The 55,605-nt window shown below is 60.0% G+C and carries 55 protein-coding genes and 1 rRNA gene (1 of these 56 only partly in view); 21 read left to right on the top strand and 35 right to left on the bottom strand.

Going from position 1 to position 55,605, the window contains the following annotated elements; all coding sequences use genetic code 11:
• On the bottom strand, nucleotides 1–695 hold the 5' portion of the coding sequence (locus tag C4N23_RS08120) for a methionine ABC transporter ATP-binding protein (protein ID WP_112145332.1). 319 nt of this gene lie to the left of the window's left edge; 695 of the gene's 1,014 nt are visible here — the first part of the coding sequence; it begins with the start codon at nucleotides 693–695; its stop codon lies off the left edge, out of view.
• Nucleotides 696–710: 15 nt separating this feature from the next.
• A complete protein-coding gene (locus tag C4N23_RS08115; RefSeq protein WP_055189627.1) occupies nucleotides 711–1,640 on the bottom strand; it encodes a MetQ/NlpA family ABC transporter substrate-binding protein in 930 nt (309 codons plus the stop codon).
• 626 nt (nucleotides 1,641–2,266) lie between these two features.
• On the opposite strand from C4N23_RS08115, the gene C4N23_RS08110 reads away from it, so the two are divergent.
• From C4N23_RS08110 to C4N23_RS08065, 10 genes are all read left to right on the top strand, one after another.
• Nucleotides 2,267–3,058, top strand: coding sequence for a threonine/serine exporter family protein (locus C4N23_RS08110; protein ID WP_112145330.1), 792 nt, complete (start codon nucleotides 2,267–2,269; stop codon nucleotides 3,056–3,058).
• Entirely contained in the window at nucleotides 3,055–3,519 is a 465-nt protein-coding gene (locus C4N23_RS08105) for a threonine/serine exporter family protein (protein ID WP_097840023.1), read from the top strand. The genes C4N23_RS08110 and C4N23_RS08105 overlap by 4 nt, the downstream gene beginning before the upstream one ends.
• A gap of 425 nt (nucleotides 3,520–3,944) precedes the next feature.
• On the top strand, nucleotides 3,945–4,385 hold the full coding sequence (locus C4N23_RS08100; RefSeq protein ID WP_055189621.1) for an Lrp/AsnC family transcriptional regulator: 441 nt from the start codon (nucleotides 3,945–3,947) through the stop codon (nucleotides 4,383–4,385).
• A gap of 165 nt (nucleotides 4,386–4,550) precedes the next feature.
• On the top strand, nucleotides 4,551–5,120 hold the full coding sequence (locus C4N23_RS08095) for a DUF4358 domain-containing protein (protein ID WP_097840022.1): 570 nt from the start codon (nucleotides 4,551–4,553) through the stop codon (nucleotides 5,118–5,120).
• Nucleotides 5,121–5,342: 222 nt separating this feature from the next.
• Nucleotides 5,343–6,284, top strand: coding sequence for an ABC transporter permease (locus C4N23_RS08090; protein WP_055189617.1), 942 nt, complete (start codon nucleotides 5,343–5,345; stop codon nucleotides 6,282–6,284).
• An 11-nt stretch (nucleotides 6,285–6,295) separates the two neighbouring features.
• Nucleotides 6,296–7,315: an ABC transporter permease gene (locus C4N23_RS08085; protein ID WP_425349588.1), complete on the top strand. Its 1,020-nt coding sequence runs from the start codon at nucleotides 6,296–6,298 to the stop codon at nucleotides 7,313–7,315.
• A gap of 13 nt (nucleotides 7,316–7,328) precedes the next feature.
• The gene (locus C4N23_RS08080; RefSeq protein WP_112145328.1) at nucleotides 7,329–8,381 is read left to right on the top strand and encodes an ABC transporter ATP-binding protein; all 1,053 of its coding nucleotides are present in this window, start codon (nucleotides 7,329–7,331) and stop codon (nucleotides 8,379–8,381) included.
• 1 nt (nucleotide 8,382) lies between these two features.
• Nucleotides 8,383–9,321 (top strand): ATP-binding cassette domain-containing protein, encoded by a 939-nt coding sequence (locus C4N23_RS08075; RefSeq protein ID WP_112145326.1) that lies wholly within the window; start codon nucleotides 8,383–8,385, stop codon nucleotides 9,319–9,321.
• Nucleotides 9,322–9,444: 123 nt separating this feature from the next.
• Entirely contained in the window at nucleotides 9,445–11,181 is a 1,737-nt protein-coding gene (locus tag C4N23_RS08070) for a class I adenylate-forming enzyme family protein (RefSeq protein ID WP_112145324.1), read from the top strand.
• A 46-nt stretch (nucleotides 11,182–11,227) separates the two neighbouring features.
• A complete protein-coding gene (locus C4N23_RS08065; RefSeq protein WP_112145322.1) occupies nucleotides 11,228–12,313 on the top strand; it encodes an SGNH/GDSL hydrolase family protein in 1,086 nt (361 codons plus the stop codon).
• Between the two features lie 65 nt (nucleotides 12,314–12,378).
• Here C4N23_RS08065 and C4N23_RS08060 read toward each other — a convergent pair whose 3' ends face one another.
• The 10 genes from C4N23_RS08060 to C4N23_RS08015 form a co-directional block, all read right to left on the bottom strand.
• The gene (locus tag C4N23_RS08060; RefSeq protein ID WP_055189606.1) at nucleotides 12,379–12,759 is read right to left on the bottom strand and encodes a type II toxin-antitoxin system death-on-curing family toxin; all 381 of its coding nucleotides are present in this window, start codon (nucleotides 12,757–12,759) and stop codon (nucleotides 12,379–12,381) included.
• Complete coding sequence (locus tag C4N23_RS08055; protein WP_055189603.1) at nucleotides 12,756–12,998, bottom strand: hypothetical protein; 243 nt, start codon at nucleotides 12,996–12,998, stop codon at nucleotides 12,756–12,758. Before C4N23_RS08055 ends, C4N23_RS08060 begins: the two co-directional genes overlap by 4 nt.
• A 115-nt stretch (nucleotides 12,999–13,113) precedes the next feature.
• Entirely contained in the window at nucleotides 13,114–14,784 is a 1,671-nt protein-coding gene (locus tag C4N23_RS08050) for an amino acid ABC transporter ATP-binding/permease protein (protein WP_112145320.1), read from the bottom strand.
• Nucleotides 14,781–16,511 carry an ABC transporter ATP-binding protein/permease gene (locus tag C4N23_RS08045; RefSeq protein WP_112145318.1) on the bottom strand — a complete coding sequence of 577 codons (1,731 nt, stop codon included), beginning with the start codon at nucleotides 16,509–16,511 and terminating at the stop codon, nucleotides 14,781–14,783. Before C4N23_RS08045 ends, C4N23_RS08050 begins: the two co-directional genes overlap by 4 nt.
• Complete coding sequence (locus C4N23_RS08040) at nucleotides 16,508–16,915, bottom strand: metal-dependent transcriptional regulator (RefSeq protein ID WP_112145316.1); 408 nt, start codon at nucleotides 16,913–16,915, stop codon at nucleotides 16,508–16,510. Before C4N23_RS08040 ends, C4N23_RS08045 begins: the two co-directional genes overlap by 4 nt.
• A gap of 144 nt (nucleotides 16,916–17,059) precedes the next feature.
• Nucleotides 17,060–17,221, bottom strand: coding sequence for a FeoB-associated Cys-rich membrane protein (locus C4N23_RS08035; protein WP_112145314.1), 162 nt, complete (start codon nucleotides 17,219–17,221; stop codon nucleotides 17,060–17,062).
• Nucleotides 17,222–17,252: 31 nt separating this feature from the next.
• A complete protein-coding gene (gene feoB, locus C4N23_RS08030; RefSeq protein WP_112145312.1) occupies nucleotides 17,253–19,451 on the bottom strand; it encodes a ferrous iron transport protein B in 2,199 nt (732 codons plus the stop codon).
• Nucleotides 19,452–19,476: 25 nt separating this feature from the next.
• On the bottom strand, nucleotides 19,477–19,698 hold the full coding sequence (locus C4N23_RS08025; RefSeq protein WP_005931321.1) for a FeoA family protein: 222 nt from the start codon (nucleotides 19,696–19,698) through the stop codon (nucleotides 19,477–19,479).
• Nucleotides 19,699–19,775: 77 nt separating this feature from the next.
• Complete coding sequence (locus C4N23_RS08020; RefSeq protein WP_055189591.1) at nucleotides 19,776–19,991, bottom strand: FeoA family protein; 216 nt, start codon at nucleotides 19,989–19,991, stop codon at nucleotides 19,776–19,778.
• A gap of 332 nt (nucleotides 19,992–20,323) precedes the next feature.
• Nucleotides 20,324–20,899: a DUF3793 family protein gene (locus C4N23_RS08015; RefSeq protein WP_112145310.1), complete on the bottom strand. Its 576-nt coding sequence runs from the start codon at nucleotides 20,897–20,899 to the stop codon at nucleotides 20,324–20,326.
• Nucleotides 20,900–21,190: 291 nt separating this feature from the next.
• Here C4N23_RS08015 and C4N23_RS08010 point away from each other — a divergent pair, with 291 nt between their 5' ends.
• The 3 genes from C4N23_RS08010 to C4N23_RS08000 all read left to right on the top strand — a co-directional run bounded on the left by C4N23_RS08010 (nucleotide 21,191) and on the right by C4N23_RS08000 (nucleotide 25,901).
• Nucleotides 21,191–21,781, top strand: coding sequence for a uridine kinase family protein (locus C4N23_RS08010; RefSeq protein WP_112145308.1), 591 nt, complete (start codon nucleotides 21,191–21,193; stop codon nucleotides 21,779–21,781).
• 98 nt (nucleotides 21,782–21,879) lie between these two features.
• On the top strand, nucleotides 21,880–22,584 hold the full coding sequence (locus C4N23_RS08005) for an ABC transporter ATP-binding protein (RefSeq protein WP_055189586.1): 705 nt from the start codon (nucleotides 21,880–21,882) through the stop codon (nucleotides 22,582–22,584).
• Nucleotides 22,585–22,589: 5 nt separating this feature from the next.
• Nucleotides 22,590–25,901: an FtsX-like permease family protein gene (locus tag C4N23_RS08000; protein WP_112145415.1), complete on the top strand. Its 3,312-nt coding sequence runs from the start codon at nucleotides 22,590–22,592 to the stop codon at nucleotides 25,899–25,901.
• Nucleotides 25,902–26,068: 167 nt separating this feature from the next.
• On the opposite strand, the gene C4N23_RS07995 is transcribed toward C4N23_RS08000, so the two are convergent.
• The 5 genes from C4N23_RS07995 to C4N23_RS07980 form a co-directional block, all read right to left on the bottom strand.
• On the bottom strand, nucleotides 26,069–26,815 hold the full coding sequence (locus C4N23_RS07995) for a transglycosylase domain-containing protein (RefSeq protein ID WP_112145306.1): 747 nt from the start codon (nucleotides 26,813–26,815) through the stop codon (nucleotides 26,069–26,071).
• 195 nt (nucleotides 26,816–27,010) lie between these two features.
• A complete protein-coding gene (locus C4N23_RS07990; RefSeq protein ID WP_112145304.1) occupies nucleotides 27,011–27,649 on the bottom strand; it encodes a YczE/YyaS/YitT family protein in 639 nt (212 codons plus the stop codon).
• Nucleotides 27,650–27,749: 100 nt separating this feature from the next.
• Nucleotides 27,750–28,685 (bottom strand): GTP-binding protein, encoded by a 936-nt coding sequence (locus C4N23_RS07985; protein WP_112145302.1) that lies wholly within the window; start codon nucleotides 28,683–28,685, stop codon nucleotides 27,750–27,752.
• Nucleotides 28,686–28,787: 102 nt separating this feature from the next.
• Nucleotides 28,788–28,949 carry a hypothetical protein gene (locus C4N23_RS14035; protein WP_181567097.1) on the bottom strand — a complete coding sequence of 54 codons (162 nt, stop codon included), beginning with the start codon at nucleotides 28,947–28,949 and terminating at the stop codon, nucleotides 28,788–28,790.
• A gap of 35 nt (nucleotides 28,950–28,984) precedes the next feature.
• On the bottom strand, nucleotides 28,985–30,616 hold the full coding sequence (locus C4N23_RS07980) for a hypothetical protein (RefSeq protein WP_112145300.1): 1,632 nt from the start codon (nucleotides 30,614–30,616) through the stop codon (nucleotides 28,985–28,987).
• A 152-nt stretch (nucleotides 30,617–30,768) separates the two neighbouring features.
• On the opposite strand from C4N23_RS07980, the gene C4N23_RS07975 reads away from it, so the two are divergent.
• Nucleotides 30,769–31,104 (top strand): helix-turn-helix domain-containing protein, encoded by a 336-nt coding sequence (locus C4N23_RS07975; RefSeq protein ID WP_112145298.1) that lies wholly within the window; start codon nucleotides 30,769–30,771, stop codon nucleotides 31,102–31,104.
• A gap of 248 nt (nucleotides 31,105–31,352) precedes the next feature.
• Here the strand turns inward: C4N23_RS07975 and C4N23_RS07965 are convergent, their stop codons facing one another.
• Both C4N23_RS07965 and C4N23_RS07960 read right to left on the bottom strand, forming a co-directional pair.
• Nucleotides 31,353–32,234 (bottom strand): YitT family protein, encoded by an 882-nt coding sequence (locus tag C4N23_RS07965; protein WP_181567096.1) that lies wholly within the window; start codon nucleotides 32,232–32,234, stop codon nucleotides 31,353–31,355.
• Between the two features lie 19 nt (nucleotides 32,235–32,253).
• Complete coding sequence (locus C4N23_RS07960) at nucleotides 32,254–33,471, bottom strand: FtsW/RodA/SpoVE family cell cycle protein (RefSeq protein WP_242983755.1); 1,218 nt, start codon at nucleotides 33,469–33,471, stop codon at nucleotides 32,254–32,256.
• A 242-nt stretch (nucleotides 33,472–33,713) separates the two neighbouring features.
• Between C4N23_RS07960 and C4N23_RS07955 the strand changes: the two genes are divergently transcribed.
• From C4N23_RS07955 to upp, 5 genes are all read left to right on the top strand, one after another.
• Nucleotides 33,714–34,913, top strand: a complete 1,200-nt coding sequence (locus C4N23_RS07955; RefSeq protein ID WP_112145296.1) for a C25 family cysteine peptidase — start codon at nucleotides 33,714–33,716, stop codon at nucleotides 34,911–34,913.
• Between the two features lie 158 nt (nucleotides 34,914–35,071).
• Nucleotides 35,072–35,497, top strand: a complete 426-nt coding sequence (gene tsaE / locus C4N23_RS07950) for a tRNA (adenosine(37)-N6)-threonylcarbamoyltransferase complex ATPase subunit type 1 TsaE (protein ID WP_055189576.1) — start codon at nucleotides 35,072–35,074, stop codon at nucleotides 35,495–35,497.
• Complete coding sequence (tsaB, locus tag C4N23_RS07945) at nucleotides 35,494–36,225, top strand: tRNA (adenosine(37)-N6)-threonylcarbamoyltransferase complex dimerization subunit type 1 TsaB (RefSeq protein WP_112145294.1); 732 nt, start codon at nucleotides 35,494–35,496, stop codon at nucleotides 36,223–36,225. Before tsaE ends, tsaB begins: the two co-directional genes overlap by 4 nt.
• A 6-nt stretch (nucleotides 36,226–36,231) precedes the next feature.
• A complete protein-coding gene (gene rpiB / locus C4N23_RS07940; protein WP_097840010.1) occupies nucleotides 36,232–36,678 on the top strand; it encodes a ribose 5-phosphate isomerase B in 447 nt (148 codons plus the stop codon).
• Between the two features lie 172 nt (nucleotides 36,679–36,850).
• Complete coding sequence (gene upp, locus C4N23_RS07935; RefSeq protein ID WP_055189571.1) at nucleotides 36,851–37,477, top strand: uracil phosphoribosyltransferase; 627 nt, start codon at nucleotides 36,851–36,853, stop codon at nucleotides 37,475–37,477.
• 67 nt (nucleotides 37,478–37,544) lie between these two features.
• Here upp and C4N23_RS07930 read toward each other — a convergent pair whose 3' ends face one another.
• The 10 genes from C4N23_RS07930 to C4N23_RS07885 all read right to left on the bottom strand — a co-directional run bounded on the left by C4N23_RS07930 (nucleotide 37,545) and on the right by C4N23_RS07885 (nucleotide 47,587).
• Nucleotides 37,545–38,516: a TPM domain-containing protein gene (locus C4N23_RS07930; RefSeq protein ID WP_112145292.1), complete on the bottom strand. Its 972-nt coding sequence runs from the start codon at nucleotides 38,514–38,516 to the stop codon at nucleotides 37,545–37,547.
• A complete protein-coding gene (locus tag C4N23_RS07925; RefSeq protein WP_112145290.1) occupies nucleotides 38,513–39,235 on the bottom strand; it encodes a LemA in 723 nt (240 codons plus the stop codon). The genes C4N23_RS07930 and C4N23_RS07925 overlap by 4 nt, the downstream gene beginning before the upstream one ends.
• A gap of 1 nt (nucleotide 39,236) precedes the next feature.
• A complete protein-coding gene (locus C4N23_RS07920) occupies nucleotides 39,237–40,391 on the bottom strand; it encodes a toxic anion resistance protein (RefSeq protein WP_055189565.1) in 1,155 nt (384 codons plus the stop codon).
• A gap of 66 nt (nucleotides 40,392–40,457) precedes the next feature.
• Nucleotides 40,458–41,081, bottom strand: a complete 624-nt coding sequence (locus C4N23_RS07915; protein WP_055189563.1) for a 5-bromo-4-chloroindolyl phosphate hydrolysis family protein — start codon at nucleotides 41,079–41,081, stop codon at nucleotides 40,458–40,460.
• Between the two features lie 220 nt (nucleotides 41,082–41,301).
• Nucleotides 41,302–42,192 carry an HAD family hydrolase gene (locus C4N23_RS07910; RefSeq protein ID WP_112145288.1) on the bottom strand — a complete coding sequence of 297 codons (891 nt, stop codon included), beginning with the start codon at nucleotides 42,190–42,192 and terminating at the stop codon, nucleotides 41,302–41,304.
• Nucleotides 42,193–42,288: 96 nt separating this feature from the next.
• A complete protein-coding gene (locus C4N23_RS07905) occupies nucleotides 42,289–43,176 on the bottom strand; it encodes a putative manganese transporter (protein WP_112145286.1) in 888 nt (295 codons plus the stop codon).
• Between the two features lie 179 nt (nucleotides 43,177–43,355).
• On the bottom strand, nucleotides 43,356–44,126 hold the full coding sequence (locus tag C4N23_RS07900) for a tRNA threonylcarbamoyladenosine dehydratase (RefSeq protein WP_112145284.1): 771 nt from the start codon (nucleotides 44,124–44,126) through the stop codon (nucleotides 43,356–43,358).
• Nucleotides 44,127–44,137: 11 nt separating this feature from the next.
• Nucleotides 44,138–45,244: a tRNA 2-thiouridine(34) synthase MnmA gene (gene mnmA / locus C4N23_RS07895; RefSeq protein ID WP_112145282.1), complete on the bottom strand. Its 1,107-nt coding sequence runs from the start codon at nucleotides 45,242–45,244 to the stop codon at nucleotides 44,138–44,140.
• A 67-nt stretch (nucleotides 45,245–45,311) separates the two neighbouring features.
• Complete coding sequence (locus C4N23_RS07890; RefSeq protein ID WP_242983754.1) at nucleotides 45,312–46,643, bottom strand: CCA tRNA nucleotidyltransferase; 1,332 nt, start codon at nucleotides 46,641–46,643, stop codon at nucleotides 45,312–45,314.
• Nucleotides 46,640–47,587, bottom strand: coding sequence for a ribonuclease Z (locus C4N23_RS07885; protein WP_112145279.1), 948 nt, complete (start codon nucleotides 47,585–47,587; stop codon nucleotides 46,640–46,642). Before C4N23_RS07885 ends, C4N23_RS07890 begins: the two co-directional genes overlap by 4 nt.
• A 114-nt stretch (nucleotides 47,588–47,701) precedes the next feature.
• On the opposite strand from C4N23_RS07885, the gene C4N23_RS14030 reads away from it, so the two are divergent.
• Nucleotides 47,702–47,863, top strand: a complete 162-nt coding sequence (locus C4N23_RS14030; RefSeq protein ID WP_155515291.1) for a hypothetical protein — start codon at nucleotides 47,702–47,704, stop codon at nucleotides 47,861–47,863.
• 192 nt (nucleotides 47,864–48,055) lie between these two features.
• Here C4N23_RS14030 and C4N23_RS07875 read toward each other — a convergent pair whose 3' ends face one another.
• The 5 genes from C4N23_RS07875 to C4N23_RS14025 form a co-directional block, all read right to left on the bottom strand.
• The gene (locus C4N23_RS07875) at nucleotides 48,056–49,030 is read right to left on the bottom strand and encodes an Ig-like domain-containing protein (protein WP_112145275.1); all 975 of its coding nucleotides are present in this window, start codon (nucleotides 49,028–49,030) and stop codon (nucleotides 48,056–48,058) included.
• Nucleotides 49,031–49,521: 491 nt separating this feature from the next.
• On the bottom strand, nucleotides 49,522–50,061 hold the full coding sequence (gene rbr / locus C4N23_RS07870) for a rubrerythrin (protein WP_097840001.1): 540 nt from the start codon (nucleotides 50,059–50,061) through the stop codon (nucleotides 49,522–49,524).
• Nucleotides 50,062–50,196: 135 nt separating this feature from the next.
• Nucleotides 50,197–52,929: an HAD family hydrolase gene (locus tag C4N23_RS07865; protein WP_112145273.1), complete on the bottom strand. Its 2,733-nt coding sequence runs from the start codon at nucleotides 52,927–52,929 to the stop codon at nucleotides 50,197–50,199.
• A 43-nt stretch (nucleotides 52,930–52,972) separates the two neighbouring features.
• Nucleotides 52,973–53,779, bottom strand: coding sequence for a 23S rRNA (guanosine(2251)-2'-O)-methyltransferase RlmB (gene rlmB, locus C4N23_RS07860; protein WP_242983753.1), 807 nt, complete (start codon nucleotides 53,777–53,779; stop codon nucleotides 52,973–52,975).
• Between the two features lie 85 nt (nucleotides 53,780–53,864).
• Nucleotides 53,865–54,242, bottom strand: coding sequence for a hypothetical protein (locus C4N23_RS14025; RefSeq protein ID WP_181567095.1), 378 nt, complete (start codon nucleotides 54,240–54,242; stop codon nucleotides 53,865–53,867).
• 153 nt (nucleotides 54,243–54,395) lie between these two features.
• Between C4N23_RS14025 and fba the strand changes: the two genes are divergently transcribed.
• On the top strand, nucleotides 54,396–55,259 hold the full coding sequence (fba, locus tag C4N23_RS07855; RefSeq protein WP_055189543.1) for a class II fructose-1,6-bisphosphate aldolase: 864 nt from the start codon (nucleotides 54,396–54,398) through the stop codon (nucleotides 55,257–55,259).
• Nucleotides 55,260–55,472: 213 nt separating this feature from the next.
• On the opposite strand, the gene rrf is transcribed toward fba, so the two are convergent.
• A 5S ribosomal RNA gene (gene rrf / locus C4N23_RS07850) occupies nucleotides 55,473–55,589 on the bottom strand.
• Nucleotides 55,590–55,605: the final 16 nt, after the last annotated feature.

Here is a 55,605-nt window from a genome sequence, read left to right as displayed (position 1 = left end):
GGGTTCGAGAAGATCTCCTTCACCTCGCCCACTTCCACCACAACGCCGCCGTCCAGAATCGCAACGTGATCGCAGATCTCTTCCACAACGCTCATCTGATGGGTGATGACCACCACCGTGATGCCCAGCTTCCGGTTGATGTCCTTGATCAGGGTCAGGATGGAGTGGGTGGTGTTGGGGTCCAGTGCGCTGGTGGCCTCGTCACAGAGCAGGACTTTGGGGTCGGTCGCCAATGCGCGGGCAATGGCGATGCGCTGCTTCTGGCCGCCGGAAAGCTGGGCCGGGTAGGCGTTGGCCTTATCGGGCAGCCCCACCATCTCCAGCAGCTCGCGGGCACGCTTTTCAGCCTTGTCCTTTTTCACCCCAGCCAGCTCCATGGGGAAACAGATGTTCCTCAGGCAGCTGCGCTGCATCAGCAGGTTGAACTGCTGGAAGATCATCGTGATCTCCCGGCGGCGGGCACGCAGCTCGGCAGGAGAAAGCTTCTCCATCTCCACGCCGTCGATGACGACGCTGCCCTCGGTGGGGCGTTCCAACAGATTGATGCAGCGCACCAGCGTGGATTTGCCCGCACCGGACATGCCGATGATGCCATAGATGGAACCATCCGGAATGGTCAGATTGATGTCACTCAGCGCGTTGACCGCGCCATCCTTCATCTGGAAGGTCTTGGAAAGATGTTTGATCTCGATCACAGAAATTGCTCCTTTTTAGCCCTCAATGGGGGACAGGTCGCTCTGCTTGCCGCCGTAGATGCCCATGGGCTCCACGTGGATGCCGGCCACCGTCACCAGATGGGTGCCCTTCTCGGCGTTGAAGTCGTCCAGATAGGGCTGATGCTGGAAGTAGTTGGTATCGACCTGACCATCCTCGACCACGGTGTTGGGGATCACATAGTCGTCGTACTCCTGAATGTCCAGCGTGATGCCCTTGGCTGCGAGGATCTCCTTGCAGACCTCAAGGATCTCGCAGTGGGGTGCGGGGGTAGCAGCGCAGCTGACGGTCTCGCCGTTCAAAGCGTCGTAGTCAATGCTGGAATCGTAGCCGTCGGTGGGGTTCTCCACAACAGAGACCACAGCGCCGCCGTAGTTTTCGGTCATGAAGTCCTTGACCTGCTGGCTCTCCAGAGCAGCGACCAGTGCCTTGATCTTCGGCTCCTCCTCGTTGCCCTCCTTGCAGACCAGAACGTTGACGTAAGCGGAAGAGCCGTCCTCCATAGCCAGTGCATCGGTCATGGGGTCCAGACCGGCAGAGATGGCGTAGTTGGAGTTGATGACGGCGTAGTCCTCATCCTGCAGGACGTTGGGCACCTGCGCAGCCTCGACCTCGTCGATGCTGACGTTGAACGGGTTCTCCTCGATGTCGTTCTTGGTGGCGGTGATGCCGGCGTCAGCCTTCAGCTTGAAGAAACCGTTCTTCTCCAGCAGGGTCAGGGCGCGGGCCTCGTTGGTGGTGTCGTTGGGGACGGCGATGCTGATCTTGTCCAGCTTCTTCACCACTTCAGAGGAAGCGGCAGAGGAAGCGGCAGAAGCAGCGCTGCTTGCAGTGGAGGAAGAAGAACCACCGCAAGCGGTCAGGGCTGCGGCAGCCGCAGCCACGCCAGTTACCTTCAGAAAATCACGACGCGAAATCTTAGACATAATGTTTTCCCTCTCTTGATCTGTTTTCAAACAATTGTTTTTGCACCGCGCAGCACATTTTTCTGCGCCTCATGCAGCCGGAAGCAAAGAAAAACGCTTCCGTCCTCGGCGGGCAACAGCCCACAAGGACGAAAGCGTGACAAAACTTCCGTGGTACCACCTTGGTTTACCGTGCCCTCACGGGCTCGGCCTCGAAGCTGCGGCAGCGGCTTTCTCCCTCCACTGCTTACAGCCGGACGCTGTAACGGGCGCTCCCGTCGCGGGCTTAGCACTCTTGCGCTTCGCCCCCGCGGCTCCGAGACCATTTTCAGTTCCCTGTTTCCTGCCCTTTTCCACCGGCCGGGCTCTCTGGAAGGATCAATGCGAAAACCTACTCTTCTCTTCACAGCCATTTTTGTGATATTGGTTGTATTCTACCCCTCCCGACGGGATTTGTCAACCCTTTCAACGAAGTTTTTTGGTAGGAAATTGATTTTGCGTTCCTTCCTGCAGCCTCTCCGTCCTCGCTGACGGGATGCCGCCGCCTCCTGTAGGGGAGGCTGAAATTTTTCGGTTGGACAAATCGCCTGCAATATGCTATTTTATAAGAGATATTTTGCCTTATCAGCACAGCAAGGAGCGAACGAATGAACGGCAGGGAATTGTATCCCGACGAGCAGCAGCGCCAGCGCATCATGGATTTTATCATGGCGGCAGGGCAGACGCTGCTGGAAAACGGTGCGGAGGTCTTCCGCGTCCAGCAGACCATGGAGATCATGGCCCGCAGCTTCCATCTGCGGGAGTTTCACGTATATGTATTGACCAATGGCATCTTCGCCAGCGCGGGCACGGCGGAGATCAGTGAGGTGCGCAATGTGCCCACCCGCACGACCCATCTGGGCCGGGTGGCTGCGGTGAACCAGCTCTCCCGCCAGATCGCGGCGGGCGGCGTCACCATCGACGAGGCGGAGAGCCGCCTTGTTCAGGCCAAGGGCATCCCCTTCCCGAAGGATCGGGTCCAACTGGCCGCCGGGCCTTCGGGCGCGTTCTGCTTCGCGCTCATCTTCGGCGGCACGCTGCGGTCCGCGCTGGCGGCGGCAGTGGCCGGTCTTGCAGCCAGCGCCTACCTGCTGTTCTGCGGGCGGCACGGCGTGGGCGGCGGGTTCAAGACCATCTCCACCGCCTCCCTCATTACCCTCATCTGCATCCTCAGCTGCCACCTGCTCCGCACCGAGGCCAGCCACGCCATCATCGGCACCCTGATGATCCTGACCCCCGGCATCGCCTTTACCATGGGCATCCGGGACTTCGTGCAGGGCGATTATCTCTCCGGCACCATTCGGATGATCGACGCCCTCCTCATCGCGGCCAGTATCGCCATCGGCACCGGCCTTGTGCTGGGGGCCTATTCCATGCTGACGGGGGTGGTGCTTGCATGACACAGCTTCTTTTGACCAGTGAGCAGATCGGCCAGTTGGTCGCGCAGTTTTTCATCGCCGGGGCGGGCACCCTGAGCTTTGCCATCCTCTTCGCGTGCCCCAAACGCACCCTGCCCTACTGCGGGCTCGTAGGCGCGGTGGGCTGGTTCGTCTACGAGACCGCCATCCTGTTCGGGCTGGAAGCCTTTGCCGCTTCCCTGCTGGCCGTCATCCCGCTGACCCTGCTGGCCCGCATCTTCGCCGTGGCCCTCAAAACGCCGGTCACCATCTTCCTGCTGACCGGTATCTTCCCCCTCGTGCCCGGTGCCGGCATCTACTACGCCGCCTACTATTTCATTCAGGGCAGTAACGAACTGGCCCTTGCCAACGGCATCTCCACGTTTAAGATCGCCGTCGCACTGGCCGTCGGCATCGCACTGGTGCTTGGGCTGCCGATGCCCCATTTCACTCCCCGCAAATAAGGTTTCCTTTCGTAAAACCACTTTTCGTAGCTATCCCCACGAAAAGTGGCTATTTTCTTTTCAGGCATGCTTTCCCACAATAAAAAATCCCCACAAACACAAAAACCCGCCTGGCAGCGGGTTTTTGTGTATAGAGGGGTGGGAAAGTATATAAAGTTGGGAATCTCATATTCAGATGCGGGGCACAGCAAGTGGGCTGTTCGCGCCCTGCAAGATGTATTATACCCATTTTTCTTTTCTTGTCAAACAAATTTTTTGCAGTTTGCTTTAAATTCACACTTTACATTTTGTCCAAAACTTTATATAATTAACACAGCCAGATTTTTTCCAAGCTTTTTCGATGTTTGTACGTTTTTTACAACAATAAAACTTTACTTTCAAAAAATTTTATGGATTCCAACATATTTTAAAAGGAGACCTTCCTCATGGACGATTTAGACCGCAAGATTCTCTCCCTCCTTGCCAAAAATGCCCGGATGCCGGTCAAGGAGATCGCCGAGCAGGTGGCGCTGACCAGCCCCGCCGTTTCCAGCCGCATCCACAAGCTTGAGACCGACGGCATCATCAGCGGCTACACCGTGGTGCTCAACCGCCCGGCCGACCGCGTGTACGTGGACGCCCTCATCAGCCTTTCCGTCACCCCCAGCCACCGCGACGAGCTGGTGGAGCTGATGCAGAACAGCAAGGAAGTGCTGCAGTGCTACCATGTCACCGGCGCCTACACCTTCCTTATTAAGGTGAGCTGCGGCAGTATGCCCCAGCTGGAGCACCTGATCCTCCAGTTCCAGAAGCTCGGCACCACCTCCACCCAGATCATCCTTTCCACCCCCGTCAACCACGGCGACCTTGAAGCCATGATGCTCTGAGCCGTTTCCGGAAATTTTTCTCTGCCGCCGGGCAGAACGCAATCTTTCGCCCCGGTGGTTCGTATTCCTGATACAAGCCGCCGCTGCATAGGCAGCCGGGTGCTGTGCCATACTAAGGGCACGGGCGGCTTGCCCCGCACTTTTTCACGACGAAAGGAATACGATATGAAGCTTCCGTTCAAACGCCTCCTCGCCGCCCTGCTGGCCGCACTGACCCTGCTCGCGCTGGCGGGCTGCGGCAGCTCCGGTAAGACCGACGCCGCCCCCAAGGACTACACCCAGATCCTCCACGACGCCCGCCCGGATGAGGACAACGAGTATTATATGATCTTCTCCCCCGGCAAGGAGGGCAAGTTCACCGCCCAGTACGGCTACAGCGAAAGCTACGAAGACGCCGACCAACTGGATGAAGAGATCCGGAACATGCTGCTTCCCCTGCTGAATCTGGAGGAGGGGGATTACACCGACTTTTCCGCCTCCGTTTCCGGCATGATGGTGCAAAGCTACGCCCTCGCCATCGTCAAGCCCGCCGAGGGCAGGCAGGAAGCCGTGAAACAGGCCCTTCTGGATTTCGTGACCAGCGAGCAGAGCTCCATGGAGCACTATCTGGAAGACCAGTACGCCATCGCCAAAGCCGCCAAGGTCGAAGTGGTCCCCTCCGGCGAAGTGGTTCTCGTCTGCTGCGAGAACAGCGATGCCGTCCTTTCCGCCATCAAAACAGCGCTGGCCGCTTAAAATCAGACCTTGCACTTCTTTCACCGCACCCTGTTTTCGGGGCGCGGTGTTTTATTTTCTTTCCCGAAACGGCCCGAAAAGGCCTCCGCTGCAAAAAGTTTTTTCAAAATCCCTCCAAATCACTTTCCAAAAGTGTTTTTTTGATGTATTCTATTCCTATCCGCTGTGCGTTTTTGGGACGCAGACGGAAACGCTAAAAACGAAAGAGGGGTGCGCACAGATATGTTCAAATATCTGGCCAAACGCATCGGGCGCTCGATTTTGACGCTGTTCATCATTGTGACGCTCGTGTTCTGCTTGCTGCGGCTGATGCCCGTGGAAGGCTACTTTGCAAACTACGAAAAAATGACCGAGGCACAGATCCAAGCCGGATTGCAGTCCATGGGTCTGCTGGACCCGTTGCCGGTGCAGATCGGGCGGTTCTGGTGGAATGCCCTCCACGGCGACCTCGGCGTGAGCCATATTTATAAGGTGAACGCCTCCGTCACCAGCATTCTGACCAAAAAGCTGCCCATCTCGGTGCAGATGGGTGTGTTCTCCATGCTGCTGAGCCTTGTGGTGGGCATCCCCATGGGGCTGTTCATGGGCCGCTTCAAGAACCGCTGGCCGGATAAGATCGGTACGGCCATCATCGTGCTCATCCAAGCCGTGCCCGCCGCCGTGTACTACCTGTACATCCAGATGTACGGCACCACCGCGCTGGGTGTGGGCCTGTTGTTCGACGCCTCCGACTGGAAGTACTGGGTGCTGCCCATCTGCTCCATGAGCCTTGGCAACGTGGCCTTCTACGCCATGTGGCTGCGCCGCTATATGGTGGACGAGAGCAACAAGGACTACGTCCGCCTCGCCCTTGCCAAGGGCGTCAGCGAGAACAACATCGCGCTGCATCACGTCTTCCGCAACGCCATGGTCCCGCTGGTGCAGTACATTCCCTCCGCGTTCCTGAACACCGTCGTCGGCTCCATCTACATCGAGAGCCTGTACAGCATCCCCGGCATGGGCGGCTTGCTGGTCACCTGTGTCCAGCGGCACGACAACACCATGGTGCAGGGCATCGTTCTGCTGTACGCCTGTGTGGGCATCATCGGCCTGATCCTCGGCGACCTGCTCATGGTGCTCATCGATCCCCGCATCAGCTTTGGCAAGAAAGAAGGTGGCCGATAATGCTGTTTCATATGAAAGACCAGAAGGCAGCTGTGCTGGAAAACGACCTGAACAAGCTGCAGAAGGACGGCCCCGCCGCGTGGGCCGAACTGCCGGAGGACGAACTGTTCACCCCCGCCGGGTTCCGCGCCGAACAGGCCGAGGCCACCGCCTACTCCAACTACAGCTACTGGGGCAGCACCTTCCGCGCCTTCTTCAAGAATAAAGTGGCCGTGGCCCTTCTCATCGCACTGGTGGCCGTGGTGGCCTTCGCCTTTCTGCAGCCCCACCTGCCCGGTCAGGTGGACCCGAACCTGTGCGAAGTGGACCCCGTGACCGGCATCCAATACCGCAACATCGCCCCCGGCGAGCAGGGCTTCATCTGGGGTTCCAACGCCATCGGGCAGGACCTTTGGGCCCGCATCTGGGCCGGTGCCCGCACCAGTTTGACCATCGCCTTCTTCGTGGCCCTCATTGAGGCCGTGGTGGGCATCACCGTGGGCGTGCTGTGGGGCTATGTCCGCCAGCTCGACTTCTTCTTCACCGAGCTGTACAACATCTGCGACAACATCCCTTCCACCATCATCCTGATCCTGATCTCCTACGTGGCTTCCCCCAGCATCCAGACCCTGATCTTGGGCATGTCGCTGACGGGCTGGATCGCCATGGCCCGCTTCATCCGCAACCAGATCCTGATCATCCGCGACCGCGATTACAACATTGCTTCCCGCTGCATCGGCACCCCCACCTCCCGCATCGTGGTGCGCAACCTGCTGCCGTATCTCGTCTCGGTCATCATGCTGCGGATGGCGCTGACCATCCCCGCCGCCATCGGCAGTGAGGTGTTCATCACCTACATCGGCCTTGGCCTTTCCGTCGAGATCCCCTCGCTGGGCAACCTCATCAACGACGGCCGCAAGGTGATGATGCAGGCCGGGCTGCGGTATCAGCTGCTCTACCCCACCATCATCCTCAGCTTTGTCACCATCGCGTTCTATCTGATCGGCAACGCCTTCTCCGACGCCGCCGACCCGAAGAACCATCTGCAGTAAGGAGGGACAGAAGATGGAAAAAAATCAACTGATCCTTTCGGTCAAGGGTTTGAACATCCAATTCAATCTGCGTGGAAAAGTGCTCCACGCCATCCGGGGCATCGACCTCGACATCTACCACGGCGAAGTCCTCGCCATCGTTGGCGAGTCCGGTTCGGGCAAGAGCGTCTTCACCAAGAGCTTCATGGGCCTGTTGGACGCCAACGGCTCCATTACCTCCGGCACCATCGACTACTTCGGTGCCGACGACGGCAAGCCCATCCGCCTGTCCGACCTGAAAAAGGAAAAGGACTGGCTCCGCGTCCGCGGCCATGAGATCGCCATGATCATGCAGGACCCCATGACCAGCCTGAACCCGCTGAAGACCATCGGCGATCAGATCATGGAGGCCGTGGAGCTGCATCAGGGGCTGTACGGCAAGGCTGCCAAGGAAAAGACGCTGGAATACCTGCGGGACGTGGGCATTGCGGACCCCGAAGTGCGCTTCAGCCAGTACCCCCATGAATTTTCCGGCGGTATGCGCCAGCGCGTCGTCATCGCCATTGCCGTGGCCTGCAACCCGCAGATCTTGATCTGCGACGAACCCACCACCGCGCTGGACGTGACCATTCAGGCGCAGATTTTGCGGCTGCTCAAGGAGATGCAGGTCAAGTACAAGCTGACCATCGTTCTCATCACCCACGACCTCGGCGTCGTGGCCGACATCGCTGACCGGGTGGCCGTCATGTATGCGGGCGACATCGTGGAGATCGGCACCTCGGACGACATCTACTATGACCCCCGCCATCCCTACACATGGGCGCTGCTGTCCAGTATGCCCCAGATGGGCATCAAGGGCGAGGACCTGTTCAACATCCAAGGCACCCCGCCGAACCTGTTCACGGAAATTCATGGCGACGCCTTTGCGCCCCGCAACCCGCAGGCGCTCAAGATCGACTTCGTCAAGCGCCCGCCCTACTTCACCGTCAGCCCCACCCACAAGGCGAAAACGTGGCTGCTGGACCCGCGGGCACCCAAGGTCGAGCCGCCGCTGGCGGTCAAACTGCTGAAAGAGGAGGGGATGTAAGATGACAGAGGAACGTGAACGCGAGATCCTTCTTGAGGTCAAGGACCTCGAAGTGACCTACGGCTCCGGCCGCAAGGCCTACCGGGCCGTGAACTGCGCCAACTTCAATATTTATAAGGGCGAGACCTTCGGCCTCGTGGGCGAGTCCGGCTCCGGCAAGACCACCATCGGCCGCGCCATCATGCGCATCCTGCCTACCTCTGGCGGCGAGATCTTGTACAAGGGCCAGAAGATCAACGGCAAAATTTCGCATACACTGGATCAGCAGGTCATCAAGGAGATCCAGATGATCTTCCAAGACCCCCAGTCCTCCCTGAACGAGCGCGCCAAGGTCAGCTACATCGTGGGCGAGGGCCTGATGAACGTCCGGCCCGACCTGACCGCCGCCCAGCGGGAGGAAAAAGTCCGTCAGGCGCTGCTGGATGTGGGTCTGCTGCCCGAATTTGCCTCCCGCTTCCCCCACGAGTTCTCCGGCGGCCAGCGCCAGCGCATCGGCATTGCCCGCGCCCTGATCGTGGAGCCGGAATTCATCATCGCGGATGAGCCCATCTCCGCGCTGGATATGTCCATCCGCGCGCAGGTGCTGAACCTGCTGCGCCATCTCCAGAAGGAGCGCGGCATCACCTACCTCTTCATCGCCCATGACCTGTCCGTAATGCGGTACATCTCGGACCGCATCGCCGTCATCCACAAGGGCGACATCGTGGAGCTGGCCGACGCCGAGGAGCTGGTGACCCATGCCATCCACCCCTACACCCGCAGTCTGCTCTCCGCCATCCCTATGCCGAATCCCCGCTTGGAGCGGAAGAAAAAGCTGCTGGTCTACGACCCCGCCATGCACGATTACTCCAAGGAAGCGCCCCAGTGGCGTCAGCTTCGCCCCAACCACTTCGTGCTGTGCAGCGCCGCCGAGGCCGAGCAATGGTCAAAGGAAGTCTGAACCGATCGGATTCCCTCAATTTTTTTATACAATCTTCACCCTTTGTTTCTTGACTTTTGCAGGGGGCTCAACTACAATAGCACTGGCAAGTATTGTACATTTTTTGACAAAGGATAGGGTTCTATGACAACAACCAACACTCCCCTCTATGCGTCACAGGCACGCCCGTGGCTCAAATACTATGATCCCAAGTTCATCGACCAGACCCTGCCGGAATGTTCTGCCTTCGACTATGTGCGTCGGCAGAACCAGAATCGCCTGAGCGAGTCTGCGATGGAATACTATGGCCGGAAATTTACCTACGCCGACCTCATCGTGAACGTCAAGAAGACCGCCGCCGCTTTCCGCGCGGTGGGCGTCAAAAAGGGCGACATCATCACCGTCGTCAGCGTGATGACCCCGGAGGTCATTTACGCTTTCTATGCAGCGGACCGCATCGGAGCCACCCTGAATCTGGTGGACCCCCGCTACAGCGCCGAAGGCATCCACGAATACATCGAGGAGGTGGACTCCCACCTGCTGCTCTGCCTGAATGTGACGTATGAGCGCTGCTATCAAGCCGCCAAGCGCACCCATGTGGAGCGGGTGATCGTGATCTCCCCGGCGGACTCCCTGCCGCTGCATCTGGCCATCGGCTACAAGGCCACCAATCCCGACCGCAACCGCTACAAATCCAACGTGCTGATGTGGAAGCAGTTCATCGCGAACGGCAAGAACGCCAGCACCTCTTCCGAGGAGTATGACCCGGAGCACGCCTGTGTTGTCGTTCACACCGGCGGCACCACCGGCTCGCCCAAGGGCGTTATGCTCACCGACCGCAACTTCAACGCCATTGCGATGCAGTTCTCGGCCTACGAGGGGCTGTTCAAGAAGGGGCAGACCCTGATGAACATCATGCCCCCCTTCATCGCCTACGGCTATGCGTGCGGCGTCCATCTGCCGCTGGTTCTGGGCCTGACCGTCGTTATCATCCCGAACCTTGACCCCGCCAAGCTCGGCAGCCTGATCTGGAAGTACAAGCCGGAGCATATGTTCGGTGTGCCCGCTCACTATCAGCAGATGGCCGCAGACTCCAAGCTGAAGGATAAGGACCTTTCCTTCATCCGCAACTACGCGGCGGGCGGCGACGCCATTTCCATCGGCGCAGAGAAAACGGTCAACGAATTCCTCGCGGCCCACAACGTCGAGTACCCCATGGCCAAGGGCTACGGCATGACGGAGGTCTCCTCCGCTGCCACCTGCGCCGCCGGCAAGAACAACAAGCTGGGCAGCGTCGGCATCCCGCTGGTCAACACGCTGGTTTCCGTCTTTGAGCCTGACACCGAGAAGGAGCTGCCCATCGGCGAGCGCGGCGAGCTGTGCATCTCCGGCCCCACCATGATGAAGTGCTACTACAACAAGCCTGCTGAGACCGCCGCCATCCTCCGCACCCACGAGGACGGCCGGGTCTGGGTGCACACCGGCGATATCGGCTACATGGACGAAGACGGCTTCGTCTACCTCGACAGCCGCATCAAGCGCCTTATCATCCGCCACGACGGCTTCAAGGTCTTCCCCTCCATGATCGAAAACGTCATCAGCCAGCACCCCGCCGTGCATCAGTGTTCGGTGGTGGGCTGCACCGACAAGGATCATGTGCAGGGCCGTCTGCCCTTTGTTTACATCGTGCTGGACCCGGAGGCCGCTGTCTCCGTCAAAAAGCGTCAGATCATCAAGGAGCTGCGCCAGCTCTGCGCCGAGGAGCTGCCCGAATATGTGCAGCCCGTGGGCTACAAGTTCATCGACTCCATGCCCATGACCCCCATCGGCAAGTTCGACTACCGCAAGCTCGAAGAGGAGATCACCTCCCACGATTACTAAGCCCCAGAAAAGACCCCAAACGAGAAGAAAGGAACCGACCCCTATCATGAAGAAACGAATCATCAGCCTCGCCCTCTCGGCTGCGATGCTCTTCGCCGGTCTCAGCATTTCTGCCTTTGCAGAAGAGCCCCTGACCGAGGCGGAGCCCGCCGCCGCAGAGACCGTGGAGGAAGAGAATTCCTTGTTCCGCAAGTCCGACAAGACCGCCGAGACCACGGAGACGGCCGAAACTACGGATACCACCGAGGAAGAGACCGCAGCCCAGTCCGAGGAGCCCGAAGAAGACAAGCAGATCCGGTACGTTGCCCTCGGCGACAGCATCTGCTCCGGCGTGGGCCTGACCAACGTTCCCTACGCCCACAACCTGATGGGTGTGGATGTCTCCTTCAACTTCAAGGGCTACCCGGAGAACTGCTACGTCGGTCAGGTAGCCAAGACCCTCGGCCTTGACCGTGACCACGCCATCAACCTCGGTCTGCCCGGCCTGATGAGCGCCGACCTCGTGGAGCTGGTCCAGACCGGCAAGATGAGCGAGATGAACAAGCTCTCCGGCTGCCAGTACAACTACCCGGAGATCATCGAGTACATCAAACAGGCCGATGTCATCTCCATCCAGATGGGCTCCAACGACGCCTTCGTGCCCACCGTCGTGGCCTTCGGCAATGCGACCAACTGGAAGAGTGAGGATCTGGCTTCCATCGTGCTGAGCGGCAACCTGCGCAGCAAGGACCCGGAGACCAAGGCCGCTTTTGACGCCAGCATGAAGAAGCTCAAGCTGACCAAGAGCGAGGTCGATGCCGTTTGGAACCTTGCCACCTCCGGCATGAGCAAGATCTGCAATAACGCTTACCCCGTCAGCAGCGCAAACATCCGCACCGTCGTCGAGACCGTCCGCGCCCTGAACCCGGACGCCCAGATCCTGCTGATCGGTGCCACCAACCCCGTTCCCCTGCTGCCCAGCTGGAGCAATTACTTCAGCAAGCTCAACAAGTTCCAGAAGCAGTTGGCCGAAGTCTACGACATCGACTACATCGCCATTCCCTATGCTCAGACCGAGCTGGACGGCCACCCCACCGTTGCCGGCCATAAGTACATCGCTAAGAAGATCGTCCGCGCCATCCAGAACGGGTGAGCTTTTCAACACGTAAAAAGGAACGCTGTGCCTCGCAAAATGAGAAGCACAGCGTTCCTTTTTTGTCAGCTTTCGATGTGGCATTGCAGCCAACTCAGCAGCCCGTTATAGTCCAGCGTCCCGGATGCTACGGCCAGAATCGTTTCGATCAAGTCCTTATCTTCATAATTCAAACTGATCTGGTTGATGTCTAGAAAAACCAGCATTGCGTGGGTCCCGATCCGTTTGTTGCCGTCCACGAATGGATGGTTGCAGATCAAGCCAAATCCCAAACGCGCAGCCTTCTCCAGCAGCGATGGATACAGTTCCTGATCCGCAAACGTCTGAAACGGTGCATGAATCGCCGAGTCCAATAGTCCCGCGTCCCGGATGCCATCTGAGCCGCCCGACTGCCCGATCAATGCAGTGTGGAGCAGCAGGATCTGCCGTTTCGTCAGGATCTTCATTTCGCCAGCTCCTCATAAACATGCTGATTGCGCGTCATCAGCTTCTGCGAAGACAGCAGTACATCCTCATCGGCTGCTGCCTGCATGGCATCGGCCTGATTGAACTCATAAATGATATAGCGCGGCGCATTGTTCTTCATAATGACTGCCGAACCGTATTGATCCACCAGCCGTGCGACCTTTGAAAAATTCTGGTTTGCAACCGAAATGGGGACCATGGTATCCGTATTCACGTTCATCAAATCACTCCCTTCTACTTGCAGTATACTAAAATTTTAGGACAAAATCAACCTAATCTTTATGTAACAAGCAACCCCCGCAGTCACTGCGGGGGTTGCATCATCTTACAGTCGATCAGCTCAACCGGCCGCTTTCCACGGAGAAGCTGACATCGGCCACAGCCATGGTGGACTTCCGGTGGGAGACTAGGAGGACGGTCTTTTCGCTGCACTCGTCCCGGACGGCCTTGAGGATGACGCCCTCATTCAAGCTGTCGAGGTTGGAGGTAGGCTCGTCCAGCAGCAGGAAGGGCGCATCGTGGAGGAAAGCCCGCGCCACGCCGATGCGCTGGCGCTCGCCGCCGGAGAGGGCCCCGCCCAGCTCGCCCACCGGGGTGTCGTAGCCCTTGGGCAGCTTCTGGATGAAGCCGTCCAGCGCCGCCTTTTTACAGGCCGCTTCCACCTCGGCGCGGGTGGCGTCGTGTTTAGCGATCTTGATGTTGTTCTCAATGGTATCGTCGAAGAGTTCGGTCTCCTGCGTCACAAGGCTCTCCTGCGCCCGCAGAGCGGCTGTATTGACGCGGCGGATATCTTCCTCGCCGAAGCGGATGGAGCCGCCGGTAACGTCCCAGAAGCGGAGCAGGAGCCGCAGGAAGGTGGACTTGCCGCTGCCGGAGCGGCCCGTGATGCCCACGATCTTCTTTTCGGGGATGGTCAGGCTCAGATCGTGCAGGACCTCCTCGGCGGCGTAGGCGAAGCTGACCTGCTTTGCCTCGGCCCCGGCGAAGGCGGTGTCGCTGCCGTCGGTGACGTCGGCGGTGACGGGCTCTTCATCCAGCAGGTCGAGGACACGGTCGGCGCTGGCGAAGACCTGCGTCAGGCTGGCACCGAGGTTGGCCAGCGCCACCACCGGGCCGAAGGAGCTCAGCGCGGCCAGTGTGCAGATCAGCACGCCGCCCTCAGTCATGGCACCGGACCGGTACAGGCTCACGCTGACGCCCAGCACGGCCAGCACCGTGAGCAGGATGAGGGTGTTGGTTGCCCCCACCATCACGCCCTCGCGGTACTTCATGGCTTTCTGCTTTTCCCCCAGCGCCTCACTGTGGGCCGTGATGCCCTCGGCACGGACGTTGGTGTTCTGATATTGCAGCGTGTCCCGCAGACCGCGCAGACTTTCCAGCACGTAGCTGTTGGTGTCGGCGAGGGTCTGGCGGTACTCCCGCGCGGCCTTGTCGCCGCGCTTGGCCGACCAGATGGGCAGGGCCACACCCACCAGCAGATACCCCGCCAGCAGCACCAGCGCGGGCAGGATGTGGCAGCTGGCCGTAAAGCAGGTCATGCCGATGACGCAGATCACCGCAATGCAGACCGGCGAAATGGTGTGGGCGTAGAAGACTTCCAGCTGCTCGATATCCGCCGTGATGAGGCTGATGAGGTCGCCGCGGTCCCGGCCTTCGAGCTTGGCGAGGGTCAGGCGGCGGAGGGCCCCAAAGACCTTATCCCGGATGAGGGCCAGCAGCTTGAAGGCGATGAAATGGTTGGACGCCTGTTCGGCGTACCGCAGCACACCGCGCAGCAGCGCAAAGACGAGGATGCAGACAAAGACGGTGCCGACGGAGGCCACCGGGCTTTCCAGCCCCGCCGCCGTCAGTAGACCGAAGCCGCCGAAGATGGTGATGAAGGTGGCGCAGAAGTGCCCCGCCACGCCCATGGCGATGGCGGCCAGCATGATGGGCAGCATCGGCTTCACCAGCACGATCAGCCGCCGGACGATCTCGAACGGACTGCGTTTTTTCGAACTGCTCATGCGCTCACCTCCCCAAGGTTCTCCAGTTGCTTCTGGGCGTTGTACAAACGGCTGTAAACGCCGTTTTCGGACAGCAGGGCGTCGTGTCTGCCCTGCTCGGCGATGGTGCCGCTGTCCATAACATAGATGCAGTCGCTGCCGACCACATTGGCCAGACGGTGCGAAATGAGGATGACCGTCTTCTTCCCCGCCAAGCGGCGGATGGCCGCCATGATGTCGTTCTCACTCTCGGCGTCCACATTGGAGGTAGCCTCGTCGAAGAGGTAGATGGGCGAATCGTGGAGCAGCGCACGGGCCATGGCGAGGCGCTGGCGCTGGCCGCCGGACAGGTTCGAGCCTCCCTCATGCAGCGGCGTTTCCAGTCCCTGCTGGCTGCGGCAGAAGTCGGCGAGGTTCACCTCTTCCAGCGCCGCCCATAGGGCCTTGTCGTCGGCAGCGGGGGCCGCCATCCGCAGGTTGGCGCCCACGGTGCCCTTGAAGATGGCCGCGTTGTGGGGCACCACGGTCAGGGTGCGGAGGCAGCTCTCCTCATTCAGCTCCTGCACGGGCACGCCGCCCAGCGTCACGCTGCCGGTATAGCCAGTGCGGGCACCGGAGAGGATGGCTGCAATGGTGCTCTTGCCGCAGCCGGACTCCCCCACTAGCGAGACGAAGCTGCCCTGCGGGACGGTCAGGGAGATGTCGCGGAGGATGGTGCGGTCCCTCTCGTAGCCGAAGGTCACGTGCTCCAGCCGGAGGGTGGTGTCCGCCCCGGCTTCCTTGGTGCCGTCGGCAGGCTCGTCCGCAGCGAGGAGCTTGAAGATCTTCTCTGCCGAAGCCGCGCCGTTCATGGCGATGTGGAAGTAGCTGCCCAGCAGACGCAGCGGCAGGAAGAAGTCTGCCGCCAGCAGGAGGATGGTCAGCGCCGCAGTCAAAGTGATCTGCCCCTTGGCAAAGGCCGCCACCGCGCTGATGATGCCCAGACCCGCACCGCCGTAGGCCATCAGGTCCATCAGGGTGACGGAGTTCAGCTGCATGGTCAGCACCTTCATGGTGATCTTCCGGAAGCGCTCGGCCTGTCGGTTCATCTCCTCGTGCTTCCAACCGTCGGCCTGATAAATTTTCAGGGTGGTCAGGCCTTGGATGTTCTCCAGAAAGCTGTCACCAAGGGTAGTGTACTCGCCCCAATACTTCTCCAGCAGCTTCTTGGCGAACTTCTGCACCGCCACGATGGACATAGGGATGAGGGGCACGCAGCACAGCAGGATGATGGCCGATCGCCCGTGGACCCCCACCAGCAGAACGAAGAGGGTCACCGGGGCCAGCAGACTGTAGAACAGTTGGGGCAGATATTTTGCGAAGTAGGTATCGATCTGCTCCACGCCCTCGCTGGCCAGCATGACCACCTCGCTGGTGGCGACGGTCTCGCTGTAGCCCGCGCCGAGGCGGGTGAGCTTTTCGTAAATTTTGCTGCGGAGGGTACACTTGACATCTTTCGAAGCACGGTCGCTCCTGTTGGAGGCCAGCATGGTGAAGCCGAAGCGCAGCGGCACCGTGCACAGGCAGACCACAAGGCTCCGCGTCAGCAATGCACCCGTCAGGCTGCCCGCAAAAACAGCCCCCAGCAGCACCGCAATGGTGCGGACGAAGACCACGTTGCAGAGCATCCCAAGCCACTGAAACGCCACATTCGCCCCCACGAAGCGCAGCGCGCCCCGGTCAAAGGACAGTAGTTTTTTGTTGATCACAATTCGATCTCCATTTCTGTTTTTGTCTCGTCGTCGGAGCCGAACAGGCGGTCATACTCACCGGCAAAGGCCCGCTCCGGCAGCGCCGAGGTCAGCGCCAGTGCAGCGGCGCAGCGCTCGTCGTCGGTCAGCTCGATCTTCACCGGCGGGAAGTTTGCCAGCACCGTTTCCAACTGCTTCTTGACTTCCTTGGCCACAAAGATGCCGCGGTCGGTCAGGTAGATCTTGCCGTAATGCTCCTTGACGATCATCCCCCGCTCCATCAGCAGGTTCATGATCCGCACCACCGAGGGCTTGGTCACCCCCAGCTTTTCAGCAATGCTGCGGGAGCAGATGTCCAGATGCGTCTGGGAGACATCATAGATCGCCAGCAGATACCGCAGATGCGCAGCGGTCAGTTCCATTCTTACCACTCTCCTTGCAATCAAACCTCTCGCTGCGTCAGCGATGACGGAGAGGTTTTGCAATGTTATCCAAAGCTAACTTTCATTTTTCTAAAAAAGGGCGCGGGCCGATTTTTTGTTCGACCCGCGCCCTGCGGTTTTTCCTTAGTGACAGCCGCCGTTGCAATGCCCGCAATCACCGGAGCACCCACCACAGCCGCCGCCGTGCTTGTGGGAGTGCCATGTGGCCCAGCCTACCCCGCCGAACACGATCGCAGCCACGATAATGGTCGGCAGGTTGAAGTTTGCTGCCAAAAATTCCATCATAAAAATGCACTCCTCTCAAACTTGGAGAAACTTATTTGTTTGCCGTGATCTTCTTGGTATCGATCTTGACCTCGTTGATGCCGGTGTACTTGTTGGGACGGACCAGCAGATAGATGAAGGCAACGAGGATGACCACTGCGACGATGGTGAAGAAGTTGAAGCCGACCTCGCCGGAGATGATGCCGCCCAGCTGGTACACCACCAGAGCGGAGCAGTAAGCCAGAGCGCACATATAGCCGATGGCGATGGCGGTCCACTTGCCGTTGTTCATCTCACGCTTGATGGCGCCCATCGCAGCGAAGCAAGGTGCGCACAGCAGGTTGAAGATCATGAAGGCGTATGCAGACAGAGCGGTGTAATCCTGTGCAACAGCGGCCCAGATCTCATCGCCGTTCTCAGACAGTTCGCCGCCGAAGTGATACAGGACACCGAAGGTACCAACCACGTTCTCCTTTGCGATCAGGCCGGAGACGGAAGCGACGGTTGCACGCCAGTTGCCGAAGCCCAGAGGTGCAAAGATCCATGCGACCTTGGTAGCGATAGCAGCCAGCACGGAGTTGTCCTGATCCTCAACCATACCGAAGGCACCGTTCTCGAAGCCGAAGCCCTGCAGGAACCACAGCACAACGGTAGCGGCCAGAATGACGGAGCCTGCGCGCTTGATGAAGGACCAGCCGCGCTCCCAAGTAGCACGGAAGACGTTGCCCCAAGCGGGCACGTGGTATGCGGGCAGCTCCATCACGAAGGGAGCGGGATCACCTGCGAAGAGCTTGGTCTTCTTCAGGATCACGCCGGAGCAGATGATGGCAGCCATGCCAATGAAGTAAGCAGAGACAGCCACCAGAGAAGAACCGCCGAACATCGCACCTGCGATCAGGCCGATGATGGGCATCTTTGCGCCGCAGGGGATGAAGCAGGTGGTCATGATGGTCATACGGCGGTCGCGCTCGTTCTCGATGGTACGAGAAGCCATAACGCCCGGAACGCCGCAGCCGGTGCCCACCAGAACGGGGATGAAGCTCTTACCGGACAGGCCGAACTTACGGAAGATACGGTCCATGATGAAGGCCACACGGGACATGTAGCCGACGTCCTCCAGAATGGACAGCAGGAAGAACAGGACGAGCATCTGGGGAACGAAGCCCAGAACCGCGCCGACACCGGCGACGATACCGTCCATGATCAGGCCGTTCAGCCAGCCCGCCACGCCGATGCTCTCTAGGAAGCCGCCCAGCGCATTGGGAACGATCTCACCGAACAGGACATCGTTGGTCCAGTCGGTGGCAAAGGTACCGATGGCCCAGCCGCCGTCTGCGATGGAGGTGCCCATGGACAGGGAGTACATCAGGAACATGACCAGTGCGAAGATGGGCAGAGCCAGCACACGGTTGGTCACGATCTGGTCGATCTTATCGGAAACGGTCAGGTGCTCCACGCGGGCCTTCTTCTTGACGGCCTTGGAGACGACATTGTTGATGTAAGCGTAGCGCTGGTTGGTGATGATGCTCTCGGCGTCATCGTCCATCTCAGTCTCGCAGTCCTTGATGTGCTGGTCGATGTGATCCAGCAGGGCCTTATCGAGCTTCAGCTCATCCTGAACCTTATCGTCACGCTCGAACAGCTTGACGGCATACCAGCGCAGGAAGCGGTCATCGACCTTGCCCTGAATGGACTCCTCGATATGAGCGATGGCATGCTCGACGCTGCCGGTGAAGACGTGGGGCAGCTCAACAGCCTTGTCGGCCTTGGCAGCAGCCTCAGCCATCTGAGCAGCCTTTTCGCTGCCCTCGTTCTTCAGTGCGCTGATCTCAACTGCCTGACAGCCCAGCTCTGCGCTCAGCTTCTTCAGGTCGATCTTATCGCCGTTCTTGCGAACGAGGTCGATCATGTTGACGGCCATGACAACGGGGATGCCCAGCTCGATCAGCTGGGTGGTCAGGTACAGGTTACGCTCAATGTTGGTGCCATCGATGATGTTCAGGATGGCGTCGGGCTTCTCGTTGACCAGATAGCTGCGGGCCACGACCTCTTCCAAGGTGTAGGGGGACAGGGAGTAGATGCCGGGCAGGTCCTGAATGATGACGTCTTTCTCGCCCTTCAGCTTGCCTTCCTTCTTCTCGACGGTAACGCCGGGCCAGTTGCCGACGTACTGGTTAGAGCCGGTCAGTGCATTGAACAGGGTGGTTTTACCGCAGTTCGGGTTGCCGGCCAGTGCGATCTTAATGCTCATTGTGTTCCTTTCCTCTCTATTCGGATCAAACCACTTCGATCATTTCAGCGTCGGCCTTACGCACACTCAGCTCGTAGTTGCGCACGGTCAGTTCCATGGGGTCGCCCAGCGGGGCCACCTTGCGGACATAGATCTCAACACCCTTGGTGATGCCCATGTCCATGATACGGCGCTTGACAGGGCCCTCGCCATGCAGACGAGCGACGGTGCACGTTTCGCCGACCTTGACATCTTTCAAAGTCTTCATATAGTTCCTCCTCTACTTGTCTTTATTTCAGAGACCATTCCAGTTTCGGAGCAGGTCCCAAACAGCGTTTCCGCTGTTTAGCCGATCATAATGCGGTTCGCCATGGTCTTGTCCAGTGCGATGCGGCTCTCCTTGACCTGTAAGATCAGGTTGCCCGCGATCTCGTTGACCACAGTGACCTCGCTTTCCACCACGAAGCCGAGCTCTGCCAGATGCTGACGGATCTCGTCCTTACCGGTGATCTTTTTGATGGTAACGGTCTCGCCCGCTTTTGCCATCGTCAAAGGCATCATACTTCATTCACCCTTTCTTCTCCCACGCATTTGGAAGCAGGTTTTCCAAATCGAGTTAGTCAGTCGTGACTATCAACACGGATAGTTTATACTTACTAACCTTTTTTGTCAACAATTTTTTCACAATTCAAGGTTAGTTCGTAGAAACGAACAGATTTTTTGCCTCTATTTTGTTCAGAATTCATTACTTTTAACAATGACACAGCCGCCCGATGCAGGGGTCAACTGCGCCGGGCGGCCGCGTGTCAAAAGGAGGATCTCTTCCCGTCAGGGCGTGGTGTCTCTGACGGGCGCCAAGGATAAAAAGAGAGTATTGGTAGGAAATGTCAAATTCAGGCCGCCACGGCAAGGCGGAAGATCGGCGTGCCGCTGTGGAACAGGCGCAGATACACTTTGGTGCACTTGTTCAATTGGGCAAACAGGCGCTCAGCGGCATCGCGGTCGCCGTAGGCCTTCCAGCAGCCGCAGCAGGTGAAGTTGCGGCCCTGATTTTCGATGAAGCCCACCACATCGGTGAGCGGATAGCCCAGAAATACGCCGATCTCATGCGGAAACTCTGCTTCGCAGCACAACCGCCGCGCCATCTGCCGCAGCAGCGGTTCGCAGTCGCCATCTTCCGAGAGGGTATAGCCCTCCTGTGCCAGAAACGCACGGACATTTTCGTCCGCCAGCACTTCGCGCAGACGGCTCTCGCGGTACACATAGACCAGATACCAGTGGCTGCGGACGCAGCCCTTCAGCACCCGGACCCGGAGGCCCTTTTCACCCAGCCGCGCGTTCCAGCCGCGCACCCGCTCCGCGAGGTCTTTGCAGTCGCTCGTCTCGTAGCGAAACAGACCGGCAGCTTTCAGCCCGGCCAGCACGGGCGAGCATTGTTCGATCATTACCGTCTCAAAATTACGCTCCATGGCCGGTTTCCTCCGTTGCTTTGCTTTCCGATAGGGTGCCCGCATCGGGTCTTTCTATGCAGACGATGCAGAGTTTAACAGTTAGAATATTCTAACCATGAATTCAAAAAGAACGCGGCTCGTTATTCTGCCGCTTCGTTCTGTCTTTTTAGTTAGTCATTTCTAACGTGGCATTATCTTACCACAGCTTCGGGGGTGGTGTCAAGGGGAAATTTTAATTTCGTTGAAAAGCGTCAAATTTCATGTTATAGTGTAGTTATCCACCCGAAAGAACCATCACAAGGAGAAGCCATGTCTTCCATTGATTTTTCCACGCTCACCCAAAAAATCGCCGCGCTGCTGGCGGCGCACCCGGAACAGCCCGTTCTCATCGCTTTGGACGGCCGCTGCGGCAGCGGTAAGACCACACTGGCCGGGCAGCTGGCGGAGCAGTTCCCGGCAAGCATCGTCTTCCACACCGACGACTACTATCTGCCGCCCGCCCAGCGCATCCCGGATTGGGAAAAGACTCCCTGCGCCAACATGGACCTTGCCCGGCTGCGGGAAGAGCTGCTCCGCCCCGCCCGCGCCGGGGAACCGGTCTTCTACCGCGCCTACTCCTGCCGGGAGGGCGCTTACCGCCCCGGACAGTGCATTCCGGCCCAGCCGCTTTCTATCGTAGAGGGCAGCTACAGCCACCATCCTCTCCTCGCCGGCTGCTATGACCTCAAGGTATTCGTCACCTGCTCGCCCGCCGAGCAGACCCGCCGCCTCCAAGCGCGGGAGGGCGAGCGCTACCCCAGCTTCGCCGCACGGTGGATCCCGCTGGAAGAGGGGTATTTCAAGAAATATGGCATTGAAGAAAAGGCGGATCTTGTGCTCGATACGACCGGGCATTGTTAAGTTTTTGCAAATTTGTTCCCGGCTCCCCTGCAACCCGTGTCAATTTATGGTATAGTTAAATTGGAATAAAATTGACATCCAAGGCAAGGAGAGCAGCTATGGAGCACTTCGTTGAGTTTGAAAATGTTTCCAAATACTATCAGACTGGCTCGGTTCGCATCGCGGCAGCCGACCACCTGAATTTTTACGTAGACAAGGGCGAGTTCTGCATCATCGTCGGCCCGTCCGGCGCGGGCAAGACCACCCTGCTGAACATTTTAGGCGGTATGGACACCTGCGACGAGGGCCATGTCTGGCTGGACGGGCAGGACGTGAGCCACTTTACCGAGCGAGAGCTGACCACTTACCGCCGGTACGATGTAGGCTTCGTGTTCCAGTTCTATAACCTCGTGCAGAACCTGACCGCGCTGGAAAACGTGGAGCTGGCCAGCGAGATCTGCCGCGACCCGCTGGACCCCGCCGCCACGCTGGAAAGCGTGGGCCTCGGCGAACGGCTGAACAACTTCCCGGCCCAGCTCTCCGGCGGCGAGCAGCAGCGTGTCTCCATTGCACGCGCCCTCGCAAAAAATCCGAAGCTTCTGCTCTGCGACGAGCCCACCGGCGCGCTGGACTATAAGACCGGAAAGCAGGTGCTGGCCCTGCTCCAGCGCACCTGCCGCGAGACGGGCCGCACCGTCATCGTCATCACCCACAACACGGCCCTGACCGCCATGGCCGACCGGATCATTCAGGTCAAGAGCGGACAGATCTTGTCCAACAAGGTCAACGAACACCCCGTGCCCGTGGAACAAATCGAGTGGTGAGCGCCATGCAGAAAAGTTATCGCAAAAACATCCTGCGGGATTTCAAAGGCAATCTGAGCCGCTTTCTCTCCCTGTTCGGCATCGTGGCGCTGGGCGTCATAATCCTGACGGGTCTGCTCAGTTTTGCACCCAGTATGCGGATCGCAGGGCAGAAATATTACGTGGAGCAGAATGTTTTCGACCTCCGCATTCTTTCCACCCTCGGCCTGTCGGAGGACGACATCGCCGCCATTTCGGCCACTGACGGCGTCACCGCCGTGGAGGCGGTAAAGTATCTGGACGTGGAGGGGCACTGGTCCGGCACCGACGAGCCCGCCGTGCTGCGGGTACAGCAGCTCCCCGCTGACCCCGATGCCGACACCGCCGAAAACATGAATCGCTTGGTCTTACAGGCCGGCCAGATGCCCGAAGCTGCCGACGAGTGCGTCGTGCACGTAATGGGCCACGGCGAAGAAGTGCCCCTCGGCACCACGCTGACCCTGCCGGACGATACCGACGGCCTGACCCGCACGACTTACACCGTAGTCGGGCAGGTGCAGGACCCGCAGTATTTCTCCGCCAACCAAGAGACCTCCACCGCCGGGGACGGCGTGCTGGATGCCCTCGTCTTTGTGCCGGACAGAAGTCTGGATCTGGATTATTACACTGCCTGTTATGTCAAGGCCAAAAATGCCGACCAGTATGACAACTATTCCGACGAGTATCAGGCTGCCGTGGACGCCGTGGCCGACCGGCTGACCTCCATCAGCGACGCCCAATGCGTCGCCCGCCGGGAAGCCCTGATCCATGACGCCAACGCCAAGCTGGCCGACGCCAAGCAGACTTACAGCGAGCAAAAAGCCGAGGCCGAACGCCAGTTCGCCGAGGCGGAGCAAAAATTGGCCGACGCCGAAGCGCAGCTCGTCTCCGCCAAGGCCCAGCTGGAACAGGGCGAAGCGGAGTACACCTCCGGTAAGGAACAGCTTGCCCAGCAGCAAGCCGCCCTGCCCGACACGATGCAGAGCGGCGCGGACGAGGTGCTGAGCGGCGAAGAGCAGGTCTTGGAATTCGAGGACCAGCTCCAGCAGATCGAGCTGCTGGTCAACCTGAAACAGGTAGCCGACCCGCTGCTGGGCTATGCGGAGACGGCCCTGAACAACGCCCAAAAGGCGCTGGACGAGGCCGAACCCGCCGACGAGGAGTACACCGAACTGCGGGACGCCCTCGCCAAGGCACAGGCTGCCTACGACAACATTTCAGGTCAGCTCAACGGCTATCAGCAGCAGCTCGACGCCGGAAAGCAGCAGATGTATGCGCAGGGACTCATCTCCTCGCCGAGCCTGTCCAACACCGAACTGGTCACCGAGGCGAAAGCCGCCCTGCGGAAGATGAAGCTTCAGCTCCTGCAGGGGCAGCTCCAGCTTTCCACCGGAACGGCCGCAGCGACCTCCGCCTTTGCGGCGGCGCAGCAGCAGCTTGCCGATGCCCGCACCCAGCTGGATGACGGCTGGGCCGAATACGATTCCGGTAAAGAGCAGTTGGAGGCTTCCCGCACCGAATACGAGACCCAGAAGGCCGAAGCCCAGCAAAAGCTCGCCGACGGCCAGAAGCAGATTGACGATGCCGAGGAGCAGATCAGCGACATCCAGAGCGGCACATGGTATGTGCTCGACCGGGGCAGCACCATGAGCTTCGCCAGCTTCGAGCAGTACGCCGACCGGATGGACGCCATCGCGCGGGTCTTCCCGGTGTTCTTCTTTCTTGTGGCGGCGCTGGTGGCTTCCACCACCATGACCCGCATGGTGGACGAGAACCGGCTGCAGATGGGCACCCTCAAGGCGCTGGGCTACTCCAACACCATGATCGCGGGCAAATATCTGCTCTACGGCCTTGCGGCCAGCGTTTCGGGCAGCATCTTCGGCATGGTGGTGGGCTTCATCGTCTTCCCCACGATCATCTGGCAAGCTTACCAGACCATGATGTTCCAGATGCCCACCTTTTCGCTCCAATTCTACCCCGGCATGGCGGCGGGCAGCGTGCTGCTCAGTGCTGCGGTCATCGGCATCGCCACATGGGAGTCGTGCCACGCCAGCCTGAAAGAAAAGACCGCCGCCCTCCTGCTGCCCCGCGCCCCCGTGGCGGGCAAGCGGATCTTCCTTGAGTACATCACTCCGCTGTGGAAGCACATGAGCTTCTCCCAGAAGACGACCGCCCGCAACCTGTTCCGGTACAAAAAACGCTTCTTCATGACGGTGCTGGGCGTAGCGGGCTGCACAGCCCTGCTCCTCATCGGCTTCGGCATTCAGGACTCCATCCTGCCCATGCTGACCAAGCAGACCACCGAGCTGAACCACAGCGACCTGACCATCTCCCTCAGCGACGAAAAGGCCTTCACTGTGGAAAACGGCGTGATCGACGTGCTGGACGCCAGCGCCGATGTCACCAGCTTCGGCCGCTTCTACACCAAGAGCGTCACCCTCTACAACGCCGACGGCGACCAGCAGACCATCAGCCTCGTTGCCGCCGAGGATGAGAGCCAGATGACCGATTACTTCACCTTCCGCACCCGGCAGGGGCACAAGGCCATCTCCTTTGATGACAGCAGCGTCATCCTGACGGAGAAGACCGCCGAGCTCCTCGGCCTTGCGGTGGGCGATCCCTTCGAAGTAGAGCTGAGCGACGGCAGCCGCCAGACCCTGACGCTGACCGGCATCACCGAGAACTACGTCTTCACCCGGCTTTACCTCTCCCAGACCCAGCTCAAGCGCCTGACCGGCGGCACCCTGCCCGCGTGGAACACCCTCTACGCCCAGACGAGCTGCCCCGACACCGACGCCCGCAACGCCCTGCGCACCGACCTGCTGGCGTGCAACTACGTCGGCAGCGTCAGCTTCATAGAGGATACGACCGAAATGTTCGACAACCTCATCGGCTGCCTGAACTACGTGGTCATTCTGGTCATCGTCTGCGCCGCCGCGCTGGCGGCTGTGGTGCTCTACAACCTCATCAGCGTCAACCTCGGCGAACGCAAAAAGGAGCTGGCCACCATCAAGGTGCTGGGCTTCTACGACAAAGAGGTCTACCGCTACATCTTCCGCGAGATCGACCTGCTGGCTCTCATCGGCTCCCTCGTGGGCCTTGCGCTGGGCGTGCCGCTGCACCAGTTCATCATCCGCACCGTCGAGATGGACCAGATGATGTTCATCCGCGCTGCGGCCCCCCGCAGTTACCTTTTCAGCGTTGCCCTCACCCTCTTCTTCACCGTCGTCGTCTGCCGCCTCATGCGCCGCCACATCAAGAAGATCAGTATGGTGGAAAGCATGAAGGCACCGGAATAATAAACAAAAAAGGCTGTTGCCAACTCCTTCCGACATCGCTTACGCGATGCCACCTCCCTCAATGAGGGAGGCTTTCACAGCGAATCGTTACGCCAAGGCTCCCTCCGAGAGGGAGCTGGCACGGCGAAGCCGTGACTGAGGGAGTATAGGCAACAGCCTTTTTCCTTTTAATCCGGTGCCAACACCGGCAGGGCGGTGATCTCGTCCTGCAGCTCCATGGCCTGAATCTTCGTCAGCTTTTTGGCGGAGACCATCCGATCCAGCACCACCTGCGACCGCTTGAGGGCCAGCGCGGGGCTGGAATTGGGCGAGTAGGCCGATGGCGCATTGGGCAGCCCCGCCAGCAGCACGCACTCGGCACTGGTCAGCTCGGCGGGCGTTTTGCCGAAGTAGCCCTGCGCCGCCTCGGCAATGCCGTAATAGCCGCTGCCGAAATAGATCGTGTTGACGTACATCTCAAAGATCTGCTGCTTCCCGTAGTGTTTCTCGATGTCCACCGCCGCGAACAACTCTGCTGCCTTGCGGGCAAAATGCTTTTCCTGCGTGAAGTAGACATTTTTGGCGAGCTGCTGGGTCAGCGTGCTGCCGCCCTCGGCCAGTGATTTGGTTTTCAGGTCGGTCCAGAGCGCCCGGACGATGGCCAGCGGGTCCACGCCGTGATGACGCTCGAAGCGGCTGTCCTCCACCGCGATCACGGCATCGATGTAGGTCTGCGGGATGGCATCACAGGTGGTAAAGGAGGGGCGGGCGGAGATGGTCTCATACAACTGCGCGGCCGGCAGGTCCTGCTGGGTGGTGCGGTACAGCCGCCAGCCCTGCAGCCCCAGCACGCCCCCCACGGCAGCCAGCGCCGCCAGCAGCAGCACCAGCAGCCAACACAGCAGCCGTTTGAAAAAGTTTCCCAGTGTCCGCATGGCATACGCCCCTTTCGCATTCTGAATGCTCTTATCCTACCCGATTTCACCCCAATTTTCAAGCAGATTTTATGAACTTTATGCCTTTACGTCCCGGCGGCAGACCGGGCAGGTGAGCAAAGGCCTTGCCCCACAGCAGATACAGGCCGAATCAAAAAGACCCCCGCAGCGTATGATTTGACGCTGCGGGGTTTCTCAATTGTTCGGTTTGTATTGCAGCACCTTCTGGGAGAACGTCCGGTCGAAGAACTGGATGAAGGGCCCAAGGCAGAACGCACAGATCAAGGTGCCAAGGCCCACAAGGCCACCCAGCAGCCAGCACAGCAGGGCGCTGAGCGCATCGGTGAAGATGCGGCACCCGAAGTACGGGCAGGGTGTGTAGTCCCGCAGACCGAGGGAAAGGTAATCGTAGGGCGCGATGCCGAGGTCGGCGGTCTGGTAGAGCGAAGCGCCCAGCGCCGTGACCAGCACCGCCGCGATGACCCACCCCAACTGCACCGCCAGCGACGGCGCGTCGCCGAAGTGGGCGTGAATGGGGTCATAGAATGCCGTGACGATGTACCCGATGCAGATGCCGTTGACGAAGGTGCCAAGGCCGATGTACTTGCGCCCGAACCAGAATTCCAGCAGGAAAAACAGGAGGTTCGTGCACAGGTTCTGGGTGCCTAGCGAGATGCCGAGCAGCTCCGCCAGCCGCATGTTCAGGGCGCTGATGGAGTCGTTGCCGAGGTGGGACTGCTTGAAAAGCGCAATGCCAAGGGCGATGATGACGATGCCCGCCACCATGCCCACCACCCGCCGGGCAGTCGGTTTGCGCAATGCGGTGCCGTTCATAGGGGATTCTCCTTTAGCGTTTCTTTTCCTCTATTATACGCCTGCTTTGGGCGGGAGACAAACTATTTATGGAAAGATACAACGATATACGGGGATTGCCTTACCCCTTTAATCTCTCCTCAATCCGTTCTTTCTCCAGCCCCTCCCCGATCACGATGAGCACTTCCTGCCCCTTGGGGATAGCATTTGCCGTCAGGCCGTCGGCGGTGGCGTTCAGCTCCACCCAGCCGTTCTCGTCCTGCACGAAGCCTTTCGCCCGCAGCACATGGCCGCACGCGGGGTCGGTGAAGAGGGCCGGGATATTCTGCTCGAGCTGCTGGCACGAGAGGCCCAGCTCCAAAAAGTAGGCCGAACCAAAGGCCCTATGCTCGTCGAAGTGGAGCTTTTCGCAGCTGGCCTGACGGCAGCCGCAGCGGTCGATGGCGGCAAAGTCCTCGCTGCCCCACTGGTCCCACGGTTTTGTCAGCAGTTCGCCGGGCCGGAACGTCCGGCTGCACTTGCACGCAGCCAGCGCACGGTTCAGGTGCTCCTGTGCGGCCTCCCTCTGCGCCGCATCGGCCAGTTGGCTGCGGCTGAAGACCACCGCGCCCGCGTTGGCAGCTTCGGAGGCCAGAATGTAGTCCGCCTGTGCCGAAAGGGTTCCGGGCAGAAGCGCATCCACAATGGCGATGACATTGCCCAGCCGATACCACCGATCCAGCGGCTCGTCCCGCAGCACATCGAAGAACTCATCCACGTCAAAAATGCCGCTGGGTTCCACCAGAACCCGGTCGAAGCCGCGCATCGCCATGGAGATGAGCTTGGTGCGCATCCGGCGCTGATGGGTATCGCAGTCGCACCCGCCGCTGATGGTCTCGATCTCGCACCGCTCGCCCAGCAGGTCCTGCACCAGCATGGCGTCTACGTTTACCGCGCCGAAGTCGTTTTCCAAGATGCAGACGTTGTGCCCCTGCGCCACCAGATATGCCGCGTACTTGCGCAAAAAGGTCGTCTTTCCCGCGCCCAGAAAGCCCGTGATAAGGTCTACCTGTACCATTTTCTTCCCCTCCGCTGTTTTGGTTTCAGGGTCAGTATACTCCATCCGCAAAAAACAAGCAAGGGGAAGGCGGCGGTCCTTCCCCTTGCTTGTTTTGGCTGTTCAATCTCTCTGCACTGTCACATTGCCAGTCCGCGCATCCTTAATAACCCGGAAGTGGTTTTTACAACCCGAACAGGTTTTCGTCTGATTCGTTCCTCCGATCGGTGCCAACCGCATCAACACTCGGCCGCAATCAGGACATTCAACAACGATCATTGCCATAATAAAACCTCCATTTTTATCGTCACCGGTTTGACTCAACCGGCATCCACCACACTTTGCTGATAGAATCCATACAGTGCATCCATAAAATCACGGACATCTGTATACTCGTCATTTGCCGGATAGGCTGTATTGAATCGCGGCATCCAGCGGTCATATTTATCTTTATAGAACGTCAGATGCAGTTCATGCAGTGCATAATCTCCATCACCCAGCCGGTAATCCAGCGTGATATAGGAGCCATCCACATTCACCACATTGTTCTGCGCGTCATACGTCCAGCTATAGCCCTCGCTCTCCATAAAATAATCCAATGCGCTTCCGTACCAGATATCAGGATATTCCGGGTAGGACGAATACCATACTTCCTGAATGATCTCATCGGCGTCTTCGTCCGCCACTGCATTGCCGCTGTCTGCTTCGCTCCATATCGGTTCGCTCGCTGCTTCGGACTCAGCTTCCGACACTGCCTGAGATTCCGACACTGCCTGAGATTCCGGGACCTCCACAGCACTGCTCGACACTACAGCCACGCTTTCGCTCTGTTCCGGTGTGCTGGATGCTGCCGCTGCACCCTTCGTGTGGGTGCCCACATAATATTCGTCCAGCGCATTCAGCATGATCAGTTCTTGCAGCCAATCCAGTTCTTCCCCATTGCAGGTCACATGGTCCAGTTGGAACGTATCGTCTGCGTTCAGCTTAAAATAGAATGTAAATCGGTTCGTCGCTCCGTCGCTTCCAACGGTATCGCCGGAATAGGTCACGATCGTCTGGCTGTCTTCCTTGTAGTTATCCCACTTGGAATCATCAAAATAGTTGTCAAAGATTTCATCCAATGTCGCATCAGCACTGAACACACTGCTCAATTTGCTTTCCGAAATGCCGCAGGAACGGATCGCATCCGCATTGGAACTGCCAAATGCAAACCATACGGCAGCAGCGGCGGTGATCAGAATGACCACAAGCTTTGTGAGTTTCTGCCGCTTGGTATAGCCATGCACCGCTTTCTTTTCTTCTTCGACCTGTGCTGCCGAGATCATAGACGGATACAACAGCGAGATCACCTGCGAATAGATCATGTTTCCGAACAGGTAATAGCGATTTTTCAGCTTTTCCTGTTTCGAGGGCTGCGACAAAATGCTCAGTTTCAGCCCCTCTTGGGTATTTTGGATCTGGTATACACCATACTTTTTGCTATGGAACACCACAGTGTCCACCGTGTCCGTGATCTGTTCCACCTCACGCTCTGCAAAACCGCGTCGGATGATATCCACCGCATTTTCCCATGCCATCCCTTCGGGCAGAACAATGGTTCCTTGGTCACGAGCAGGATCAAACACCTTGCTGTAAGTGCTTTCACTGCTCAGCGTTCCATAAAGAAGCGGCACTGCCGCACTGAGCAAAATCAACTTCACAAAATTCAGAATTCCCGCGCCGCCCAGCATCACTGTAAAAAACACGAGAAATGCCAACGTCGCACCATACGAGATCAGCAGTTTCTTTTTCATCGACTCCAGAACGATTTGAATCTGCGTTTTCTCTGTAAAGAGAACATGTAGACCCTCCCATCCTTGGGAAGCCTTCCGTTTTTCTTTGGATGCCGCACTTCCGTCCCAGACTTGCATCGTATTTTGCGCCGTTGCCGTCTTTTTTTCTGCGTCCTCCATAGTTCTTCCTCCTTTTTTCGCTTTCTCTGGTTTGTTTCCCCAGATTGGAACGATTTATGTATATATTATTATACGATATATACAATTATGAGTCAAGGTTTCCAACAATAAAATCGTAAATGAAACCTACGATTTATCCAAGGAGACTAATTATGGAACGTGAAAAGCCCGCATTCGATATTTTAGGCCGCATTGAACAGGAGCGCATTTCGCGTGGATGGTCCGAGTATGCCCTCGCTGAAAATTCCGGTTTAACGCAATCCACTATTTCCACATGGCGTCGGCGAAACTTACAGCCGAATCTGGCGTCCATTGAAAAAATCTGTTCCGGCCTTGGCATCACCCTTTCGCAATTCTTTCAGGACGAGGACGCCGTCTATCTGACTGGCGAGCAAAAGTGCCTTCTGGAGTTGTGGTCAAAGCTTTCTCCTGCTCAGAGAGAAGCGGTTCAGCATATGCTACGCACATTTTTATCGATCGAACCATGAAAAAAGCTGAACGCTCTTTGACCGAACGTTCAGCTTTTCCAGTTGATTCTTTTTTTACAAAAACTCTACGCTGCCATCTTCGATGTGGTACATCGCCCCGACGACCCGCAGACCCGTTTCCTCCTCAATGTGGTGGATACACAGGCTCTTTTCTTCCACAAGCATAGCTTGTGGTTTTCTTTATGAAAAACGCCCGCCGGGAAGGCTGACAAGCAGCTTCCCGGCGGGCGTTCGCAGTTGGGTTTGGTTTATGCGTGGTTGAATCCCTTGCCGAAGACCTCGGTGGTGCTCAGCATGGACATGAAGGCGTTCAGGTGCTCCTTGTGGATGAAATCTTGGAGCAGGTCGGCCTCATGGCGGGTCAGGGTGGTGTAGATGATGTAGTGGGGCTTATTGGTGTAGGCACCGAAGCAGGGTGTGTAGGTCGCGCCGCGCACCAGCTTGCGCATGACGAAATCGCAGATGGGGTCCTTTTCATCGCAGACGATGAGGATGGCCTTGCACATCTTGATCTTTTCCAGCACGGCGTCGATGACCAGCGATTTAACGGTCAGACCTACGAAGGAGTAGAGAGCGGTGTACAGGTCGAAGACGAAGCACGCCGCCACGACCATGAACAGGTCGGTCAGGAAGAGGGCCGCCGCGATGCTGTGGATGTGGGTGTATTTTTCCACGATGAGGGCGATGACGTCAGTGCCGCCGGAGGAAGCGCCCACATTGAACAGCAGGGCCGAGGCAATGGCGGGCAGGGCGATGGCGAAGATCAGGTCCAGCATGGGCTGGTCGGAGAGGGGGCCGCTCAGGGGGCAGATCTTTTCCAAAACCATCAGCTCCGCCGACATGACGAGGGAGGCGTAGCCCGTGGTCATGGCGAACTCCCTGCCCAAGAAGATGAAGCCCACCACCAGCAGCACGATGTTCGCCGCCGAGGAGAAGGCCGACGCCGACATGGGGGTAAGCTTTGCCACCAGCGCCGCCGTACCGGTGACGCCGCCGAAGACGAAGTTGTTGGGGAATTTGAAGAAGTACACGCCCACCGACATGATGGAGATGCTCAGGGTGATGAGCACGTACTGCCGCGCGTACTTCATCACCTTTTCCCGCTGGGTCATTTCCGCAGTTGTTTCCATAAACTCTCTTTTCCTCTTTTTAACCGAACAATTTTTTCGTGTTGTGGATATAGACGGACAGCACCAGCCCGACGCAGATGTACAGCATCATCACCGAGCTGCCGCCCGCCGAATAGAAGGGCAGCGTGACGCCGATAACGGGCAGGACGCGCAGGTTCATGCCCACATTGACCGCGATCTGGGCCATCAGCGCACCGCCGATGCCCGCGCAGATGAAGGTGCCCAGCAGGTCCTCGCTCCGCGCCCCGGTCAGGAACGTCCTGACGACGATGGCGAACAGCACCCCCAGCACCACGCAGCAGCCCACAAAGCCCGCCGCGTTGCCGATCCAGCTGAAGATGAAGTCGTTGTGGGCGTTGGGCACGCTGTAGTAGCTGCCGCCGAACACCCCGTTGCCAAAGATGCCGCCGCTGCCCAGCGCGATCTCGCCGCGCTGCTGCTGGTAGATGATGTTCTTCCAGACGGCCTCGCTGGGAGCCCAGCCGGTCTTGTTTTCGGGGTCCACCACGGCGAGGATGCGGTACCATTGGTAGCCCTTGCCGATCTTATCGCTGAAAAAGGCGAAGGCCGCAGCCACAGCCGCCCCTGCCGCCGCCAGCGCCCCGATGATATACTTCCAGCTCAGCCCCGCCGCAAACATCATGCTGCAGCCGATGATGGCGTAGATGATGGCCGTGCCGTCATCACCCTGCACATGGATGATGAGGATGGGGGCCGCCAGATGGAGCAGCAGCTTGCCCAGCTCCTTTGGCTCGTTGATGCGGCCCCGCACATTGTTCAGGTGCATCGCGAAGGTCAGGATGAAGCTGATCTTGGCCAGCTCCGTGGGCTGTAAGGTAAAGCCGCCCAGCTTATACCACGAGTAGTTATCGGTATCGCCCGCGTTGTAGCCGATGGTCAGCGGGCCGATGGTCACGTTGCGGATGAACAGCGTCGGCAGCACAAGGCCCCACGTCAGGGCCACATGCACCGGCCAGACCTTGACCAGACTGCGGTAATCGATGTTGGACAGCAGCAGCGCCACCGCGATGCCGATCAGGGCCGAAACGCCCTGCACCAGCGCCCGGCGGTAATCGCCGATGCCGGCGATCTGGCCGGTGATCTCGTCCACGGCAAAGCCGTTCCCCTGCTTCGCCGCCCACGAGGACAGCGCCACACAGGCCATCACGCTGCTGAAAATACACAGCAGAAGATAAATTTTATCCGTCCGCCTGAAATATTGCCGAATGCTCTCCAAGAAAGCACCTTCCTTTCCTGCTTGGCCGGGCAGCTGCGGGCACCCGCTGCTACCCCATTTTAGGGTATTATACAGCAATGCGTGATTCTGCGCAAGACGGAGGCCATTTTTCACAGATTTTTCGTGCGGCTGTGACAGCTTTGCAAAATCCTGCCCCGCGGCCTTGACAAAGTGAGCCCGACCTTCTAAAATGGGCTTAGAAGACCTACCATCCGGTATGTTTTTCGGAGGGCTTTTATCTTATGAAAGTACCATATCATCGTTTTCTCTCAGCGCTCTGCGCTGTCTGTTTTCTGATACTCACCCTCTTCCCCACCGCCGCGCTGGCCGCACAGGCCGACGGCCTTTCTGCCGCCGCCCTGACGAGCGAGGACGCTGCCCGGATGCAGCAGACCGACGATGCCGTTGCCGCCTTGACCGACAGCGACGGCTTCACCGCCATGTCCCGCACCGAGCGTCTGGACGCCGCGCAGGAGCAGTTGGAGCAGTTGGCGGCGAAGGGGCTTGTTTCGGCGCGCTCCATCCTCGTGGACGAGGAAAACGGGATGGTGAGCTTTACCTACTCCTGCGGGGTGCAGGGCGGCATTCTGGTGGACGACCTCGACGAGGAAAACACCGCCATGAATCTTTCCCTGCTGCCGTCCATTGATTTACAGGAGATGTCCAACGCGCCGCGGGGCGACCTTGGCAGCGCCATGATCTATTATGCCTTTGACAACACGGTGAACAGCTCCCGTTACCCGTACTACTCTTACATGAAGGGGTTCTGGACGGCGATGGGCCTGAACACCCGCATCGACACCACTGTGACCGTCTCCGACCTGCGCCGGATGGACCGGTATGACCTGTGCATCCTGAGCGCCCACGGTGCGTATTACCCCTACATGACCGGCTGGCTGTTCAAGCAGTTGCGCACGGCCCCCATCATCCTGCTGACGGAGGAATCCTCCTTCTCGAAAGATCTGTACTACGGCATCGACCTGCTAACCCACCGGATCATCAAAATCAACGGGCGGTACTGCGTGACACCGTCGTTTTTCAAGAGCACTTACCGCTTCGGCCAATTGGAAAACACCATCGTCTACTCCGAGACCTGTGAGTTCCTCGGCGTAGATGACGCCGTTGATCCCTCGATGGCCAATGCCCTGCTGGCGGGCGGCGCACGGGCCGTGGTGGGCTATGTAAACAACGTTTACACCGTCTACTCCCGCAGTATGCTCTGGGATACGGTCAACCATCTCATCCTCGGCCAACCCATTGAACAGGCCGTAGCACACGCCAAAGACACCTACGGCGAAAACGACCTTGTCTGGTACACCTCGCAGGGCGGTCAGCGCCCCCACGCCGCCGCAGCCTACACCATGCTGCTGGGTGACGCCAGCGCCCAACTGACGGTCCACGAATCCGCTTCGGCCTTCTCCGAGCAGCAGAAGGCCGCGTAAGCGTTGCACTTTTGCGGGATTTATATTATACTAGAGGATGGCAGAGATCTGTCATCCTCTTTTTTCAACCTCTCAGTCTCGCTCCGCTCGCCCGCTCCCCTAGTAGGGGAGCCCTTGGCAAAGAGGGCAGATCGAGTCTCCAGATAGGAGTGCATTTTATGGCTCAATTTATTACGACTTCGCGGGAGGAGACCGTCGCGCTGGGCAGGCGGATGGCCGCCGCCCTGCCGGACGGGGCGCTCATCGCGTTTACCGGCGGCCTCGGCGCAGGCAAAACCGCATTCTGTGAGGGCCTTGCCGAAGGGCTTGGCTGCACCGACCCGGTCAGCAGCCCCACTTTCGCCATCGTGAACTATTACCGCGGCCCCCGCCCGCTGGCCCACTTCGACCTCTACCGCATCTCCACCGAGAACGATCTGTGCGCGGCGGGGTTCTACGATTATCTGGATCAGGGGGCCATCGTAGCAGCCGAGTGGAGCGAGAACTTCGCCGACCTGCTGGCCCCGGAAGACCCGATCCATGTCAACATCGAGCGGCTGGACGATACCACCCGCCGCATCACCATCGAGGGGGTCGAACTATGAACATTTTAGCCGTAGATACCGCCGGCAAGACCGTCGGCGTGGCCCTGATGCAGGACGACCGGCTGCTGTACGAGTGCTATCTCGACGCGGGCATGACCCACAGCGAGACGCTGATGCCGCTCATCGACGGCTGCCTGAAGCTCTGCGGGATGGGCTGCAAGGACATCGACCTGTTCGGCGTCAACGCGGGCCCCGGCAGCTTTACCGGGCTGCGCATCGGGCTGGCAGCGGTCAAGGGCCTTGCCTTCCCGCGGGAAACCCTCTGCGCCCCGGTCTCGACGCTGGAAGCGCTGGGTGCCGCCCACACCGGCGAGGGCACCGTGCTCTGCGCACTGGACGCCCGCCGTGCGCAGGTGTACAGCGCCGCTTTCGACCTTTCCACCCACCAGCGGCTGATGGACGACGACGCCCGCGCCGTAGCCGACCTGAGTGAATTTGTAGAAAATTGCAAAAAGCCCCTGTTTTTTGTTGGTGATGGGGCTGCTCTGTGCTATAATAAATACAGCAATGTGCCGGGGGTGCTCTGCGTGCCGCCCGCCCTGCGGGGTGGACGCGCCGCTGCGGTGGCCCTTGTAGCCAAACAGATGGCCGAGCGGGGCGAAGCGGTCCTGCCCGAAGCACTGCTGCCGGATTATCATCGGCTGAGCCAAGCCGAGCGGGAACGCGCCGAGCGCCTTGCCGCCGAGGCTGCCGCCCAGAACCACCAAACCGAGAACGGAAAGGAATAAAACATCATGGCGAAACCCATTGCACTGGCCGCCGACCATGGCGGATTTGAACTGAAGGAAGCCGTTAAGGCCCATCTGGACGAACTGGGGCTGGAGTACATCGATTTTGGCACCCACAGCACCGCCAGCGTAGACTACCCCGATATGGCCCTGCCCGCCTGTGACGCCGTTGTGAGCGGCCAGTGCGACAAAGCACTGCTGTTCTGCGGCACCGGCGTCGGCATCAGCATGGCCGCCAACAAGGTCAAGGGCATCCGTGCCTGCTGCTGCTCCGACAGCTTCAGCTGCGAGTACACCCGCCGCCACAACGACGCCAACGCCCTGTGCATGGGCGGCCGCGTGGTCGGCCCCGGCCTTGCGTGCCAGTTGGTCGATCTGTTCCTGAACACCCCCTTCGAGGGCGGCCGCCACGAAAAGCGCATCGCAAAGCTGATGGCCATTGAGAACCGATAAAAGGATTTCAACCTCTCAGTCTCGCTTGCGCTCGACAGCTCCCCTAGCAGGGGAGCCCTTGGCATAAAGATGAGGCTTCACCCGGCTGCCAAAGCCTCCCCTATCAGGGGAGGTGGCATTGCGAAGCAATGACGGAGAGGTTTATTCAACTATTTTAAAGGAGCGTGTTGTTATGACCCCCATGATCGTTGAGCATCCCCTGCTGCAGCACAAGATCAGTCTGCTGCGCAACAAGCAGACCGGCACCAAGGAGTTCCGTGACCTCGTTGGCGAGATCGCGACCCTGCTGTGCTACGAGGCCACCCGTGACCTGCCTCTGGAAGAGGTGGAGATCGAGACCCCGATCACCATGGCAAAGACCAAGGTCCTTGCGGGCCGCAAACTGGCTCTGGTTCCCATCCTGCGCGCCGGCATGGGTATGCTGGACGGTATGCTGACCCTGCTGCCCGCCGCAAAGGTCGGCTTCATCGGCCTGTACCGCGACGAGGAGACCCTGCAGCCCGTGGAGTACTTCTGCAAGCTGCCGCAGGATATCGCAGAGCGTGACGTTCTGGTGCTGGACCCCATGCTGGCCACCGGCGGCAGCGCCATCGACGCCATTTCTCAGATCAAGAAGCACGGCGCAAAGCGGATCAAGTTCATCGGCCTGATCGGTGCTCCGGAAGGCATTGAGGCCCTGCACAAGGCACACCCCGATGTGGACATCTATCTGGGCGCCAAGGACGACCACCTGAACGAGAACGGCTACATCGTCCCCGGTCTGGGCGACGCGGGCGACCGTATCTACGGCACCAAGTAAAAAGAGATCCAAAAAAATTGGCTGTGCAAAACTGCACAGCCAATTTTTTTGACCTAATAATGTGGTTTTAGCGCCCGCGTCCACCGCCGCCGCCCATGCTGCGTCCACCGCCCGCATGGAAGGAACCGCCGCCGGAACGACCGCCGCCCCCGCCAAAGGAGCTGCCGCCGCCCATGCCGCCGAAGCCGCCTCCACGGGGAGGCCGAGGCCCGCCGCGGGGCGGGCGGGGTCCGCGGGGGCCCCAGTCATCGTAGGGGCCACGGCGGCGTCTGCTGCCAAGCCCATACCCCAGCCCGAAGCCGAACAGTCCGCCAAAGCCCGAACCGGACCGGCGGCGGCCAAAGGGGGTGAAAATATAGATCACCGCCGCAATGACGATAAGATAGGCGATGATCGTGACCCCGGAAGAGGGCCGCGCCGCAGGGGCTTCGTGGTAACCGTCGTTGGAATGGAGGCCGGTGCTGCCGGAGACCGTGCCGGTGTTGCTGCTGAGGGTCACACCGTAGACATCGGCGATGGTGTTCGCCACGTTCTGTGCACAGGTGGTCACAGCGGCGTCATAATCCTGCGCCGCAAAGCTGTCCTCCATGGTCTGCGCCAAGGCGCTGGCCTGTTTTTCCAGCGTCGTGTTTCGGAAGCCGGTGCCCAGCGTCACATAGTAGTCGCCGTCATCGTACTGCTGGGACTGCATGACCAGAAGGATCAGCACACCGTTGTTTTTGCTGGAACTGCCGAGGCCCCATGTGTTGAAGGCTTCGGTGGCGTAATCTTCCGTGGATAAACTTCCGGTATAATCCACCGTCAATACGCCGATCTGTGCACCATCGCACTGCTCGGTGAGCTGGGTGTTCAGGTTCTGGATGGTCGTGGTGGTGGTGCTGCTCAGAATGCCCGCATCGTCCACAACGCACTGGTCGCTGGGCAGGTCGGGGAGCTGGGCTTTCGCCGCCGAAGCGGCGGGGGCCAGCGCTGCGGCGCTGACGGTCAGCACCAGCAGCAGGGCGCAAAACCGGGAAGCAAATCGTTTCATTCGTTTCATGCGAAGGGTTCCACCTCCTTGACGCCGAACAAGCTCTTCAGCACGCTGGCCGGGAAGCCGCCGGTGTCCTTCTGATATTCGCTGACCTGTTCGTTATAGGTCAGGTTGCCGATGATGGTGGCCGCGCTGTTGAACTGGCCGTACTGGCCCTGCACCGCCCCCATCTTCATGGGGTCGGCGGCCTGTTCCTGCAATTTTGCATAGAGCTGGTCGATGGCGGCCCCCAGCGCGGCATTGTCTTCGTAAAGGGCATGGAGCCGGGTCTTCCCGGCATTGACGCCATCGAGATCGTTCTGGAACACCGTCAGCGCATCCTGCGCGGCCAGCACCTCGGCGTTGTCCGCCCCCAGCGTGTTGCTGCCGGTGGTGATGATGTTCGCCGCCGTGTTGGCGCGGGTGGTCAGCTCATCGTTCAGGCTGTAGCCGCCGTCCGCCGAGACCCCTGCAGTGTACCACTGGGCGGCTTCGCTGGCCTTGGCCTTGAGCTTTGCCCCGCCGAAGCCGAAGAACGCCGCCAGCAGGATCACCACGCAGAGCGCAATGGCCGCTGCTTGGCTTTGCAGCGCCGCCGGGAGCGCCTGTTCCAGCCCGGCCAGCTTCTGCTGGGCGGGGGTCAGGCGGGGCGAAGCGGTCTGCGCCGCCTTTGCTTCGCGGTAGCTGCCCGCGTCAAAGCCGCCGGGGGTCTGATTCCGATTCTGAGAAAAATCTGCGTTTGCCATTTTAGCTCCGGATCTCCATCATCTTTGCCTTGAGCTCGTCTTCGATGCGGGTCAGTTCCTGCTCGGCGGCGGCCCGCTTTGCGCGGCCCTCGGTCTGGATCTTGTTCAGCTCGTCGAGGGTCTCGATCAGGCTCTTATTGGTCTGCTGCAGCGTCTCGATATCCACCACGCCGCGCTGGGACTCCTTGGCCGTCTCGATGGTGCCCATCTTGAGGGCGTCGGCGTTCTTCTTGAGCAGATCGTTGGTCATATCGGTGACGGCGCGCTCCGCCTGCATCGCCTTCTGGGTGTGGGCCAGACCCAGCGCCAGCACCATCTGGTTCTTCCACAGCGGGATGGTGTTCACGATGGTGGACTGGATCTTTTCCGCCATCATGGTGTTGTTGTTCTGGAGCAGACGGATCTGGGGGCCCATCTGGAGGCTGATATTCCGGGTCAGTTCGAGGTCGTAGAGCTTCTTTTCGAAGCGCTCGCACTGGTCGGCCAAGTCGCGGGCGGCCTGTGCGTCCTCCGGCAGACCGGAAGCCTTTGCCTTGTCCATGGCCTTCTGCAGCTCGTTGGCACGCACCTCTGCCAGCTTCTTTTTGCCAGCGAGGATGTACATACTCAGCTCCTTGAAATAGGCCATGTTCAGCTCGTACATCTTGTCGAGCATGGCGATATCCTTGAGCAGCTGCACCTGATGGCCCTCCAGCATGGACTGGATATTCTCCACGTTGGTCTCAGCCTTGTTGTATTTGGTCTTGAGGTTGTCGAGCTGGTCGCCCTTCTTCTTGAAGAAGCCGAGGATGCCCTTCTGCTGCTCCTCGTTGGCGTCGAAGCTCTTCAGCTCTCCGATGAGGTTGGTGATCATATCGCCCACCTCGCCGAGGTCCTTGGTGGACACCTTGGCGAGAGCAGCTTCGGAGAAATCGCCGATCTTCTTCTGGCACGCGGAGCCGTACTGCAGCACCTGCTGGCTGTTGGTGATGTCGATCTTTTCCGCAAAGGAATCCACCATCGCCTGTTCTTCCGCAGTCAACTGGATGTCCGCTGCGGGGGCGGCGGGCTCCGCCTTCTTTTCCTCCACCGGCGCAGCGGCGGGGGTGGGGTCCAGCGTCAGGGTAGGAACAGCGGGGGCGTCGAGGTCAAAGTTCAGAGTATTGTTGTCAGCCATGAGAGATTCCGTCCTTTCCAATTCCAACAGCGCCCGCCAAACGGCTTGCGCAATTTTCTGCAAACGTTATAGGCCTTGGCCCTTGAGCATATTCTGCAAAACGGTCAGGTCAGCCGAGAGGTCCATGCTCTCCGCCGCATAGAGGGCATCGAGCTGGTTTTCGAAGGCCGTCGCGATGGAGGAAGCGTTGTGCTCCACCTCCGCGCGGATGGCCGCTGCGTTTTCTCCCCGGACGCCCTGCTTGGCGAGCTTCGCGTACTGCTGCAAAACGTTCACGGCGTCGGGCAGGTAATAGTTCGCGAACCGGCGCACCTGCTTGGCCTTGGCGGGGGCGGCTTCCACCGTCTCGACGATGGAGCGGCCCGCCTTTTCCATCCGCGTCATGGCCGCCGAGAGGTTCGGCTCCGGCAGAGCTTCGTTCAGGGCGTGGAGGGTATCCAGCTGCTTCTGCATCTCGGTCAGCATCGCGTCCACATCGTCCACGCCGGTGTGGAAGGGCACTTCCGTCTCCACCACACGGGGCGGGCAGAATTTTTTCGCGGCACCAAAGGCCGCACAGGCCCCGCCCAGCGCCGCCAGCAGCGCCCAGAGCTTATAGACCGGAAGCGCCGCGCAGAGCACCGCAAACACCAGCGCCGCTGCATACCACGGCAGGACGCTGGGTTTTGAAGTGCGAATGATCTTGCTCATCTTTCGACTCCTTGTCCGGGAGGGTCACTCCCTGTATGTTCCATAATAAAGCCTTTTGGAAAAAACGCAAGGGTTTCACGAATAATTTACAGCTTCGAAATCAAGTTTTAACGGCCTTGCCCTTTTCGTCTGCGGCAGAGCGCTGGCTTCGCGGCGTTTCGGGCTGGGCCATGTTCCAAGGATGAGGGTCGGCTGCGCACATCGTAGACCGGCGCAAAGCTCATTCGGACACGCCCGCCTTTTCCATCTCGCCCCACGCGGAGCCGAGGTCCCGGCCGGAGGGTTCCGCCTTGGGGCCGTCGAACCACAGCTCCTCGATGAGGGCGGCAAGGCCGTCCTCCCGCACATCCCCGATGACCCGGTCGGCTGCGGCCTTGGCGTCGGGGGTGCCGTTGGACATGCAGCAGCCGAGGCCCGCAGCCTTCAGCATCCCCACATCGTTGGCGGAGTCGCCCGCCGCCACGGCATCGGCCAGCGTCAGGCCGATCTTCTCGCACAGGTCGGCAAGGCCCACGCCCTTATCCATCCCGCCGCGCACGACGTCGTAACAGCACCAGCCGTCCTTCCCGACGCCGCCCACCTGCATGAAGTGGAGGTTCAGGTGGCCGAACTTCTCGTTGAAATGGGCCAGCTCCTGCGGCGGCATGACCACGAAGGCCGCATGGGGCATATCGATGAGGTGGCGGTCCTGATCCTCCCCGTCGAGGCAGGTCAGGCCGCTTTTCGGCATGGCATCGTAAAAACCTTTCAGGGCGTCGTACTCGCAGTAGGCGTAATAGGCGTCCCGGTAGTTGAACTGGAGCGGGTAGTTATAGTCCTCGCAGAAATCCACGAGAGCGTACATTTCCTCGTTGGTCAGCGGGTGCTCGGCCACGATGGTGCCGTTTTTGTCCACGACACAGGCCCCGTTGCAGGTGATGGCATAATCGAACCGGATGCCGCCCAGCTGCTCCTTATGGACGACGCAGTAGCCGCGCCCGGTGCTGAGCACGAATCTGCCGCCCGCCGCCTGAAGCTTTTTCACGGCCTTGACCACCGCCGGGCGAGGCTTTGGTTCCCCGAACGGCACAAGCGTATTGTCGAAATCGCTGGCCAGAAGTTGATATTGCATGGTATTCTCCCTTAAATCTCGTAATATAGTTCAGTATACCACAAAAAGCCGCCCTGAGCAATTTCAGGACGGCTGTTCGCAAACGATTTTCAGGGGTCAGCCAACCAGCGCCACAACGAGCTGGATGCCGACGCCGACGGCGGCACCGGCGGCCCATGTCAGGCCGGTGATGAAGAGGTTCTGCTTCCACGAGGGGTTGGCGCGCCACAGCACCGCCAGACCCACGCCCGCGCCGGTGCACAGGCCCGCCACAAGGCTGGAAAAGCGGAGGGCGCCCTCCACGTAGAGCTGGGTCAGCAGAACGCTGGCCGCACAGTTGGGAATGAGGCCCACCAGCGCGGAGAAGACCGGCTGGAAGAAGCCCATTTGGCCGAGGAAATCGGCGAAGACATCCTCGCCCACGCCCTCGACGATGAGGCCGAAGAGAACGCTGAACAGGAAGATGAAGGCGAAGATCTCCAGCGTATGCCGCAGAGCCGCCTGCCAGATGGGGCGCTGGTGGCCCTCCTCGTCGTCGTGGGTCTCGTGGCAGTCGATCTCGTCGGCATTGCCGGTATAGCCGCCGCGCAGGGATCTTGGCAGGACGCCGCGCAGGACGAAGTCCAGCACAAGGCCCACCGCAATGGCGTAGAGGACCTTGATGACCATCAACAGCACCAGCTTATCCCAGTAGGCGGGCATCGAGACCAGCAGCGGCACGGCTTCGTCGCTGGTGGCGAGGAAGACCGCGATCAGCGTGCCCAGCGAGATGACGCGGGACGCATAAAAGTTCGATGCAATGGCGGAAAATCCGCACTGGGGCACACAGCCCAGCAGCGCCGCCGGGATGGCACCCCACCGGCCGCTGCTCTCCAGCACCGCTTCGATGCGCTCGCCGTGGCGGTGCTCCACATATTCGATGAACAGGTAAGCCAAAAACAAGAACGGGAGCATCTTGACGGTATCCACAAAGCTCTCGCTCAATACATCCAAAAACAGTTCCATAACCGGGGTCTCCTTGCACCAGCACGGTGCTTCAGTTTTTTAAATTGCAAGTAGGTTGCGTTTTCATGCAAAGGAGATTATACACGGTTTGGAAGCAAATTGCAAGAGGAATTTGCCAAAAGATTGCAAATTTGTTTTAGCCAGCAAAAAAGTCCGCTTTCGCGGACTTTTTTGGCTGCTTAACCTTTCAGGGGCACAAATCCCACCAGATCCTTGACGACCTCGCCGCCGATGATGAGGCCGGCGACGGAGGGCACAAAGGCGTTGGAACCGGGGACCGAGCGGCGGACGGTGCACTTGCGCTGGGTGCCCGGCGGGCAGATGCAGTGATTCTTGCAGCTGATGGAATCATCCTCGATGGGGGTCATGGCGGGCTCCTTGGAATAGACGACCTTCAGGTGCTTGATCTTCCGCTTGCGGCACTCGGAGCGCATGACCTTGGCCAGCGGGCAGACGGAGGTCTTGTAGATGTCCGTCACCTCAAAGCGGGTGGGGTCCATCTTGTTGCCCGCGCCCATGGCGCAGATGATGGGGGTGCCCGCCTCCTTGGCCTTGACCACAAGGGCGATCTTGCCGGTGACGGTGTCGATGGCGTCCACCACATAGTCGTACTGGGTAAAGTCGAACTGATCCTGCGTTTCGGGGGTGAAGAAGGTCTTGTAAGTCGTGACCTTGATGTTGGGGTCGATGTCATGGATGCGCTGTTCCGCCACATCCACCTTGTACTGGCCCACCGTCTTGCGGGTGGCCACGATCTGACGGTTCAGGTTGGTCAGGCAGACCTTGTCGTCGTCGATGAGGTCCAGCGCACCCACACCGCTGCGGGCCAGCGCCTCCACGGTATAGCCGCCCACGCCGCCGATGCCAAACACTGCCACACGGGAACCGTGCAGCTTTTCCATTGCTTCCTTCCCCAGCAGCATCTGGGTGCGGGAATATTGATCCTGCATAAATACACTCCTTATTTTTCCACACTCTTGATCGTGCCGCCGCCAAGGACGACATCCCCCTGATACAGCACCACGGCCTGTCCCGCAGTGGGGGCGCGCTGAGGCTCATCGAATTCCAGCCGGAAGCCGTCCTCCCCCGCCGGGTAGACGGTGGCGGGCTGCTCGGTCTGGTGATACCGGGTGCGGGCCGTGACCCGCAGCGGCTCGGTCAGCGCCGGGATGGCGATCCAGTTCACCTCGTCGGCATACACGATGCGGTCGAACAGCAGCTCTTCCGGGCCGACGGTGACGGTGTTGGCCTCCATATCCTTGGCGCAGACGTAGACCGGCGCACCCATGGCAAGGCCAAGGCCCTTCCGTTGGCCGATGGTATACCGCACCGCGCCCTTGTGGGTGCCCACCTTCCGGCCCTCGGTATCGAGGAAGTCCCCGTCCGGGTAGTGCTTGCCGGTGAAATCCTCCATGAACTTCTCATAGTCGCCGTTCGGCACAAAGCAGATATCCTGACTGTCGTGCTTGCGGGCGTTGATGAAATGCTGCTGTTCGGCAATGGCGCGCACTTCGGTCTTGTGGAGTGCCCCCAGCGGCAGCCGCACATGGGCCAGTTGTTCCTGTGTCAGATTATAAAGCACATAGCTCTGATCTTTTCCTTCATCAAGGCCTTTTTTCAGCAGCCAGCGGCCAGTGGCCTCGCCCTGCTCGACGCGGGCGTAGTGGCCGGTGACGACATACTCCATCCCGTGCTCCTTCGCCCAGCGGAGCAGGTGGTCGAACTTCATATACTTGTTGCAGTCGATGCAGGGGTTGGGGGTGCCGCCCGCCTCATAGACCCGGATGAATTTTTCGATGATCTTCTCCCGGAAATCGGCGGTGAAATCCAGCACCTCATAGGGAATATCCATCGCATAGGCCACCTCGGCGGCGTCCTCGATATCCTTTTCCGAGCAGCAGGTGTGGAAGCCGGACTGACCCAGCGTCTCGTTCCGGGTGAGCCGCATGGTGATGCCGGTGCAGTCGTATCCCTTCTGCTGCATCAGCCACGCCGCCACCGAGCTGTCCACGCCGCCGCTCATGGCGATGAGGGCACCGGGACGGTTTGTCTGTATTGTCTCTGTCATTTTATTCCTCTTGCTCTAAAACATACTAAAACAGTAGTTATAATACTACCGCACGTTCTTTCTCTTGTCAAGACGCAGAAAATTGCGCCGCAGCGGCCAGCAGGGCCGCTTTCTCGTTGGGGAGGCGGCCGGTGATGACCTGCTCCAGCAGCCCTTCCAGCACCCGGCGCAGTCCCGGCCCCGGCGCGACGCCCGCCGCCATCAGGTCCCGGCCATTCACGGCCAGCTGGTTCACCCGGCAGCAGACGCTTTCGGCTTCCAGTTGCCGGGCCAGCGCCGCCTGTGCGGCAAAGTCCGCCGCCCTTTCCGGGCAGATCGCCCCGCAGAGCGCATCCATTTGTTCCACGGTGTGCAGGTCATACCGTCCCAAAATGCGCTTGGTCTGAATTTGCACAGACTCTTCCGCGGGGGTGTCCGAAGTTTTTCCGAAGACCGTCCGGTGGGTGGGACCCTGTTGCCGAAGGCAATAGGGCGGGCAATGGAATGGCCCGATTCGTGTCTGAGGAAGAAGCTTCGGACACTCCCGAACCAGCACTGTAACGTTTTCAGCCAGCGCATTGGAAACTTTGAGCCGCTTCAATGCGTCCCGCACACCGGCTTCTCCCAGCGGGCAGAGAAGCGCCGCCAGCCGGACGGGAAAGTGTTCCATGCCCGGCGTCAAAGCGTCGATGATACGGCAGATCTCAGGAAGCATTTCCAGATTCAGCTCCGGGAAGAGCACCGCCAGCACCGCCGGTTCCAGATAGGTGCCGGGCTTTGGTGCCGCCAGCAGACGGCTCAGCTCCTCGGCGATCCGCTCGGCGGACACGCAGTCCAGATGGCGGCTCAGCGCCTTGGCCGCCTCCCCGGTGGCCGGGTCGAGGGCGAAGCCGAACCGCGCCGCGAACCGGTAGAGCCGCAGGATGCGCAGGGCGTCCTCCTCGAACCGGCGCTCCGGCTCCCCCACGGCCCGGACGATGCCCGCCGCAAGGTCCGCCCGCCCGCCGAAGGGGTCGATGAGCCCCTCCTCGGCGCTGTAGGCCATGGCATTGATGGTAAAATCCCGCCGGGCAAGGTCTTCCTTCACGTCCGGCACAAAGTGCACCGCGTCCGGGTGGCGGCCATCCGAATAGGCACCTTCGGTGCGGAACGTCGTGGTCTCGTATAAATTTCCGTGGGATTTGATGGTCACGGTGCCGTGCTGCAAGCCGGTGGGGATGCAGTGCTCCTCCCCGAAGAGGGCCAGTACCTCGGCAGGGGTGGCGCTGGTGCACAGGTCCCAGTCGTGGGGGACAAGGCTCAGCAGACTGTCCCGGACGCAGCCGCCCACGGCGTAGGCCGCGTGGCCCGCTGCATGGAGACGGTCCAGCAGGGATGCCGCCCCCTCGTCCAGTGGGATGAAAATGGGTTCTGCTCTCATGAAGTTTCCTCGTCGTATTGCAAAATAATCTGTTTGCCGTCAAAACCGCACTCCACAGGCGGGAAGAGGGCTGCTGCAGCCGGGCGGGCCTCCTCCGGGTTGGTGATGATGGGCGAATAGTGGGTCAGCCACAGCCGCTTTGCCCCGGCCCGGGCCGCCAGCCCAGCGTCCTGCAAAAAGGTGCTGTGGCCGTACTGCTTCGCTTGGGCAAGATAGCTGTCGTCCGGGTAGGTGGCATCACAGAGGAGCAGGTCGGTGCCCTGCGCGGCCTGTTCCAGCCCGGTGCAGGGGGCGGTGTCGCCGGAGAAGACAACGCTCAGGCCTTTGCGCGGCGCTCCAAGGACCTGCGAAGGCTCGATGATCTTCCCGTTTTCCAGTGGGATGCTCTCACCCCGCTGCAGCAGCTTCCACTGCGGCACCGGGACGCCCAGCGCCTTGGCCTTGGCGGGGTCGAACCGGCCCGCGCGGGGCAGCTCCAGCCGGTAGCCCCGGCTGGGGACGCGGTGCTTGGTGGAGAAGGGCCGCAGCACGGCCCCCGCCGGCCAGCCCGCCGCCAGCGTTTCCAGCGGGATGGAGTCTGCCTCCGGCAGGACCGGCGCGACGCGCACCGGGTAGGGCAGCGGCCCGGTCAGCGCGTGGAGCGCCGCCCACACCGGGGCCATCCCCTCCGCCGGGCCGAAAAGGGTCAGCGGCTTTTCCCGGTTCTGGCAGCCCAGCGTCTGCAGCAGACCCGGCAAGCCGAAGATGTGGTCGCCATGGTAGTGGGTCAGGCAGATGGCGTCCAGCTTCATCAGGTTGACCCCGGCGCGGCGGGCCGCCGCTTGGGTGCCCTCGCCGCAGTCAAAGAGCAGACTGTGCCCCCCGCATTCGGCTGCCGCCGCCGTCAGGGCCCGGTCGGGCAGGGGCATGGTGGCCGCCGTGCCCAGCAGTGTAATGGTCAGCATAAAAACTCCTCCGTATCGTTCCCCTTTAGTGTACCACACTTCGCCGCCGCGCACAATCGGCCCCGGCGCGGCATAGGCTGGGGCAAGATCATCGCTTGGAAGGAGGGGCGTTTGATGCAGCGCAAACAAGGCTCCCGCCCGCATTCCCGCTTCCGGCTGGTCCCGCTGCTGCTGTTGAGCGCGGTGGTGCTGGCCGCGGCAGCCGGGCTGTTCAGCTGCGCGTACCATCCCCTGATGGCCGTGCGGGGGACGATGCTGTTCCTGCCGGGGGCGTGAAAATTTTTCCGTGAATATTAAGATGTACATGGTCAAGGTCAGCTATGAGCAGAAGCCCTTCCGCCGCGAAGTGATGCGCACCTATGGCGCTTCGGGCCGGCTTTCCTCTCAGGAGAGCCCTTGGCAGAACGGTTTCGTCTGCATAAAACGAAATAGGTGCATCGAGCAGGAACCTGCCGGTGCACCTATTTTTTATGTCAGTCTATTCAACCTTACCGCCACGTAGGGTTCGGGGAGCTTGAGCTCGTCCGCAAGGTCCTCCTCGGTGGTGTATTTGTCGCCCGCAAGGCCGACCACCACCGTGCAGACTGCGAACCGGCCGCTGGGGGAAAGGGCGGTGATCTTCGCCTCGCCGTCGGCCACGGCGGTCACAACGCCGTTGGTGTCCACAGTGGCGACGCCCGGATTGCTACTGACCCATGTGATCGGCACGCTGCCGCCGCTTTCCACGGCGACTGTGGCAGCAAGGGCCTCCTTGCTGCCCACAGTCCTGAGCAGCAGGTCGGTCTTGTTCAGCGTCACCTTGCCCACATCGGAGGTGACGGTTACGGCACAGCGCAGGGCCTGACCGTTGGAGGCAAAGGCCGTGATGGTGGCCGTGCCGGGGTTCTGGGCCGTGACATTGCCCTTATCATCCACCGAGGCGATGTTGGGGTCGCTGCTGCGCCACTGATAGACATAGATGAACGAGTGGTCGCTGTTCTGGAGCGTCAGCTGCTTGGACGGGTGCAGCTCGTTGTACTGCTGCACAAGGTTCAGGCTCGTCTCACTCAGGGCGGGCTTTTGGGCTTCGGCCTCCTCGCCCTTGCGGGTGACCGTCACCTTACAGGCCGCCCGCTCGCCGTGGTCGGAGATGGCCGTGATGGTAGCCGTGCCCACGCTGCGGGCCGTCACCTTGCCGTCACCGTCTACGGTGGCGACACTGGGGTTGCTGCTCATCCAGACGATGAAATAATAATCGCTCTGCCCGCCGGTGTACAGATACGCCTTGGGGCGCGGGTCGTCTGCGGTGATCTCCAGCTCCATCTCGGTCACTTCCAGTGCAAGCTTGGTGGAGCCGGTCTGTGCACTGGGTGCGGCGTAGGCCGTCAGGGGGGCCGCGGCCAGCATCGCCCCCAGCACCACTGCGCAGAGCGCCCGCCCCGCGTTGGAAACAGAAAACTTCATAGGGTCGAACGTCCCTCCTTTTTGGCTGCATTCATAGGATCCCGCAACTCGGTACGTTTTGCCGCATGATTCGGCTCACTTTCGATTCATTGTACACAGGATTCCGATTCTTTTCAAGCCGTTCGCCCGAAGAGTTCACAATTCGCGCCGCTTTTTGGTGGAACGTATAGTTTTTTTGTGGGAATTTTGTGCAAACTTCCGCCGGTCTTTTACGCCGGTTCCTTCGTATCATACTGGGCCTGTGCGTTCCACAGCTCGCCGTAGAGGCTGTCCGTGCCACTCCTCTCTGTATTCTTTGCTCAAATTATGACATACTGTTTGCCCGATTGCAACAAAAAGGCTGCCAAACTCCCTCTGTCGCCGCTTATGCGATGACACCGCCCTCATGGAGGGAGGCTTTCACAGCTTTCCCGTTACGCCAAGGCCCCCTCCCAGAGGGGGCTGGCACGGCAAAGCCGTGACTGGGGAGTTTGACAACCTTTTCCAAACTCTTAGTAGTTATGCTTCTTCAGCTCAAAATAGCTCTGGGGATGTGCGCAGACGGGGCACTTGAGGGGAGCAGACTTGCCGATGTAGGTATAGCCGCAGTTCCGGCACTGCCAGACCTGCTGCTCCTCGCGGGCAAAGACCTTGTTGTTCTTCAGGTTCTCGGCCAGCTCGCGGTAGCGCTCTTCGTGCTCCTTCTCGATCTGGGCCACCATGGTGAAGAGGGCGGCCAGCTGGGGGAAGCCCTCCTCCTTGGCCTCTTTCGCCATGCGGGGGTACATCTCAGTCCACTCGTCGTGCTCGCCGCCCGCTGCCATCTCAAGGCAGGTCATGGTGTCGGGCACAGAGCCGCCGTGCAGGGCCTTGAACCACATCTTAGCGTGCTCCTTTTCGTTGGCAGCGGTCTCTTCGAAGATTGCGGCCAGCTGCTCGTAGCCTTCCTTCTTTGCCACGCTAGCGAAGAAGGTGTACTTGTTCCGCGCTTGGCTCTCGCCCGCAAACGCTTCCCACAGGTTTTTCTCGGTCTTGGTGCCTTTCAGTTCCATATGCATACTCTCCTTATCAGAATGTGTGTATTGCGTCGCCGCCGGGGCAGATGCCGGGGCGTTCTTTCTGAGAATAGTATACCAGAACTCCCGCTCAAAATCAAGAACAGTTCCTATTTATTTTAAGAATCATTTTCAGTTATGCTGTTTCAGAGCGCAGACGGCAAGGCTGAGGGCACTCCATGCAGCCTGATACATCAGCACTGCCGCCACCGACAGCGTGCCGATGCTGCCCGCATAGGTCAGCAGGGCGCCAATGGCCACCGAGAACCAGACCGACACGAGCTGAACGGTGGTGGCCGTCGTCTCGGCATTCTGAGCCTGTTCGGCGGCACGCAGACCGCCGATGAGGCTGACGAAGCCCTTGTCGTGCAGCATACAGCAGCGGGCAGCGTTCTCCGGCTCGGAAGGGGCCGCCAGCGCTTCGCACTGATCCTGTTCCAGCAGGGTGATCATCCCCTCCGGCAGATGGTAGGCCTCAGTGATGTGCTTGGCGGTCAGGCTGGGGTCCTCGCAGGTGACGAGGAGGCGGATGTTCTCCCGCTGGAGCACTTCCAGCCCGCGGGCGGCGTTCCGGCCGCCGGTGTACCGCAGCACGAACATGGCGTGCAGACTGCCGGACACGGCCAGATACAAGATCTGCAACGAGCCGTTCTTGGAGTGCTCGTCCTCGTATTCCTTTTCGGGCACCGGGACGCCCTCCCGCTCCATGTAGGCGCGGTTGCCGATCAGGATGCGGTTGTTATCGCACCACGCCGCAAAGCCGAGGCCGTGGTGGACTTCCAGATCCTTGACCGGGTAGAGGATGTCCGTCCGGTCCTCGATGATCTGGCGGAACAGCCCACGCAGGGTCTCGCAGCTCTGGTTCAGGATGCTGGCCGCGTAGAGGATGGCCCGATCGATCCGGCCGCCCTTGAAGATGCGGATGTCTTCGAGGCTCACGCTATCGGTGGTGAAGAGCTCGTCGGCGTCCACCTGCACAGTGTCCACGCCGCCCAGCTCCTCAATGGCCGCCCAGCCGGGCACCACAGCACCGGCGGCGGCAGCGGTCTTCTGGAGCCGCAGGGAGGCAAGGCCCGCCACCAAGGTGGACGAGAGGGGGGCGCCCATGCAGAGCATGGCGGCTATGGCCGCAGCCATGCCGTTGAGCCCGCCGCCGAACAGCAGGAACACCAAGCCGCTGAGCACCGACGCACCCAGCAGGATGTATGCCGTCTTGCGGGCGCGGCGCTCGCTGGCCCGCTCGCCGAAGCTCTGCTCCACTAGCGCCTCGTCCCACTGAACGGGGCGGCTGAGCAGGACCCACGGGTCCTTCTGGTCGAGGCTGCGGGCCAGCACCCGGATCAGGTCTTTATCCTTGACCCGGAGCGCTCCCTGCAAGCCTTCGGGATCCTTGGTGGCGAGGTCATAGCCGTTCTGCACGGCAGCCAGCATCACCCGGCTGCCCAGCAGGGCCATGAACAGCCCCAGCGCCGCGATGCCGGAAAGCAGCGTCCAGCGGGAGTTCTGATAATTCTGGGCATTGAGCAGCGCGATGACGGCTTCCAGCGCCGCACCGCACGCCGCCAGCGCGGGCATCGTGTCCGCACTGGGGCGGTTCTCTTTTTTCAGGCCGCTCAGACCGTCCCGCAGGACGGGGTAAGCCACGGCCAGCGCCGCCGCCAGTATCAAGAGGTTCGCGGCGTAGAAAGCCGCCGGAGCCACCGCCGGGTCCAGCGAGGCGATAGGGGCCAGCAGCCCCGCCGCCACAAGACCGAAGTGGAGCAGCACCACGGCCAGAATGCCGCTGAGCACGCAGCGCAGGGTCAGCTCCGCGCCCATTTTATGCAGCTTGTCGCCCACCTGTTCGGGCGTTTCGGGGACCGCTTCCTCTTCGGGAGCCGCTTCTGCCGGGGCGTCCGGCGTTTCGGCGGGCGTTTCTGTGGAAGCCGGAGCAGCCGTTTCCGGCTTGGCCTCCGTTCCCGCCTCGGCTTCTGCTGCAGTCACCTCGATGGGGGCGGTATCGTCCATCCCGACCAGCGGGAGGCTCATGCTGTCGTCGATGCTGGGGGCCGTTTCACGGGTGGGGGCGGCAGGGGCGTTCTCGTCGTCGCCCACGCCGAAAAAGCGGAAGGGTTTCGTAGGCTCCTCCGGCTCGGCTTTGGGAGCTGCCGGGGCCGTGGCTGCAGCCTTTTCGGCCCGCGCGACGTCCTCGGCGAAGACCATCTTCGGCAGCGGCGGCTGGGCGGCCTTTTCCTCGTCCTCCAGCGCCTCCGTCTCCACGCCCAGCACTTCCTGCGGGGCGTTCTTCACCTCCATCGGCTTTTCAGCCTTGGCGGGCGGCGTCTCTGGGAAGAGCAGGGCCTTGAGCTCCTGCATCTCGCTCTGCTCTTTCTGCTCCTGCGGGGTCAGCGGGCCGCGCACATAGTTCTTTTCCAGCTTGGGTGCGGCGGGCTTCTCCGGCTTCGGGGCAGCGGGCGCGGCGGCCTTGGGGGCCGGGGCAGGTCTTGCTTCCGGCGCTGCCGGGGTCTGTGCGGGCGTTTCCGGGGCAAAGAAGTCTGCCGCCAATTCCAGATCCGCCTCCGGCTCTGCTGCCTCTTCCTCGCCGCCCAGCCGGATCTCCCCCGTCGGCGGCAGCTCCTGCGGCTGCGCCTTGGGTTCCTCTGCCGGCTCGGCAGCGGCTTCCTCCTTGGCCCGGCCAAGGAGGCGGCTCAGGATGCCGGGCTTTCCGGTATCCGGATTTTTCTGGTCGTCATCGCGGCGCTTCATCTCGTCTGGCACCTGCGCCACACTGGTGCTGAAAAAGGTACGGAATTTTTCTTCCTTTGCTGCAAGGTCCTCCGGGTGTGTATTCTCAAAGCCGTTCATGCGTTTGTCATTCTTCGGCATGCCTTATCCCTCCCTGCGAATCAATTGCGGTTCTGTCCGCGTTCTACTCTCCGGCGCGCTGGCTCTGGATCTCATACAGGATGATACCAGCCGCCACCGAGACGTTGAAGCTGTCCACGCCGGTGCCCTGTGCGGCCATATCCAGCCGCACCACGCCGTCGCAGAGCTTCTTCACCAGTTGCGAAACGCCGCTGCCCTCGCTGCCCAGCACCAGTGCGATGGGGCCGGTGAGGTTGTTCTTGCGCAGGGGCACGCCGTCCATGTCGGCACAGTACACGAAGACGCCCTGCTCCTTGAGGCGGCGGATGGTCTCGCCGATGTTGGCCACGCGGGCCACAGGCAGACGCTCCGCCGCACCGGCGCTGGACTTGATGACGGTGGGGGTCACGGATGCGCCGCCCCGCTTGGGGATGACGATGCCGTGGGCACCGCACAGCAGCGCCGAGCGCATCACCGCGCCCAGATTGTGCGGGTCCTCGATGCCGTCGCTCAGCACGAGGAAGGGCGGCTCGCCCTTCGCCTTGGCGGCAGCCAGCAAGTCTTCCACCGAGGCGTATTCGATCTCGCTGGCGAACGCCGCCACGCCCTGATGGCTCTCCGTGCCGGTCATCAGCCGCAGCTTATTGGGGTGCACCCGCTTGACGGTGGCACCGGCCTCTTTGGCCATGGCGGTAAAGTAGGCGGCCACAGCCGGGGCCATCCCCTCCGCCAGCAGCACGGTGTCCACGCCGGAGCCGCTCTTGAGCAGCTCGGTCACGGGATTTTTACCGTAAACGAGGCTCTCGCTCTTCTGCGGCTGCTCTCCGTCGTGGTCGCGGCGGGGGCGGCGCGGCATTTTCTGTTCGTCCATTGTGTTCTCCTTCCGTTTATGACAAGATGCACCCGGAACCGGCCGCATCCTCAGGATTTCATGGTTCAGCGAATTCGACAGGAATTCATCTTGAAGTATACCATAATATGCGGTTCTTTGCTATAGAATTCCCGGTTTTTTCTGCACCGGAATTTTGTCCGGGCAAAGTGTGGGCATTTTCTCTGTAATTTTTTCTTCGGCAAAAGTTTTCCACATTCGAGTCCATATACACTTTGTAAATCCCCTCGATCTTTTCCACATGTTGAAAAGTCCGTGGAAAATGTTCAAAAATCCAGTGCCCGCGCCTACTTTTCGGGTGGAATTCCACACTTTCCACCGGGTTTTCAACGGTTTTGATTTTTGCGGTGTGAAGCGCGCCGTACTTTTTGTAAATTTCAAGTCGGAAATATGACAGTTTTTTGAACAGCCCGTTCTCACATTTTGCTACAATCTCCAACATCATTTTGACGAATGTGAATCCGTGTTGAAAATTCGGATTGATTTTATCACTTGTTTGGGGTATACTAACCTTACAGGTTCGTTAAAGGATACGCAAAGTCGCATTCTCAAACGACTTTTCACCCCAATGATACTCAATTAGCGGAGGTAATGAATAATGTTGGTAAATGCAACCGAAATGTTGATCAAAGCACGTGATGGCCACTATGGTGTGCCTCAGTTCAACATCAACAATCTGGAGTGGACCAAGGCAGTCCTGACTGCTTGCGAAGAAATGAAGAGCCCCGTCATCCTCGGCGTCTCCGAGGGTGCTGGCAAGTACATGACCGGCTTCAAGACCGTTGCCGCCATGGTCAGCGCCATGGTCGATTCCATGGGCATCACGGTTCCCGTTGCTCTGCATCTGGACCACGGCACCTATGAGGGCTGCAAGGCCTGTGTCGAGGCTGGCTTCTCCTCCATCATGTTCGATGGCAGCCACTACTCCATCGAGGAGAACGTTGAGAAGACCAAGGAGCTGGTTGCTCTGGCACATTCCAAGGGCCTGAGCATCGAGGCCGAGGTCGGTTCCATCGGCGGCGTGGAGGACGGCGTCGTGGGTGCCGGCGAGATCGCAGACCCCGAGGAGTGTGCAAAGATCACCGCTCTGGGTATCGACTTCCTCGCAGCCGGCATCGGCAACATCCACGGTGTCTACCCGGCCAACTGGAAGGGTCTGGACTTCGAGGCTCTGGACCGCATCCACAAGGCCACCAATAACATTCCTCTGGTCCTGCACGGCGGCACCGGCATCCCCGACGAGATGATCGCAAAGGCCATCAGCCTCGGCGTCTCCAAGATCAACATCAACACCGAGTGCCAGCTGGTCTTCGCTGAGGCCACCCGCAAGTATATCGAGGCTGGCAAGGATCAGCAGGGCAAGGGCTTCGACCCCCGCAAGCTGCTGGCTCCCGGCGCTCAGGCCATCATTGACAAGTGCAAGGAGAAGATCGAGCTGTTCGGCTGCGCCGGCAAGGGCTAAGTCTTCCCACTCCACCAAAGAACAACACAGCGGCCCCGCTTACGTTGGAAGTCCAACGCGGCGGGGCCGCTTTTTGTGCGTCTGAAGATATTTTATAGGATTTCTTGTCCCGCAGCGCTGGAATAAGAACCGATACGAAACGGACCGGTTCCGAAATCCCTTCCAAGGTGCAACAAAAAACGCCTCAGGAGAAATCCTGAAGCGTTTCGTTCAAGTCGGCGACTACCTATTTTCACGCGCCGTTTCCAGCGAACTATCTTGGGCACGAGTGAGCTTAACTTCTGTGTTCGGAATGGGAACAGGTGGAACCTCACCGTCATCGTCACCGACCATATGACTGGTTCAG

The organism is Faecalibacterium hattorii, from assembly GCF_003287455.1.
Taxonomy (GTDB): Bacteria; Bacillota; Clostridia; order Oscillospirales; family Ruminococcaceae; genus Faecalibacterium; species Faecalibacterium hattorii.
This window is presented reverse-complemented; position numbering and strand designations above follow the sequence as displayed.

Coding starts and splice junctions, on each gene's coding strand:
- C4N23_RS08055 (WP_055189603.1), bottom strand. CDS start 12,998: ATGAACGTGAATACGGATACCATGGTCCCCATTTCGGTTGCAAACCAG.
- C4N23_RS08035 (WP_112145314.1), bottom strand. CDS start 17,221: ATGATGGAATTTTTGGCAGCAAACTTCAACCTGCCGACCATTATCGTG.
- C4N23_RS07930 (WP_112145292.1), bottom strand. CDS start 38,516: ATGAAACGAATGAAACGATTTGCTTCCCGGTTTTGCGCCCTGCTGCTG.
- C4N23_RS08010 (WP_112145308.1), top strand. CDS start 21,191: ATGTCTTCCATTGATTTTTCCACGCTCACCCAAAAAATCGCCGCGCTG.
- C4N23_RS07920 (WP_055189565.1), bottom strand. CDS start 40,391: ATGGCTGACAACAATACTCTGAACTTTGACCTCGACGCCCCCGCTGTT.
- C4N23_RS08080 (WP_112145328.1), top strand. CDS start 7,329: ATGGAAAAAAATCAACTGATCCTTTCGGTCAAGGGTTTGAACATCCAA.
- C4N23_RS08065 (WP_112145322.1), top strand. CDS start 11,228: ATGAAGAAACGAATCATCAGCCTCGCCCTCTCGGCTGCGATGCTCTTC.
- C4N23_RS07915 (WP_055189563.1), bottom strand. CDS start 41,081: ATGAGCAAGATCATTCGCACTTCAAAACCCAGCGTCCTGCCGTGGTAT.
- upp (WP_055189571.1), top strand. CDS start 36,851: ATGACCCCCATGATCGTTGAGCATCCCCTGCTGCAGCACAAGATCAGT.
- C4N23_RS07955 (WP_112145296.1), top strand. CDS start 33,714: ATGAAAGTACCATATCATCGTTTTCTCTCAGCGCTCTGCGCTGTCTGT.
- C4N23_RS07875 (WP_112145275.1), bottom strand. CDS start 49,030: ATGAAGTTTTCTGTTTCCAACGCGGGGCGGGCGCTCTGCGCAGTGGTG.
- C4N23_RS08075 (WP_112145326.1), top strand. CDS start 8,383: ATGACAGAGGAACGTGAACGCGAGATCCTTCTTGAGGTCAAGGACCTC.
- C4N23_RS08095 (WP_097840022.1), top strand. CDS start 4,551: ATGAAGCTTCCGTTCAAACGCCTCCTCGCCGCCCTGCTGGCCGCACTG.
- C4N23_RS08070 (WP_112145324.1), top strand. CDS start 9,445: ATGACAACAACCAACACTCCCCTCTATGCGTCACAGGCACGCCCGTGG.
- C4N23_RS14030 (WP_155515291.1), top strand. CDS start 47,702: ATGCAGCGCAAACAAGGCTCCCGCCCGCATTCCCGCTTCCGGCTGGTC.
- C4N23_RS07990 (WP_112145304.1), bottom strand. CDS start 27,649: ATGAACGGCACCGCATTGCGCAAACCGACTGCCCGGCGGGTGGTGGGC.
- C4N23_RS07965 (WP_181567096.1), bottom strand. CDS start 32,234: ATGGAAACAACTGCGGAAATGACCCAGCGGGAAAAGGTGATGAAGTAC.
- C4N23_RS14025 (WP_181567095.1), bottom strand. CDS start 54,242: ATGATGTTGGAGATTGTAGCAAAATGTGAGAACGGGCTGTTCAAAAAA.
- mnmA (WP_112145282.1), bottom strand. CDS start 45,244: ATGACAGAGACAATACAGACAAACCGTCCCGGTGCCCTCATCGCCATG.
- C4N23_RS08040 (WP_112145316.1), bottom strand. CDS start 16,915: ATGGAACTGACCGCTGCGCATCTGCGGTATCTGCTGGCGATCTATGAT.
- C4N23_RS07980 (WP_112145300.1), bottom strand. CDS start 30,616: ATGGAGGACGCAGAAAAAAAGACGGCAACGGCGCAAAATACGATGCAA.
- C4N23_RS08000 (WP_112145415.1), top strand. CDS start 22,590: ATGCAGAAAAGTTATCGCAAAAACATCCTGCGGGATTTCAAAGGCAAT.
- rlmB (WP_242983753.1), bottom strand. CDS start 53,779: ATGGACGAACAGAAAATGCCGCGCCGCCCCCGCCGCGACCACGACGGA.
- C4N23_RS14035 (WP_181567097.1), bottom strand. CDS start 28,949: ATGGCAATGATCGTTGTTGAATGTCCTGATTGCGGCCGAGTGTTGATG.
- C4N23_RS08060 (WP_055189606.1), bottom strand. CDS start 12,759: ATGAAGATCCTGACGAAACGGCAGATCCTGCTGCTCCACACTGCATTG.
- feoB (WP_112145312.1), bottom strand. CDS start 19,451: ATGAGCATTAAGATCGCACTGGCCGGCAACCCGAACTGCGGTAAAACC.
- tsaB (WP_112145294.1), top strand. CDS start 35,494: ATGAACATTTTAGCCGTAGATACCGCCGGCAAGACCGTCGGCGTGGCC.
- C4N23_RS07925 (WP_112145290.1), bottom strand. CDS start 39,235: ATGGCAAACGCAGATTTTTCTCAGAATCGGAATCAGACCCCCGGCGGC.
- C4N23_RS08110 (WP_112145330.1), top strand. CDS start 2,267: ATGAACGGCAGGGAATTGTATCCCGACGAGCAGCAGCGCCAGCGCATC.
- C4N23_RS08005 (WP_055189586.1), top strand. CDS start 21,880: ATGGAGCACTTCGTTGAGTTTGAAAATGTTTCCAAATACTATCAGACT.
- rpiB (WP_097840010.1), top strand. CDS start 36,232: ATGGCGAAACCCATTGCACTGGCCGCCGACCATGGCGGATTTGAACTG.
- C4N23_RS08100 (WP_055189621.1), top strand. CDS start 3,945: ATGGACGATTTAGACCGCAAGATTCTCTCCCTCCTTGCCAAAAATGCC.
- tsaE (WP_055189576.1), top strand. CDS start 35,072: ATGGCTCAATTTATTACGACTTCGCGGGAGGAGACCGTCGCGCTGGGC.
- C4N23_RS08015 (WP_112145310.1), bottom strand. CDS start 20,899: ATGGAGCGTAATTTTGAGACGGTAATGATCGAACAATGCTCGCCCGTG.
- C4N23_RS07885 (WP_112145279.1), bottom strand. CDS start 47,587: ATGCTGACCATTACACTGCTGGGCACGGCGGCCACCATGCCCCTGCCC.
- C4N23_RS07905 (WP_112145286.1), bottom strand. CDS start 43,176: ATGGAACTGTTTTTGGATGTATTGAGCGAGAGCTTTGTGGATACCGTC.
- C4N23_RS08105 (WP_097840023.1), top strand. CDS start 3,055: ATGACACAGCTTCTTTTGACCAGTGAGCAGATCGGCCAGTTGGTCGCG.
- C4N23_RS07995 (WP_112145306.1), bottom strand. CDS start 26,815: ATGCGGACACTGGGAAACTTTTTCAAACGGCTGCTGTGTTGGCTGCTG.
- C4N23_RS07910 (WP_112145288.1), bottom strand. CDS start 42,192: ATGCAATATCAACTTCTGGCCAGCGATTTCGACAATACGCTTGTGCCG.
- C4N23_RS08020 (WP_055189591.1), bottom strand. CDS start 19,991: ATGATGCCTTTGACGATGGCAAAAGCGGGCGAGACCGTTACCATCAAA.
- C4N23_RS08090 (WP_055189617.1), top strand. CDS start 5,343: ATGTTCAAATATCTGGCCAAACGCATCGGGCGCTCGATTTTGACGCTG.
- fba (WP_055189543.1), top strand. CDS start 54,396: ATGTTGGTAAATGCAACCGAAATGTTGATCAAAGCACGTGATGGCCAC.
- C4N23_RS08025 (WP_005931321.1), bottom strand. CDS start 19,698: ATGAAGACTTTGAAAGATGTCAAGGTCGGCGAAACGTGCACCGTCGCT.
- C4N23_RS07985 (WP_112145302.1), bottom strand. CDS start 28,685: ATGGTACAGGTAGACCTTATCACGGGCTTTCTGGGCGCGGGAAAGACG.
- C4N23_RS07900 (WP_112145284.1), bottom strand. CDS start 44,126: ATGCAGGATCAATATTCCCGCACCCAGATGCTGCTGGGGAAGGAAGCA.
- C4N23_RS07975 (WP_112145298.1), top strand. CDS start 30,769: ATGGAACGTGAAAAGCCCGCATTCGATATTTTAGGCCGCATTGAACAG.
- C4N23_RS08115 (WP_055189627.1), bottom strand. CDS start 1,640: ATGTCTAAGATTTCGCGTCGTGATTTTCTGAAGGTAACTGGCGTGGCT.
- C4N23_RS07890 (WP_242983754.1), bottom strand. CDS start 46,643: ATGAGAGCAGAACCCATTTTCATCCCACTGGACGAGGGGGCGGCATCC.
- rbr (WP_097840001.1), bottom strand. CDS start 50,061: ATGGAACTGAAAGGCACCAAGACCGAGAAAAACCTGTGGGAAGCGTTT.
- C4N23_RS07865 (WP_112145273.1), bottom strand. CDS start 52,929: ATGCCGAAGAATGACAAACGCATGAACGGCTTTGAGAATACACACCCG.
- C4N23_RS08085 (WP_425349588.1), top strand. CDS start 6,296: ATGAAAGACCAGAAGGCAGCTGTGCTGGAAAACGACCTGAACAAGCTG.
- C4N23_RS08050 (WP_112145320.1), bottom strand. CDS start 14,784: ATGAGCAGTTCGAAAAAACGCAGTCCGTTCGAGATCGTCCGGCGGCTG.